This window comes from Aliivibrio sp. S4MY1 (assembly GCF_028765545.1).
Taxonomy (GTDB): Bacteria; Pseudomonadota; Gammaproteobacteria; order Enterobacterales; family Vibrionaceae; genus Aliivibrio.
Window position 1 is genome coordinate 1 of sequence record NZ_JARACP010000007.1, and the last position, 57671, is coordinate 57671.

Below are 57671 nucleotides of genomic sequence, written 5' to 3' on the forward strand. Positions count from 1 at the left end.
GACTCAATGATTAATACTGATTTGTTACATAAATAAATTTGTGTAGCCACTCAGTTCATTGATAGTTGCTTACCCATAAATGGATAATGCCATTTTGACTATCAACCCATAAGTGTCCACACAGATTGCTAAGGTCTAATTATTAAAGAGCTCAAAGCTAAGTTTTCACTTTGCTTTGCGTGAAGTGTCATCTAAATTACTAAAAGTAAGCTGCAAGCAACTTTTGAAGACTCCGTTCGCGTCAATGTTTCACTTCTTGCTGTACATAACCATTATTAGAATAGTTTATTGTGACAACGGGAGCGGATTATAGACTTTTAATAACGAGTTGCAAGGCCTTTTTAAACATAAAAAACCGAGTGATTAAAAAACAAGCAAGAACCTCAATTAAGACCACTTTTATTGTTCCCACTCTTTCCTCATTCTCTTTATTACACTCTCAGGGACATTATGAATACTTTTAAACTGTCCTTTACACACTTCTATATGTAATTCGGCATTATACTTCTTAGCTATCTTTCTATATGCATCCATTTCCCATTGCTTCACAAAAGTATTCGCGACCACCACGCTTCTTCCATGATATAAATTAAATTCACACTGCGACTGACACCATTGGTGAGCTGAACTTAATAAAGTACCATCAAAACAATATAAATCTTCTTCACTAACAAAAAACTGATCCGCTTCAAGATGCACCAATCCCAACGTTTGTGCTAATGTTGATTTACCGCTTCCAGGTAAGCCTCTTAGTAAGCGTAACTCGAGTTTCTCCATCATTTAGTCTGCCCTTTCATTAAGTTCTCTTTTACAAATTCAGTAAACACTTTTAAACGCGAAGGCATATATTTATTCTGAGCATATTGCATGGCTATTACGCCATGATAATTCCCTTTGATTTTCCAATCAGAAAGTACAGGGACAACATCTTTATTATCCAATGCATCTTTAATCACAAAATCAGGAAAAATACCGATCCCAAAGCCATCTTTAACGCCATTTAATCTCATTTGTGAATGATTGACAGCATAGCGCCCAGTAACAGCGATAATATGACTTTCTTCAGCTTTAACAAATTCCCAGATATGATCCGTTGTAGTTTCACCTAAATACAGACAGTCATGATGAATAAGATCGTGTGGGTTGGTTGGCAATCCTCTCTTCTCTATATAAGAAGGACTCGCACATAAGCTAAGGTTAACTTTACCGATCTCTTTCATGATCAGTCCTTCGGTCGGCTTGTCAGTTAAGCGAAAAACCACATCAATGCCTTGAGCTATCATATCAATATCGCCATCTGACGCTCTTAGCTTAAGTTGGATTTTAGGGTACTTAGTCAAAAAAGGCGTAACGAGCGGTTGAAGCACAATAGTTAAAAATGCCTTTGGTGCTGCCACCGTTAAACTTCCAGATGGAACGATATGTTCAGAACTAGAGATATCAATCGCTTGCTGTGCCGCTTCCACCATAATGACGGATTGCTGATATATTTTTTTACCCGATTCAGTAATCAATAAACTGCGGGTTGTACGCTCAAAGAGTTTAACTGATAACGCATTTTCTAATCGAGTAATTAGTTTACTCAATGCAGAAGGAGTTACTCCTAACTTCTTAGCAGCAGCAGTAAAACTACCTTCATTAACAACTACTATATATGTTGCTAAGTCTGGTAATAAAGTAATAAGTTTATTTGTGACCATGATTCACTAATGCTTTTCCATTTTTAGGGATAATAGTCGTAATTGATTTGAATTAGAATCTATTTATCATAACTAAAAGAAGGGAACACAATGTCTTCTGCATTCTACACACAAATACAAAACCAAATTGAAGAAGTAAAACACGAAGGTCTATATAAATCAGAACGTATTATTACTTCAGCTCAAAAAGCATCTGTTTCTATTTCTACTGGTCAAGAAGTTCTAAATTTCTGTGCAAACAATTACTTAGGTTTAGCTAACCACCCAGCTCTAATTGAAGCGGCAAAAAATGGCATGGATGAGCATGGTTTTGGCATGGCATCTGTTCGTTTTATTTGTGGTACTCAAGACTCACATAAAGTACTGGAAGAGAAACTATCTACTTTCTTAGGTAAAGAAGACACCATTCTTTACACATCATGTTTTGATGCAAACGCGGGTTTATTTGAAACGATTTTAGGCGCAGAAGATGCAATCATCTCTGATGCTTTAAACCACGCATCAATCATTGATGGTGTCCGCCTTTGTAAAGCAATGCGTTTCCGTTACGCAAACAACAATATGGCTGAATTAGAAGAACAATTAATCGCAGCAAAAGAAGCCGGTGCACGTCATACACTTATCGTTACCGACGGTGTGTTCTCAATGGACGGCGTAGTTGCTAATCTTCCTGCTATCTGTGACTTAGCTGATAAGTACGAAGCTCTTGTTATGGTTGATGACTCTCACGCAGTTGGCTTTATGGGTGAAAACGGTGCAGGTACTCATGAGCATCATGACGTTATTGACCGCATCGATATCATTACTGGTACGCTAGGTAAAGCAATGGGTGGTGCATCAGGCGGTTATACTTCTGGCAAAAAAGAAGTGATTGATTGGTTACGTCAACGTTCTCGTCCGTACTTATTCTCGAACTCTGTTGCTCCTGCGATTGTTTCTGCTTCTATTCGCGTTCTTGATTTACTGGCTGAGTCTGGTGATTTACGTACAAGCTTATGGGAAAACTCTGCACACTTCCGCACTCGCATGGAAGCGGCAGGTTTCACTATGGGTGGTGCTGACCACGCCATCATCCCAATCATGCTTGGTGACGCAAAAGTCGCTGTTGAGTTCGCAGAGCGTGCATTAGAAAAAGGCATTTACGTTGTTGCTTTCTCTTTCCCAGTAGTGCCTAAAGGCCAAGCTCGTATTCGTACACAAATGTCAGCGGCTCATTCTCGTGAGCAGTTAGATCGCGCAATTGATGCCTTTATCCAAGTGGGTAAAGACATGGAGATCATCAAATAATGAAAATTAAAGCACTTTCAAAACTAAAACCTGAAGAAGGCATCTGGATGACCGAGGTTGAGAAACCTGAAATGGGTCATAACGATCTTCTTATCCGCATTAAGAAAACTGCAATTTGTGGTACTGATGTACATATCTACAACTGGGATGAATGGTCACAAAAAACCATTCCTGTTCCTATGGTTGTAGGCCACGAATACGTAGGTGAGGTGGTTGGTATTGGACAAGAAGTCCGTGGTTTTAACATTGGCGACCGTGTTTCTGGTGAAGGTCACATCACTTGCGGTCATTGTCGTAACTGTCGTGGCGGTCGCACTCACTTGTGCCGTAATACAACAGGTGTAGGTGTTAACCGTACTGGTGCATTCTCTGAGTTCTTAGTTATCCCTGCATTCAATGCATTTAAGATCCCTGCTGGAATTTCTGATGATCTTGCATCTATCTTCGACCCATTTGGTAACGCGGTTCACACAGCTCTATCATTTGACTTAGTTGGTGAAGACGTTCTAATCACAGGTGCTGGTCCAATTGGTATCATGGCTGCGGCTGTTGCTAAACACGTAGGCGCTCGTCACGTAGTTATTACTGACGTAAATGAATACCGCTTAGATCTTGCTAAAAAAATGGGCGTTACTCGCGCTGTTAACGTGATGAACGAAAAGCTTGAAGATGTAATGTCAGATCTTGGCATGACTGAAGGCTTTGATGTTGGTCTAGAAATGTCTGGTGTTCCATCAGCATTCAATAGCATGCTAACTAACATGAACCACGGTGGTAAAATATCTCTTTTAGGTATTCCACCATCAGACATGGCGGTAGATTGGAACCAAGTGATCTTTAAAGGCTTGGTAATTAAAGGCATCTATGGTCGAGAAATGTTTGAAACGTGGTACAAGATGGCAAGCTTGATCCAATCAGGTTTAGATCTAACCCCGATCATTACTCATCACTACAAAATTGACGACTTCCAAGCAGGCTTTGATATGATGCGCTCTGGTATGTCAGGTAAAGTTATTCTAGATTGGGAATAATCATTCTCATTTAAAATGAGCTATAATCAGGCTAAACTTCGGTTTGGCCTTTTTTATATTTCCTATTTAAGAAGATAGTATGCACGAATCAGACATCAATGGTTATCATGTTCACGTTTATTTCGATCAAACAAGTATCGATTTTGCTGTTAGTTTAACGGAACAGCTGCATGAAAAATTTGGATACCAATTAGGAAAAGTGAATCAAAAACCTGTCGGACCTCATCCAGTTTGGAGTCAACAAGTATCGTTTAAAGATCATAATTACGATGCAGTGATGGCATGGTTAGAAAACAATAGAGGTAAATTATCTATATTAATTCATCCTTTAACTGACAATGAATACCTTGATCATACTAGCTCTGCTGTGTGGTTAGGCCCATCATTAGAGCTAGATCTTAGTATCTTCACAGATAAACAATAACCACGATTCACTTCTCTTAATTATCGACTAAATTAAGAGAAGTATTTTACTTAGCTTTATAAAGTGAAAACTCTTTTGTCAGTTTATAGTCAGACCATGCTTCCTCACCCATCGCTTCAAGATAGGCTTGTTTTGCCGCAATAAATGCGTTTTTATCACTCATTGTTTTCGTTGAAAATATTTTAAATTTATAGCTGCTTCGCGGTGTTTGCCCAATAATCCCTTTATAGATCGTTTCAGCTTCTGTAACTTTAACAACGACCCCAGTAACACCAGATGAAGGATGAGCAGAATTGAAGTACTTACCTTTTGCCGATTCTGCTTTACGCTCATTTTTATAATTTGCCCAATTATAATTAGCCTTCATTAACGCAACTTTTCGTAATACATGCGTAGGGTGAGTACAAGCTTTAAATTTGTTCAGTTCTATCTTCGAACCTGTCTTAACAAATTCTTTTTTTACAACAAAATGAGATTTATCATCCGCTTCAATCATTAATATTTGCTTTGGTTTTCTTCTAAATTCAAACCAAGTCTCTTTAAACTCAGTCATGCAACCATCCATTGCTTTCTGAATTAATTGATCGCAAATTTCACGCATTTCAAATTTAGATAATGGTGTTGTTGTTAATGTTTTACTTGGTTTAAATGTTTTAATGTCTGCATCTTTTGTTTTTAAGTAAGTATCTAATACCTCACCTATTGCATTTAATTCAGCAAGAAATGCACCAAGATCATCAAAATTAACGTTATATAAACTACGAGAAAAGTTATGTGAACGATAGCATGATTTACTCTCATGTCGTTCAAAATGACTATTAACGTAAGGCGTACCATTAACCATTGACAATTTTAATTGAATATTTGGGTGTAGGCCTTTAAATGCAGATTTTGCAGTAAACGTTTTTACCTTACGAGCCGCGTCTGCCGTTTCATATTCATCTTGCTCAACAAGTTCTGCAATTGACCACGCCGCTTCAATAATTGCCTCTGAACGTGCATCTACGTCATCTTCTTCATTATCAAAATCAGCGTAATAAGCTTTACTATAATAAGGTTGTCCTTTACGAGCGAATCGAACTTGTGCAAATTCCATGCGACGACGTTTAGTTGATTGCCCATCATTCCAATTTACTCCAATAGGGATCCAATATTCAGTCCCCGCTATATCTACTGGTTTAACTCGTAATAACAAATTTTCTTCGATATACGTTTTTTTGCCACGCACGACAAGGAACGTACTGTAATCCAGTCGGGGAGATAAGGGATGGTACATAGTAAAGCCTCTGAGCACATTTGAATAAACAAATTACAGTAAATAAAATACACTTGAAGAAAGCGCTTTTTATTTTATTGTTATCTTCTGATGATTATATCACCGTTTTAATTACTAATTCAATTCACTTATAACAATATAAAAAAAGGCATAAAAATGATCCTATGCCTTCTTTATTGCTTTTTATTTAAGAGATTAATTTAGAACGTATTACGTTATATATCCCCTCACCACTTTCTGATTCAATAGGAGAATTCATCAATAATTCAATAGACTCACTTACGTGTTTAACAGGCCAAATAGTAAAAGTTCCCTTTTCTATTGCTTGAGTCACCTCACTGTTTAACATTAAGTTTTGAATATTAGATTGAGGGATAATCACGCCTTGATTTGGCTGTAACCCTTTAATTTTGCAGACCTGATAAAACCCCTCAATTTTTTCATTCACGCCACCAATTGGCTGCGCTTCACCAAACTGATTCATAGAGCCTGTAATTGCAATATCTTGACGAATTGGTTTTTCAGAAAAAGCGGAGATAATAGAACAAAACTCAGCCATTGATGCGCTGTCACCATCAACACCACCATAAGACTGCTCAAATGCAAGGCAGGTTTTTAATGGGATTCTTTTTTCATTGCCAAATAACGAAGATAAGTAAGCACTAAGAATAAACACTCCTTTTGAGTGGATACTGCCTCCAAGCTCTACTTTTCTTTCAATATCAAACACTTCACCTTTACCAAAAGAGGTTGTTGCCGTGATTCTATTTGGCATACCGAATTGATGATTTGACGTCGATAATACAGATAATGCATTGACCTGCCCAACAACTCCTCCATCCGTTTCCATTAAAGTTGTACCATTAATAAAGCTTTGCATTACCCCGTCTTGTACTCGATTCACTCGATGTTCTTTATTCGCTAATGCTTGTTCTACATGCTTTAAACGAATCATATTTGAATTAGCTGTCTTCGCTATATAGTTGGTTTCTTTTAATAAATTAGAAATATCAGCAGAGTGTAGAGATAATCTATTTTGATCTCCTGATTGACGAGAACTGTACTCGATAATTCGCTCTATTGCCTTTTTATCACATTGAAGCATCTTTCCATCATGAACAATACTGGAGATGAACTGAGCATAATGAAACTCTGAAGCCTCAGTTCTTGGCATATCGTCTTCAAAATCAGCAGTCACTTTAAAAAGCTCACTAAATTCAGAGTCATAATGCTGAAGCAATTGATAGGTTTGATAGTCACCAAATAAAATGATTTTTACATTGAGCGGAATTGGCTCTGGCTCTAAAGAAACCGTACCAGAAAGTGTTACTTCTTTTTCAAGTGAACTCAGATTCAAGTTTTGAGAACGTAGCGCTCGTTTTAACCCATCCCAAACATACGGTCTCTCAAGCACTTTCACTGCATCCATAAGCAATACACCACCATTTGCTTTATGGAGACTCCCAGCTCGAATTAAAGAATAATCCGTAAAGACCGTTCCTTTAAATGTTGCATTTTCGATATAGCCAAACAAATTATGATAGCTCGGGCTCTCTTCTACAATGAGTGGAAACTGTTCATCTTTTTGGCTAACAAGTAAATTAATCTGATATCTTCTTGGTAATTTTTTCTCTAGCGATGCATACGCTAACTCAGCATCTTCTTTACCTTCTTGAAGAAAAACATCAAAATTTTCTAAGATATCCTTTTCCATCTCTTTAAGATGCTGAGTGATAACTTTTGAGTCACTGTATTTATTTTTAATCGCTTCGAAGTTAACGGTTAATACCTGAGAAACCACTTCTTCATTAAGCTTTTCAATTTTTTCAGAATACTTATCTTCCCATTCCGTCAGTTGTCGAACATGGCTGCGTAACTTAACTTCCAGCTCATCAATAATAGACTCAAGCTGACGCTGTTCTTGTCTATCTAACGCATCAAACGTTTCTTCGGTATGAAGCTCTTCACCATTCATGGCAATAAATTGATAGTCACCTTGTGTAGTTACAGCAAGACTGATCCCTTTGCTTTTTGCTTCTTGAGTTAATGTACCAAGCAAAGATTCTTGTTTATCAACCAATTGATTCTTTAATGTTCCGGTTCTTGTGTAATAAAGCTCATTATCAAACGCTAATGGGATCGCTTTTACTAATTTTAAGGTTATCTTTTCAATTTCTTTTTTAAAGCTTAACCCACTTCCAATCGGCAATTTTAGTACTTTAGGGCTTCGAGTATCATCAAAATTAGTAACATAACACCAATCATATACTCCATTACCCGCTGGGTTATGACGTTTAAGATAACGCAATACCATGGTACGCTTACCAAGACCATTTTGACCAACAGCGTAAATATTATAGCCTCGATCAGGAATAGACATAGCAAACTCAACGGCTTGTTGCGCTCTGTCTTGCCCTACAATTTCATCAATGGGTGTAATGTATTTTGTTGATTTACAAGTATTTTCATCAAGGTTTGCAGAACGATACACTTGCTTATGCGTGAGAGGTAAAGTTGACATAAGGCGACCTCTTATTTTGTTATAGTTATCATCAGTATAGATTGAAAAAAATAACAATTAAGTGACCTAGAGTTAAATATTTGAAAAATTTATGGTTTTTACCAAGTAACGCGGTTAATTATCAATCAAAAAGAAGGTAGTATACCGTTATTGTAAAATGCCAAATACGACAAAACACTCCATTAAGTGCATCATTTTCAATAAGTTGGGATTTTAAAACAGAAACAATCTCTTGAGGAAGATAAAAAGAGATTGGAGCGTACAGCGGGAATCGAACCCGCATCATCAGCTTGGAAGGCTGAGGTAATAGCCATTATACGATGTACGCACATCGTCGAACGAGATAGATAATGCCACACTGAGCGCAGAGGTAAAGTTCTTTTTTCATTTCAATGAGTTAAATGATGGATATTTGTTCAAATAGCAATAAAAATCAAAGCTAGATCACAAAAGCCCTATTCAAAAACTTACGCTGCTTTTGAATAGGGCTCTTTAAACCCTTTATATTTGTCTTTACGAGCAAAGCTGCCCTTCCCTTTTTTCGGTTTCATTACCCTTGTTGTAAATAATTGACTTGTAACAACGGCTTTTAAGGCGTTATCTTTAATAGTGCCTCTGCCATGCTCATGCTCATGCTCATGCTCAGAAGCTGGCATCGCTTCTTTTCTATTCTTTTTCATAACGTATCGTTTTCTTGCTTCTGTATAAATACTGAGCACATTCTCTTTTCTTTTACCTTTTAAGTCAAATTTGTTACTAATTTCGACTTTATCCTATTTGTTTTATTCATTTTGCTTTAGAATCCTTTCGCCTAAGCAAACGATTAACTCGATAATTCTTAGGCTCTTATTTCTTTTTCTGGTGGGAGCAGCAAATGACAACTTTAACAATTACTCGTCCTGATGATTGGCATTTACACTTACGTGATGGCGATGTATTAACTGACACTGTCCGTGATTCTGGTCGTTATAATGGCCGCGCATTAATTATGCCAAACCTAGTTCCACCAGTAACAACAACTGAACAAGCACTTAGCTACCGTGACCGCATTCAAACTGCAAACTCTTCTGATACTTTTGCTCCGATCATGTCATTATACCTAACAGAAAAGACAACCTCAGATGAGATCCGTAAAGCGAAAGCAACCGGACACATTGTTGCAGCTAAACTTTATCCTGCTGGCGCAACAACCAACTCAGATTCTGGTGTGAGTGACGTTAGCAAGGTTTACCCTGTGTTAAAAACCATGCAAGAAGAAGGTATGCTACTTCTTATCCATGGTGAAGTGACAACACATGATGTTGATATCTTTGACCGTGAAAAAACCTTTCTTGATACTGTTCTTGCGCCTATCGTTAATGATTTCCCTGAGCTAAAAATTGTTCTTGAGCACATCACAACAAAAGATGCGGCAGACTTTGTTAAAAATGCAGGCCCTAACGTAGCGGCAACAATTACAGCTCACCATTTATTGTTCAACCGCAATCATATGTTAGTGGGTGGCATTAAGCCTCACTTCTACTGCTTGCCAATTTTGAAGCGTAATACGCACCAGCAAGCTTTAGTTGAAGCAGCAACAAGCGGTAACCCTAAATTCTTTATTGGTACTGACTCTGCACCACACGCGAAAGACAAAAAAGAAGCGGCGTGCGGCTGTGCTGGCTCTTATACCGCTCACGCATCAATTGAATTGTATGCTGAAGTATTTGAGAACGAAGGAAAATTAGAAAACCTTGAGGCATTTGCAAGCTTCAACGGTCCTGATTTTTACAACCTTCCTCGCAACACTGATACGATTACTCTTGTAAAAGAAGCGTGGATCGCTCCTGAAACAATGACGTTTGGTAATGACTTTGTTGTTCCAATTCGTGCTGGTGAAGCGATTGAATGGCTTGTTAAATAATTAAGATCTATTTAATTAAATAAAAATGGGATGCTAATTGGCATCCCATTTTTGTATCCAATTGAATCTGGATGCTGTGTCTATGGAACACCGTGGCCTTTTGACTCAACCCATACGCGATACCATTGTTCACGAGTTAAATTAATACCCATTGCATCAACAGCCGCTCGCACACGTTCAATTTTACCAGAACCAATAATAGGTAGGGGCTTTGACGGTAACTTACGCACCCAAGCATAAATCACTTGGTCAATACTTTTCGCTCCAACTTCTTCTTTTAGCTCTTCAAGTACATTTCGGACACGAATCGCTTGCTCTGACTGACCAGAGAAAAGCTCTCCTCCCGCCAAACATGACCATGCCATAGGCTTAATACGGTTCATCTGTAATTGATCAAGCGTACCATCATGCGCCACTTCAAAATTAAGCGGGTTAATTTCAACTTGATTAGTCACTAATGGTTTATCCAGGCGTGATTGCAATAAATCAAAATGGCTTGGCGTGAAGTTAGACACACCAAAATGTTTAACCTTACCCTCTTTCTGGAGTTGATTAAACGTATCAGCTACTTCATCTGCATCCATTAATGCATCTAAACGGTGGATCAAGAGTACATCAATTTCAGAAATATTAAGGCGAGAAAGTGAATTATTTACTGAGTTAACAATATGTTCTTTTGAGGTATCGTAATGATTAATTTTTCTATTTGGAAAATCTGAAGTACATAAGTTAATATCACACTTAGTGATAATCTCTATTTGATCACGAACAGAAGGTTCTAAGGATAAAGCTTCTCCAAACAAATATTCACATTGGTAACCGCCATAGATATCAGCGTGATCAACGGTTGTAATACCCAAATCAATGTGTTGCTTTAAAAAAGTTAACCGTTGTTGTGGCGTCATACCCCAATCACCAAGTCGCCAGTACCCCTGAACAAGTTCAGAAAATTCTGGACCTTGCGGTGCTATTGTTGTTTTATTAATCATCGTATTCTCCATAGTCTTTTTTTATAGTAAAAGGCAACCCACGGAGTTACAGTGATGAAGATCTTAAATTCAACATAATGAGTGAATAATAACATTAGATACTACCTTTATATTAACAACCTTATCAGTTACTCACTTACAGAGCAGTAACCCATTAATGGTGATTTATTTCCTTTCCAGTATTGCACTCCACATACTGTAAAAGTAGAATCGATAAACATTATTAAAGTAAGGTTTATGCCAGTATGATAAAGCGCCAATTCTACGCCTTATTACTTACATTCATTTCATTTGGTTCTGTTGCTAATATTGTAGCAACCCCTGAAAATGAAGATATTTGTCAGCAAAAATACGTTAAAGAAGTATTTGATAAACAAGTACAATACAGTAACTCTCAAAATAGCCCTCAGGTAAGACGTACTGCAGAGCGTCATATTGATCGTTCACGCGAAGTATACGGTGAGACAAGTAGTTTTTGCGCTGCGCTAAACTATTTACAAAACGAAACATCAAATGAATTACAAGAAGATTTTCAACGCGCTAAAACTGGCGAATCTCAATTCAAATAACAAATAAATAAAGCATGAATTTAACTCTCATGCTTTATTTTCATTAATGCTGCGGTTATTGATATTTTAATGGTCGAATAACCTCATCTAACCCTTCTATTTTCATCGCTAAACACAACGCCATTAGCTCACCTAACTCTCCGTTAGGAAAGCCATCTTTGCGTTCAAACCACAAAAGATACTCTTCAGGTAAGTCAATAAGTACCCGGCCGGCATACTTACCAAAAGGCATTTTCATTTGAGTTAGTTTTAATATCTGTTCTTTATTGAACATGTAAACGCTCTTTGGCAATTAAATGCAGTAAGAAAGTTTCACGCTCAATGCTCATCCCTTTCTTATCACTGTTCATGATGATATCTTCATTATGTGCAATCGCCTCATGGATATTAATCCAAACGGGTTTCATACCATTTCGGATTTCGTAACTTTCGTAGTTCGTCTCACCAAGCTCTTTATCCGCATCGCAGGTATAACAATATGAAATCATGTGTAAAACATTACATTCATGCTTATACCAAGGGCGAAACTCTTCATAAATACCAAATGGTTCAATATTAGAAATATTTTTAGCACCCGTTTCTTCTTCTATTTCTCGAACCAAACCCGCAATAACATCTTCCCCTTCATCAATACCACCACCAGGTAACGAGTAATCATGATAACGCTCAGTATATAAAAGAAGAATATCTTCCCCTTTCAATACGATGGCACGAGTCGCGTTACGTTGAAGAATTTTCTGATTATCTAAATGTTTTAGATCCGGATGCGTTGTAATATTTAAAATTCGCATAAAAACTGACAAGCCTACTTAAAAAATAACACGACTATTATACGCATTTTGCTTTTTGTTGCAGCTATCAAATAATCTTAACGATTTACTTCATCCCTCAATGGAAGTGTAAAGAATGTGTAAATATTGTGATAACCAACTACTTCTTTTGTTCCTCATTTCATATAATAGTAACTTAAAATAATTACAAATCAAGGAAGTCTCAATAATGAAAAGAATTAAAACACTGGTTATCGCTTCGACTCTTTTGGCTTCAACATCTGTTTTAGCCCACACTTTTAACGAAGCAGATAAAGCGATTAAATACCGCCAAGCCGTATTTACCATGATTGCTGGTAACGTGAGTGAAATGGGAGAAATGGTCAAAGGAAAAACAGATTGGAGCGATGCTATTTTTGCTAAACGTGCAAATCAACTATCTGAACTTTCTCTAATGCCGCTTGATGCTTTTTATGTAGAAGGGTCAGATAAAGGTAAAACCAACGCACTGCCTAAAGTGTGGACTAACTTTCCTGATTTTGAGGCACGTCTCGCACAGTTTCAAGAAGACACCGCCTCTCTAGCAAGTATTGCCGATAAAGGCGACAAAGCCGCTATCCGTAAAGCATTTGGTAAAATGGTTAAAAACTGTAAATCCTGTCATTCTGATTACAAAGCAAAATAAGTAATATTGAAAAATTAAAGGATATACATGAAAATCTGGGATAGCTTTATCCGAGTTTATCATTGGGGCCAAGTCATTTTACTTGGCTCACTTTGGTATACTGCAGAAGAAGGATTAATGGAGTGGCATTTTACTCTTGCTTACCTATTAATGGCATTATTAAGCACAAGGATCTTATGGGGTATTATTGGCAGTGATACCGCTAGATTTACTCACTTTGTAACTTCGCCCAAAAAAGCCATCAACTACCTTACAGCGATAAAATCTGGAAAAGTATCACAGGCTGTAGGACACAACCCCGCTGGCGGCTATATGGTATTGGGGCTTTTCTTTTTATTGGTATTTCAATTAACAACAGGCTTATTCAGCAATGATGATATTTTGTCAGAAGGGCCGTTAGCCTCTTTAGTCAGTTATGAAACCAGCGGCCTATTAACCTCAATACATCATCAAGTATTTAATGTTCTTCTTGGTTTTATTGGCTTACATATCGCTGCCGTAATATTTTATCGAGTAAAAGGAATAAATTTAATTATTCCCATGCTCACAGGGATTGCTAACGTGGCAGGAACTAGCCCAAAAATGAAAAATGCAGCTATTGCATGGGGTATTTTTGCAATAATATCAGTAGTAATTTACTTCCTGTGGGCTAACGAAGTAATAAACTATCTTTTTTAAATAAAGAGGGTACCCATTTTCATAGGTACCCTCTTCTAATACTTTTTTTCTTAATTTAAATTAACCAGTTAGTACCGTATCTTCAGGGTATTTAACGCAAGATGTTTCTGGTCTTGCTAACATGTAGGCTAAGGTTAATGGTCCAATTCGACCAATGACCATTACGATAACCATAATGCATTTTCCTACTTCTGATAGCTCAGCCGTTAAACCCGCCGTTAAGCCTACCGTGGCAAAAGCTGAAATCACTTCAAACATGACCTTATCAAAACCAGCTTGCTCAGTGAGCATTAAAGTAAACATTGCAATGGACAATAACGAGCCACTAACCACAATAATAGCCAATGATTTCGTTACGATTGGCCAGCCAACGGTTCTTTTAAACATAACAACGTGCTTTTTCTGACGTAAAAAAGTCCATGTAGCAACAGCCGCAACGGTAATCGTCGATACTTTTAAGCCCCCCCCCGTAGATGTTGAGCCAGCACCAATAAGCATGAGTATGATCATGATAAACAACGCAGGTTGGGTGAAATGCGTTAAATCTACACTATTAAAACCAGCAGTACGCGCACTAGCGGATTGAAAAAAAGCCGCTAGCCATTTATCACCTACAGATAATGACGCTAGCGTACTCGGGTTATTATATTCAAGAACATAGAAAAATAGAGTACCAATCAATAATAAGGTTGGTGTTGCAATGATCATTATTTTTGTATGCAGTTGTAAACGACTAAACCCTTTTGAGCTGTTTTTGACTAAATCGACGATAACAGTAAAACCAAGCCCTCCTCCAATAAACAAACATGACAGCGTAAATATAACAAGAGGATCACCAACATATCCCATTAAACTGTCCGAGAATAAAGAAAATCCTGCATTATTAAATGCTGAAATAGAGTGAAATGCTGCATAAAACAGTCCTTTAGCTAAACCAAGATCAGGCACCCAGCGAAAAGAGAGGATTATCATGCCTATAAGCTCAGCAATTAATGCAAAACAAATAATACTTTTTATCAACTTACGTAAATTTACTTTTTTCTCTTGGCCTAATGCTTCTTTAGCTAATGCTTGTTGGCGTAAGCTTAAACGTAAACCAAAGACATACAATAGAACGGCTGATAGTGTCATTTGCCCTAGACCGCCAATCTGCATCAGAAACATAAGTAGGATCTTACCACTGATAGTAAAGTGCGTGCCTGTATCAACCACACCTAGTCCAGTTACACTGATCGCCGATGTCGCTGTAAATAATGCATCAACGAAACTTAAACCAGAAACAGAAAAAACGGGTAACGTCAGCAATATAGCCGAGGGTAATAAAATAGCCAAAAACGAAAAAAGTATAATCCTCGGTTCAGACCACTCTTTCGCTTTTTGGTTATTCTTTATCGGATATAAGCCTCGCTTGGGGATATAACTCATAAGCTTCTAATTTTTTTTGCTAATTTATCTTCAGGACCTACGATAATTAAAATATCACCGATCTCTAATATTTTGCTGTGTTCTGGAGCACTTTCAATCTCAGGACCACGCTTAAGTGCTAAAATCTTCACATCCGACATTTGACAAAAATCAAGCTGACCTAAAGTTTTACCCATGTTCTGCCCTCCAATGACAATCTCTGTCATTGCTAAGCCACTGCCTAATTGATGGAACTCAAATACACGACGGTCTAACATTTTTCTTGCTACTCGGATCCCCATATCGCGCTCAGGAAGAATAATATGATCAGCACCAATTTTAGTGAGTATCTTTGCATGAAATTTATCATTCGCTTTTACCCAAACCGTTTTAACCCCTGCTTCTTTGAGTACCAAGGTCGTTAAAATACTTGCGTTAATATCAGAACCAATCGCAACCATTACCATGTCGTATTCATCAAGTTTTAATTCTGCAATAGTTTCTTCATTAGCGCAATTTGCCACAACAGCTGTAGAAACAAAATCGGTTGCTTTTTTTACTCGCTCTTCATTGATATCAATAGCTAATACTTGAGATCCATATTGATGTAGTTCTTCACATACTGTTAATCCAAAACGACCTAAGCCAATCACTGCATATTGTTTATTCTCTGCTTTCATCTAATTTACTCACTTACATTATTACGACACAAAAAATGCGCTTTTCTGCATCATCCTCCTACCCACCATCAAGTTCAATCTAATTGAGGCACAGAAATAAAAAAACTTAATCCATGTATTAAAGCTAAGACTAACAAAAGGTTGCGATTGCCCCGTCACTTTCAACAAATTTAGTTATCAACAATAAAATTAATCAAGATTCTATGAGAAAATGTGACCACAATCTCATGACGCTATAAAAGATAGGCATAAAATAGCCACATATCGAGAAAGATAATTCAACAAATTTAGTTACACTGATTTAATTTTTAATTTTTCAAACCGGAGACCTTATTATGGCTACCCCACACATTAATGCTCAAGCTGGTGATTTCGCAGAAACTGTTCTTATGCCTGGTGATCCACTTCGTGCAAAATTCATTGCTGAAAACTTCTTAGAAGACGTAAAGCAAGTATGTGATGTACGTAATATGTTTGGTTACACAGGTACATACAAAGGTAAAAAAGTATCGGTAATGGGTCACGGTATGGGTATTCCATCCTGCTGTATCTATGTTCATGAACTTATCGCAGAATTTGGCGTGAAAAACGTAATTCGTGTTGGTAGCTGTGGCGCAGTACATGATGACGTTAAGTTAATGGACGTTGTTATAGGTATGGGGGCATCAACTGATTCTAAAGTAAACCGTATCCGCTTTAACAATCACGATTTCGCAGCAATCGCTGACTTTGGCCTTTTAGAAACAGCGGTAGGCCAAGCTCGTGAATTAAATGTTCCTGTTAAAGTTGGTAATGTTTTTTCTGCTGATCTTTTCTACTCACCAGAAGCTGATCTATTCGACAAAATGGAAAAATTAGGCATTTTAGGTGTTGATATGGAAGCGGCAGGCATTTATGGTGTAGCCGCTGACTTAGGTGCTAAAGCACTAACTATCCTAACAGTTTCTGATCACATCAAGCGTGGTGAGAAACTAAGTTCTGAAGACCGTCAAAAATCATTCAATGACATGATGACCGTTGCGCTAGAAACAGCAATCAAACTGTAATTATGCTGCGCCAGATAAACTCTGGCGCTCTCTATCTATAAGGGGTGTCTAGTGCCGACCGAAAAACTGCCGTTGGCTGCTAAAGGGTTACAACTCAATTTTTGTAAAACATTGGCGTGTGACAATTTTGGTGATAGCGATGAACAACATTATTTAGTTCAACGTACTAACCCTAAGCGACCGGCATTAGTTTGTCGGAAATGTGGCGCTTTTCCTCCCTTAATCAATAATAATGAAGTATTGAATGAACTGGCTCGTCAGCATACCGTTCAATCGCACTCTTTGCCTTCCTGTAATAATTCAAATTGTGATCATTTTGGTCTTGATGTACTAACGCATCGAGAGCTTTATCATGCCTTTGGTTACAGTGGCGATCGCCAACGCTACCGTTGTAAAGCCTGCGCATCTACCTTTGTGGATAAATGGTCAGGAGAAAACCCAAAAAGCCCTATTCAGCAAAAGATTTTAGGTTTTTTATTTACTGGATATTCCGTACGTGAAATTTGCCGTCGATTGGATATAAACCCTAAAACCTTTTACGATCATATTAATCAAATAGCGAATCGCTGCCGTCGTCATATGTCTCTGTTTGATGCTCGATTACAGCACGACAGAACCGAAATTCAACTCGCTTCGAACGCGACCTCATTACAACCAATAAGTAACAATGGCGTATTTTGGTATGCCAGTGCTGAAATGAATTCAGGTTATGTTATTGCACAACATATTAATTACTCAGAATGTGATTCACCAGGAATACAATCTGACCATGACCCTTTTCAGGATAATGCACAATTTTTACCAACCGCTTTTATTGGGGAAGCTAACTCTCAAAGCTCAGTGATGGAGCAATCTATTTTTAAGCGTGTTGATGCGAAGTATCAAGAAATACTAGCAAGAGCAAATGTAGAAGACCCTCTGGGAAACTACGTGTCGCTAAATTATCCATCTAAAGGGGCATTAATTAGACCTCCGTATACCTCTTATGCCCATTTTTTAGAGATCCAACAAGCCTTTGCTCATTGTAAATCTATTGAAATATATATGCCTCAAGAGCCAATGTTGCGTTCGGCTGCAATGTCAGTATTTTTAAATCGAATTACTGAAAACAGCATTGATTTATTATATGTAACCCAAGACACTCAATTCCCACTAGAACAGAGCGGAGAAAAAATTGATATCCACCTTGTTGGTTGGTGGAGAGACCGTTGGGCTTTTACTGAATTAAATGGTTTACACAAAGGTATTTGTCACTTAAATGGGGCAGAGAATAATGAAGTCTACTGGCTTAAACGTGCATCAGCGGCGGCGGCGGCGGAGTATCAAGCTCGATTTTATACTCAGTTTACTACGCTAGTGAATGAACCAAGGCGCAAATTACGTCCTGCCAGCCTTCTTCCACTACTCGATATTTTCAGAGCGTGGCATAATCTCTGTCATCAGGATAAACTTGGCACTACGCCAGCACAAAAGCTTGGGTTGATATCTAAACCAATCACTCTTGCTGAATTATTAAGTTAGGACCATTTGCATGACCTTATTGCCTTCACAAGATCAAACTGAAAACACAGATATGCTGACTGAAATTGCGATTCTTTATTACCAAGAAGGAGCTACTCAAGAAGAAATATCGAAAAAGTTTGGTTTATCTCGCGCCAAAGTAGGCCGAATGCTAAGAAAAGCACGAGAAGAAGGTATAGTCGAAATTACGGTAAAATTCCACCCGGTCTACAGTGCCCAACTAGAACAAAAATTGGTTGAGAAATTCAATCTAAAACGTGCGCTTATTTCGTTGGATCAACCTAATACTAATGAACAACGTAAACAAGTCGCTGCTTTAGTCAGTTCATATCTAAACAATAATTTACAAGATGATATGGCGGTCGCTGTTGGTCAAGGCCAAAATGTAGCTGCCGTTGCTGATCATGCCGGTATTGTCTCTCATCGTAATGCTCGATTCGTTTCTGCTATTGGCGGGACTCATCGCAGCGGTGATATTATTAATGCCGACCATATTTGCCGTCGTTTAGCCAAAAAATACGGCGGCAGTAGTGAGACCCTTTATGCGCCTGCTTATGTGAATGATCCAAACCTTCGCTCAGCCTTTATGGAGCATACCACCATCAAAGAGACCTTAAACCAAGCCCGTAAAGCCGAGTTTGCTTTAGTAGGTATTGGTGATATGGATGAAAATAGCCATATGGTTAAACTAGGATTTTTCACTCCTAAAGAGTTTGTGGAAGCACGATTAAACGATGGTATTGTCGGTGATATCGGTGGTTTTGATTTCTTTAAGTTAGATGGCACAAACGCAGATACGTTAATGCGTGGCCGTGTAATTGGACTTGAAATGGAAGATCTCCGTCAAATATCGAATGTTATTGCCATGGCCAGTGAAAGCCGTAAAGCACTCTCTATTATGGGAGCATTAAGAACAGGTGTTATTGATGTTCTTGCTACCAGCGTTAGTTGTGCAATGGCATTGTTAAACCTTGCTGAAAATGAATAAAGAAAAAACCTCTTTCCTTCCTTTTTAACTGGGTCGCATATCCAGAAAATAGTTCGTGACTTCAATAGATTAGTAAGCTTATATTGAAGAATGAATAAGGAAGGATAGCTGTGAAAGAGTCTAAAAATAAGATCATTTCTAACCTAAAAACACTAGAATTAATCGTCGGAGACGATGTCTCAAATGCACTAAAAGAAGCCAAGTACCAATTAGAGCTCTCAGAAAAAACCCACTTTAAATACGGAACTGCATACTCAAAATTAATCATTTCTATTGCTCATTGGCATTTAATGGATTATCAAGCCGGCTTTAAGTTTGCAAAAGAAGTTTTACAACTTCAACAAGAACTTGAAAATGATGATTTACTTCCATTAATTTTGCATACTTTAGCCTTACATTCGTGGGGACAAGCAAAACTTTTCTCTGCACAACAATACTGGATAAAAGCATTAGAGCAATCTTCTCTTATTGGCAATAATGAAATTGAGATCGAAGCATTAATCGGCCTTGGTAATACTTGGCGTATGACAAACTGTCTTGAACAAGCAAATTCCACCCACAATATTGCTGCGCAGCGTGCCAATTATTATCGTGTTCCTCATTTAGAAGCCAAAGCTTATATCCTACAAGCTTGGGATAGTTACTTATTATGCGATTACCAAGCAATGCTGCCGATTTTATTCAAAGCAGAGAAGTTGCTAACAGGCAGCTCTAATTTAACTTGGAAAGCTGAAATCTACGACTTTCGAGGCCTTGCTTTTCTCGGTCTAGACGATCTTGATTCTGCACAAAAATGTTGTAGTTTAGCCAATCAACTTGCGATTCAGCATGATCTTATATGGATGAAAGCTCACTCTGCCATTAGTTTAGCTCGAGTCGCTTCAGCTCAATCTCATTTCACCTTAGCTTATCAGTTATTAACTGACGCGGAAGTCATCGCCCAGCAGTTTGACAAAGGGGAACTGCGCTCTCAAATTTGCCTTGAACAATCTAGGATAGCTGAACTAACTCAAAATTTTGAGCTCGCTCTATATTCTTACAAACGCTATCGTCAATATGAAATTGCATTAATTCAAGAGCAGTCAAGCTCTTTAGGCCGTGATAAAACCAGCACTTCAAAAGATCGGTTGAATATTCGAGCAAAAAATTTAATTCAGCGCATCGAAATGCAGTTGAAATTCAATTCAATGTCATCACTTACCTATTTATTACCACGAGAGAAATGGCAAGCACACTTTCAATCAATACTCACAAATATATTATCTGATGAATATCATTTAATTACGATAACTGACCCTTCAGAAGATAAAATTAATAACCTTATGTTATTAGGTCATCATTATTGCAAACATGGGGATAGTATTACTCGTTTAAATAATACTGAAATTGCTATTCTTATTAACGAAAATAAAAACAAATCTCAACAGATCGCGCATTCAATATCAACGCTGATTTCAACTTATCCCTGGTCTCGTTACTCTCTAAATTTATCAATACCATCAGTTACACATTTTAGTTTGCATGAATTAAATCATCACGCAACATTATCCCAAATGCAAATGGAGATCGTATAGTGGATAATCTGTTAACTCGCATTTCATCTAAAGGAATAGACTTAATGGCACTTAACTCTCAGCAGTCATTAATGCTCTGGCACTATATTGTTGATGAGTTTGCGGAGTCTGATACTGAAAAAGCATATGCTCTACTGATGTGCTCTGAATTTGAAGTTGAATTCAATCAAACACAAAAAAGCATACAGCATTTACAGCGGGCTTTATTACTTTTATCTCTACCCCATAATATTGATCTAATATTACAGATCTACTCTTCCCTCAGTTATAGATATACTGATATTGGAGAATACCAATCTGCTTTAGATAGCTTATATTCTCTTTCTAAACTTGCTGTTGATTTTGGAGATAATGAATTTTATATTCAGTCAATTTTAGGGATAGGTAATTTATGCTCTATATATGGCGACCATTTAAAAGCATTACGTTACTATCAAAAAATAGAATCATTAAGTAAAAGCATACAAAGTAATAACCTTTCATTACGTTATCGGCTATATATTGTAGCTTGTTTATTAGACCTAAATAGATTATCAAAAGCAAAGCAGTTATTAAATGAATGTCATGTTATTAAATATGTGTCTGACGATCTCCAACTAATGATGCAGGTGCAATTGTATTCAGCTAAATTACTTCGATTACAAAATAAACCTCAAACAGCATTAGATGCATTAATTGTATTTCGTAAAGAAAATATTAACCTAGATTCGTTTCCATGGTTGAACAAACTCTTTTCTATTGAGGCATCCTATTGCCTTATTCAATTGCAACGTGGAGAGTTAGCCGATGTTCTAATCACTCATCAATTAAAGCGAACTAAAAAATATTCGCAAGGTTATTATATCCGTCAATTATTGGATGTAAAAAGTGATGCACTTGCAAGTTGTCATAATTTTTCAGCAGCGCTTGAATGCGAAAAAGAAGCACATCAGCTTACTGTTGCTATAGTTAAACACTTCCCTATCAATGAACTTGGCGGGCATGCTTTACGTCGCTTAACTCGCTTAGAGCTGCAACTCCGCTTAAATATATCTGAATCTGAAAACATAAAGCTCAAAAAAGTATCAGATGAACAAAAAGATACAGTAGCTAAATTACAAAAAGATGTATTCCACGACAGTTTAACTAAACTATTTAATCATCGCTGGTATAAATCAACCTTTGCTAACGAGATTAAGCCTAAATTAGCAACCTATCAACTTCTTGTCATTGATATCGATAATTTTAAATCTATCAATGATGAATACTCTCACCTTACTGGTGACGTTGTACTTAAGTTGGTTGCACGAATCATTGAAGAATCATCAGGCTCTAATAATTATGCTTTACGATACGGTGGTGAAGAATTTATCATCATTGTTGCTTCAAATGATCAACAATATGGTAAAGAAATAGCGGATCGCTGCCGCTTAAGCATTTCTAATTTTGATTGGCACGAGACCTTGCAAGACAGGCTTGTTACTGTAAGCATAGGTATGACGGTATGCCAGCATAATGAAGATATAAATACAACCTTCCTACGAGCTGACAAAGCATTATACCAAGCTAAGCGTTCAGGAAAAAATAGAGTTTGTATTTACTAAAAAGAATATTAAACAAAAACTAAAAAGCCAGCATTCATGCTGGCTTTATTTATTAATGAAATACTTAACGATATAGACCAAGATCTTTTTGTAAGTGTTCCGATAATTCTGCAGTGTAATGTGTCGATGTTGTTTGGCCTTTGCCAAATAAAACATCAACAAAATGAGCAATCAATCCTTTGATATTTACTGAGTAGGCCTTCTTATCCAAAGAAGAAGTAGCGATGGTATTAACGTTCATTGCTGCTTGTGCCATGATTGCCTCACTTAAAAGTTATTTTCGATTAGATGAGTTGATTTTAAGACTAATTTTACTGCTCAAAAAATGACTTTTTCTCTAAACTAATATTAGTTTTTCTAATGTAAAAATTACATTTAAAGGCAATCAAAATAAATGCATATAAAATCACAGTGTACAATAAATTTGAATAATAAATCACTAAATAAGAAGATTAAGCGGTTCGAGATGAATATATTATTTTACATGTTTCGAAATTGTTAACTAAAATGAATCTCAACTACATTAGCTCTATTAGCCTAATGTAATAAGGCCCTCTTAAGTTAGAGGGCCTTATTATTATCCAGAGAATTGGACAAAGTAGGCAATAACGGCCCAGGCAGAAAACCACGCTACGACCAAAAGTTTATCGGATAAATCACCATCCATACAAAAACCTATTCAATTAATTCAAATTTACTCATCTCATTTGGATTAATAGCAAAGCTCATGCCAATTAAACAAGCACTCGTTTATTTTTGTGATACTGATTCAAACAAGCTGTTGGTTTCGCCAAATTAGGGTAATGTGATAAATAATCGATAAAACAATCGGCCATTGAAAAGGTCGTTGTTACACACTCACGTTCTTTATTGAGTAAAGGTGCATAACCTTCTTTACCTTTGATGGTATAAGCGGTTGATGTCCCGAAATATACCTGTTCATCAAGGATAGGTGCCCAACCAATATCTTGGTGATAAATGCTGAACTCAGTAATACGTTGGCCACTTGGCTTACTTGCTTCATAACAATAACGCATCTGTGATACATAAGGAAAACTACCTGAACCACTGCCAATAATCCCGTTATCCGTAGCATTGTCTATAGCTCCTTCAATTGCCGCTTTAAGGTGCCGCCCTTTGATACTATAGATGACAATCGGTATGGCAAAAGGCAAAACTTTTCCGGCAATATCAGAATAGGTGATATCACCTTGATTTAAGCCAGAACGCACTCCGCCTGCATTATGCATTGCGAATTGAACCCGATTATCCAATTGATGAGCCTTTGAATAAAAAGACTCTACAACCCATGGAGCAATATCACTTTGGCCTTTATCATCAGGGATCCGACGGTGTGATAAGTCTTCCATACAGTGACCAATTACTTTTTGAGAAAGTCGATCAACCTCACCACGGTATTTATCGATTAATAATGTTTCTATCTTAAGATCTTTTTCACAGACCTCTGCTAGGTCGAATGAATTAATCAATGCTAGTGTCTTTGATAAATGAGGTTCATCCATTTTTTGGGTGCATGCTTTGTCTTTGTAGGTCATATTATCCAAAAGTAAAATATTACGGCCATTAAAACTCAATAACTCACCATCTTCAGAGTATTCTAAATCACAATAGCCAAGTGCAAGTGCGTGGCATCCAGCCTGAACAATATGTGTGTCATTAACAAGCTCACCGTAGTTATCACGAGCCTCTAAACCAACATTTGAAAAATCACCTTGCAACACGTGACTATGCCCTCCAATGATCAAATCAATACCATTGACCACTTTTGCTAGTTGTTTATCCCCCTCATAACCAAGGTGACTAACAATGATGACATTAGTTATGCCTTGAACGGCTAAGTAGTCAACGGTGTTCTGTGCTGTTTTAATAGCATTCATAAATGGCGTATCAGGATCTGGGCTTGCTAATACGTCCATTTGATCTATGGTTAAACCAAATACTGCGACATCCAAATTTCCTACTTTTTTAATCAAGTAGTTTGCAATACCGAGTGTTGGATTAAAATCTAATATTCGTTCTTGTTGTTTTAATTGATGGCCCTTAGTTTGATCTTCCTGGCTTAAATCCCAATTACCCATAAGAATAGGAAAATGGGTATTGGCAATAAAGTCACTGACTAATTCATTACCTAAATCAAACTCATGATTACCAAGAACCATACCATCTAAAGGGAGTTGATTTAGTAAATCTGCATTGGCCTTTCCCTTATATAAAGAGAAATATAAGGTCCCTTGAAAACAATCGCCAGCATGGAAAAAAACGGTATTTCCCCCTTTTGCTTCCTCGGTAAGGAGTGAGACTTGGTGAGATATTCGCGCAAATCCACCACATTTAATATAATATTTCTCACCAACATCACTGTGTAATGCGATCACTGATTCATCAAAATAAGAGTGTGTATCATTAATATGCATCACTCTTAAAACATGATTCTTTTGATTTTTCATTGATTTCATATCCTGTCTAGAACCGTATTTCAATTTAAGCAATCAGTTCACGGTAAACCATTTTTATAAACAATGCGTTAATTGGTAATATTTAAATACTTGGTCACTCATCTATCAGTATAATTGATAAATGTGACTGCCATTGTGCTTTCATCGATTCAGTTGCTATATAGTTATTTATATAAGTCTCTGATAAGGAAGTGCTATGCTCTTAGAACGAATCGAAGTTTCAGGATTTAGAGGCATCAAACGCTTATCTCTTTCTTTTGAACAATTGACGACCTTGATTGGCGAAAATACATGGGGAAAGTCATCGTTACTTGATGCCCTATCTATCGCCTTGCCTGTGTCTGGAGAGCTTCATCAGTTTACGTTAAAAGATTTCCATCAAGATCATTCCATCTCTTACACCCAAGACCAGCATATTCAAATTATTATTAGCTGGAAAACCACTGAAAACAACGAACATAAAGCAGGTCGTTACAGAAAGTTGTCTAGTTTATGGCAATCTAACCACAATGACCATGCTCAACGAATTTATTATCGCATTAGCGCAACGAATAATGAGGGAAAGATTAGCTCATCAAGTTCGTTTCTCGATAATGAAGGCAATGTTTTACGTTATCATAAAATTGAAAGTCTAGTGACTGAGTTAATACGCCTTCATCCCGTCATTCGTATTCGAGATTCTCGTCGCTTACAACCAGACGATACGCTTGATACCCTTTCTAATGACCGAATTGAACGACGAATAAATAATACCTGTCGTCGACTTATCACCGCTCCAGGCCAAGTAAATAGTGGCGAAATTAAAAGCGCCTTGCATTCTATGCAGTCTTTAGTGGAACATTACTTTGCATTTAAAGGACATAAAAGAAACGAGCAACACAAAATTCATGATGATCTCTTTTTTGGTCAAAAAACAGAAGGTGTTTCACTAACCCAGTTTATTAATCAAAACAAAAATAAACAAACTAAGCTCCTTCTACTTGGGCTGTTAAATACTTATCTAAGAGCTAAAGGGCCTAACACACTAAAAAAATCAGCTCGCCCTCTCATGATCATCGAAGATCCAGAAGGACGGTTACACCCAACACAGTTAATTCAAGCTTGGTCCTTGCTTAATCATATTCCCATGCAAAAGATATTGACCACAAATAGCAGTGAATTATTGAGTGCCGTTCCTCTATGCTCTATACGTAGATTAGTCAGAGAATCAGACTCGACATCAAGCTATTCTATCTCTCCAACCAGCTTATCTCGTGATGATTTACGACGCATTACGTTTCATATTCGCTTTCAACGTTCTAATGCCTTATTTGCGCGTTGCTGGTTATTGGTTGAGGGGGAAACCGAGGTATGGTTATTTAATGAGATGGCTCGCCTTCTAGGATATAACTTAGCAGCCGAAGGGGTACAGATCATTGAATTTGCACAATCAGGATTAAAGTCATTAATTAAAGTAGCAAAAGCACTTCATATTGAATGGCACGTTGTAACCGATGGTGATGCTGCTGGTAAGAAGTATGCGTTTGCAGTTAAAAATCAATTAGGTAATGAGCATGAACGACATCGACTCACTGAATTACCGCGTAAAGACATCGAACATTATCTTTATTACAATGGTTTTGAGGATTTATTTAGAGAACTTTCTAATATCTCAAAGGATCAGCCGATCCCTCCGAAAAAAATCATTATTAAAGCATTAAAAAAATATGCGAAACCTGATCTAGCCTTAGCGATTGTCCAATATAGCGAAGAACAAGGTGTTGATATCATTCCATTGTTATTACGTTGGACTTTAAAAAGAACGGTAACCATGGCAAAAGGTCAAGGGTGATCCATTTTTTATGCTAAAAAAACGCCAGTCATAAGAATGGCTGGCGCTTCATTATTCTAAATAACTTAATTATTTCGGCGAGCAGTAACCGCATCCGCTAATTGGCGCAGTACGGTTTCTGTATCATCCCAACCAATACACGCATCGGTGATTGATTGACCATAAGTCTCAGCTTTACCGCAAACTAAATCTTGACGTCCTTCAACAAGATGACTTTCAATCATGACACCAAATACTGCGTCTTCACCACCAGAAATTTGACCACAAACGTCATCAGCAACAACCATCTGACGCTTAAAGTCTTTTGAGCTGTTCGCATGACTAAAATCAATCATCACTTTTTCAGGTAAACCTGAAGCGGCTAGTTGCTCTTTCACTGGCTTAACATGATCTGCGCTGTAGTTTGGCTCTTTACCACCACGAAGAATGATATGGCAGTCAGGGTTACCGGCCGTTTCAATAATTGCAGAGTGACCATATTTAGTTACTGATAAGAAATGGTGAGAAGATCCTGCTGAGCGGATTGCATCAGTGGCAATTTTAATGTTGCCGTCAGTACCATTTTTAAAACCAACAGGACAAGAAAGACCTGAAGATAGCTCACGGTGAACTTGCGACTCAGTTGTACGTGCTCCGATAGCACCCCAGCTGATTAAGTCACCCATGTATTGTGGGGTGATCATATCTAGGAATTCACCAGCAGTAGGTAACCCCATATCAGTAAGATCAAGCAGCAACTTACGTCCCATACGTAGACCATCATTTAACTTAAATGAATCATCCATGTACGGGTCATTGATTAACCCTTTCCAACCGACTGTTGTTCGTGGTTTTTCAAAATAGACACGCATAACAACTTCAAGACGATCGCCTAACTCATCACGTAATGTTTTAAGTTTTGCACCGTACTCTAAAGCCGCTTCAGTATCATGAATTGAACACGGGCCAATAATAACAAGAAGACGATCATCATTACCTTGTAAAATATTATGGATAGCTTCGCGAGATTGGAATACGGTTTTCGCCGCAATCTCAGTCGCAGGGAATTTTTCTAAAATAGCTACAGGCGGTAATAGTTCTTTTACTTTATTAATTCGTACATCATCAGTTTGATACATTGCTTCTCTTCCATTTATTTATGCAGTTTATTGTTTATATACTGCATCTTTATTCTCCATACTGTTAACGTAACGTGTCTTTAACTGTTGTGCAATGGTTAATTTAATATAAATTTGCTCTCAGCTGATTTTTAACATTTAGCAGGTATAACTTCATATTTTGATTAAAAATCAATCACTCCATTAAGAATCACTTCTTTAGCTTTATGAATATGTTACAGTAAGTTTAGTTCTCAAATGCTAGGATGAATTGTGACTAATAAAAATACAAATAAAGCCAATATCATTGAATTTAAGACCGTAGATAAGTACTACGGACAATTTCATGCATTAAAAAATATTACTCTTTCTATTAGCGAAGGGGAGAAAGTTGTTATCTGTGGACCTTCTGGCTCAGGAAAATCCACTCTTATTCGTTGCATCAATGCGCTAGAATCCATTCAAAGTGGTACTCTGTCACTCTTTGAGCAACCGCTCTCATCAAAACAATTAATGAATGGCCAAGTGGGCATGGTATTCCAACACTTTAATCTATTCCCTCACTTAACGGTATTAGAAAACCTAACTTTGGCACCAATTAAAACATTAAAATTATCAAAAAAAGTGGCCATCGAGCGTGCTTTAATCTATTTAGAACGTGTGAATATTGCAGAACAAGCAGATAAATACCCTTCTCAGCTTTCTGGTGGACAACAACAACGAGTCGCGATCGCTCGATCTCTGTGTATGGAGCCTCAAATCCTTCTGTTTGATGAACCGACATCTGCACTTGATCCTGAAATGATCAGCGAAGTATTAGACGTTATGTCAGATCTGGCTAAAGAGGGAATGACCATGGTCTGTGTCACGCATGAAATGGGCTTTGCTAAGAAAGTAGCAGACCGTGTGGTATTTATGGATGAAGGCGAAATCCTTGAAATTGCTGAGCCTGAGCAGTTCTTTGACAACCCACAACACCAACGTACTCAACAATTTTTAAACCAAATCTTAAGTTACTAATATGCTTCGTTTAAAAACCATTTTTTCACCAGTGCTCTCTGCTTTATTGCAAATCAGTTTATTAGCTGCCGCACTTTACTGGATTTTAAATAGCGGTGCTCAAGCCATGAACTACCAATGGCAATGGGATCGCGTACCTGATTTTCTGTTTTTTTATGAAGATGGCGAATGGTTCCCAGCTGAGCTTATTGAAGGCCTACTCGTAACTTTGCACATTTCAGCCATTAGCGCCATTGCCACTTTAGTCATCGCATTAATAACCGCTTTATTACGCCTTTCGAATTCAATCGTAGGTCGAAGTATCGCCACCTTATATATCGAACTAATACGTAATACGCCTTTACTTGTGCAAATCTACCTACTCTATTTTGTTTTTGGGCCATTTCTAGATTTAGATAGATTCACAACCGCAGTACTTGCTTTGGCTCTATTCCAAGGAGCCTATACCGCTGAGATTTTACGTTCAGGGTTAATCAATTTACCAAAAGGACAATTTGAAGCCTGTAAAACGTTAGGGCTATCTTCATTCAATAGCTATCGCCATGTCATATTACCCCAAGTGGTAAGAAAAACATTGCCTTCATTAACGAATGAATTAGTTTCTTTAGTCAAAAACTCTTCTATAGTCAGTGTGATGGCTATTTTTGACTTAACAACCGAGGGACGAAATATCGTCTCCGATACGGCAATGCCTTTTGAAGTTTGGTTTACTGTCGCCGCTATCTATCTCATTATTACATTAACACTTTCTGGGCTATCAGCTTGGTTAGAACACCGCATGCACAATGCATATTAATGGAGAACCACTCGCATGAAGCAACTATTCACATCATTACTCAGCCTAAGCTTACTATTTAGTAGCTCAGTATTTTCAGCATCGTCATCAGACAGCACACCTAATCTTGATAAAATTCAAGAAAGAGGAACTCTTAAAGTTGGTTTAAGTACTTTTGTGCCTTGGGCTATGCGAGATAAACAGGGCGAACTTATTGGCTTTGAGGTCGATGTTGCAAAACGTTTAGCAAAAGACTCAGGCTTAAAAATTGAATTTATTCCAACCGCTTGGGATGGGATCATCCCCTCTCTTATTTCAGGGAAATTCGATGTCATCATTGGTGGCTTAACCATTACTGACGAGCGTTCAAAAAGTGTTTTATTTACTGTTCCTTACTCGCACTCTGGCGTTCAAGTTGCAGCGAACAAACAACTAACTGACGGCTTTACGCGTGAACAGTTTAATTCTCGTCGTGTTAAATTTGCAGCACGTCGTGGCTCAATTACGGTTGCGGCAATTAAAGAAAACTTCCCTAAAGCAAAAGTGCTTCAATTTGATGATGAAGCACAAGCTTTCCAAGAAGTATTAAATGGCAATGCTCATGCGGTAGCGGCTTCTACGCCAAAACCTGAATTTGATTCCATCAAATACGCTGATATCTTATATCTACCTTTTAAAGAGCGTTTATCACAAGGTAATGAAGCGTTTGCTGTTCGCCTTGGAGAAGAAGATAAAAAAGCTTATTTTGATGCGTGGATCCAAGCCCGTACTGAAGATGGTTGGCTACAAGAGCGTTATGATTACTGGTTTACTAGCCTAAATTGGCAAACACAAACAGCGAACTGATTACCATGCAGCAAAGAGTTTCTTTAAAACTGAATCGATTAGATTGGATATTACTGGCTATTATTTCCAGCGTTGTATTTTGGTTATTTACAAAAGAAAGTGGCACACTCGCTTATCATTGGCAGTGGTCTCGTGCTTTTGATTTGCTGTTTACACGCAAGCCTGATGGTTCATTGCCCTACTTCTTCGATGGTGTATTCTCAACACTACGCCTCACATTTTGGGGAATGCTCTTTGCATTACTATTTGGTGTCCTACTGGGTTTAGGACGCCGTTCATCCCTTGCTGTCATTAGATCTTTATCAAACAGTTACATTCAGCTAATTCGGAATATTCCGCCATTAGTATTTATCTTCATTTTCTATTTCTTTATTGCAAATCAATTAGTGCCATTACTTGGACTGGAATCTTTGCTTAGGGACCACAATGGGAACATTAACGCGCTTCAATCGTTTCTATTTGGCTCTGCCAATTTATGGGAAAACTTAGCTTCAGGCGTACTTTGTATCGGAATGATTTCTGCCGCCTATATTGGTGAGGTTGTACGCTCTGGTTTAGATGTAATCCCGCGAGGTCAACATGAAGCAGCCAAAAGTTTAGGCTTATCCACTTGGCATCGCTACCGCTATATTATTGCACCTCAAGTATTTAAAATGATCACTCCACCTCTTGCTGGTCAATGCATTTCATTAGTGAAAGACTCATCGATCATTTCACTCATATCTATTCAAGAATTAACATTTGTTGGAACTGAAATTGCCAACTCAAGCGGTATGATTTTTGAGGTGTGGATAGTGGTCGCTTTTTGCTATTTTATTCTTTGCTTTACGTTATCACGCCTATTTGCTTATTGGGAACGTGATAAAACAGCTGTTTAGAGAAACCAACAGACAAATAAAAAAGCTCAGAGTCATCCCTGAGCTTTGGTATCAATTTTTCTGATAATAGTAATAAACTATATAAATTTTTATACCGTAAATCTATTCATGATTTTTTCTTGGCTTTCAACTAATGCCACTTGCTCAGCTATTGCAGCGCCTGCACCTTGTGCTGCTTCATGAACTAATATCGACAAGTCTTTAATATTTACTGTTTTTCCATTAATTTCTTCAGCCACATGACTTTGCTCCTCTGCTGCGGAGGCAATATGAATATTCATATCGTTAATTTGTTGAATTGTTTCTCTGATCTGAGCTAATGCGTCCGCTGTTTGTTGTGCTTTCTCTACAGTTAATTCTGCTCGTTGTTGGCTACTCGACATTGAAGCTGATACTTTTGATGCCCCTGATTGAAGTTGATCAATCATGGTTGCAATTTCAGTCGTGGATTGCTGAGTACGCTGTGCTAACGTTCTCACTTCATCAGCAACAACGGCAAAACCGCGACCAGCCTCACCTGCTCGTGCTGATTCTATTGCCGCATTCAGAGCTAACAGGTTAGTTTGTTCTGCAATATCATTAATAACCCTTAGGATAGAGCCAATACTGTCAGTAGCTTGCTCTAGCTTTTCAACTTCGCTTACCGCTTGATTAATATTTTCTGATAAATCTGTTATTTCTTCTGATGTTTGATTCAACACTATCATTCCATGCTCAGTAGCATTATCCGCTTGTTTGGCATATTCAGCGGCATTTTGAACATTACCCGCAACATCAACAGAGGTCGCTGCCATTTCATTCATTGCAGTTGCAAGTTGTTCCAGTTCCATCATTTGGGTATTCATTGCATTTTCTGATTCAGTTGCACCAGAGGAAATTCTTTGAGCCCCTTCAGTTAATTTATGACTTAATTCTTTTGTTTCAGTAACTTGAGTCTGTAAATTAGAAATAAATTGGTTAAACCCTTCTGCCAAAGGAGAAAATTCAGGGTCTATATTCGTATCTAAACGTTGACTTAAATCTGCTTCACCAGAAGCAACATTGTGAATGGCATTATTTAATGTTTGAACTGGACGAATAAGACGAGTAATAAAAATAAGCATTAATGTAATAGCGACAATAACAGCTATTACAGAATAAATTAATGAGTCATTCTTTAATTCATTAATCTGTTGAAATACTTTCTCTTCATTTAAAACCACACCAATCGACCAAGGATGGCCATTAATAGAAGTAAATGATATATCGTGAGCTACCCCATTAATCTCCGTCGTTTGTAACCTTGAATTTAATTGGATATTTGGTAAAAATGATGTCATTGATTTACCGTTGAATTGGCTATCCGGATGAGCAATTACCGTCCCCGTATTGTCTACAATAAACAAATAACCAGCATCGAATAGTTCGACTTGGTTTACTAATTCCGCGAGGCTACTTAAACTTAAATCAAAAAATATTGATCCAATAAACTGACCATTTTCTTTCACAGCAGTACCAATTGAAATTAAAATCTCACCAGTAAGTGCATCTTCATAGGGTTCAGTGATTATTGTTCCATTATTTTGTTTTGCAGATTTATACCACCCGCGAGTCCTTGCATCATAACCCTGAGGGTCCCACGTTGGATCATTACTAATAAAATTATGCCCATCTTCAAAGCCAATTCCTGCCAGAACAAAAGCACTCTTAACTTGAGGTTGACTCAGTACTATCTCAAGCGCATTTGAGTTTAAGTTACTTTCAGCAATTGCTGTTACATATTCTGCCAGTAATGTTTTCCCGGCTAATTCAGCGTTAACGGTAGTTCGAACCCCATCAACAATTTCATGAATACTGGATTGAACTTCATACTCAACCTCTTTTTTCATATTAAGGTATTGCACCGTACTTAATAGGGCCAACGTGACAGTCATAATAACTGAAAAGGCCAGAATAATTTTGTGTCGAAACTTCATAGATACTTCCCTATTTCTAACAATCCACGCTTTTTATAGTTCACATAATCTAATGATTTAAACTTATTAATAAACCCAACAATAACATTTTTGCAACAGATGTCTCATTTATAAAAAGACAAAAAAAAAGCAGCTACTTTATCTAGTAACTGCTTATTATTTAAATTCAATGAGTTATAGAAATCAAAATACACTTTTAATTAATTTGTTGAATCTCTTCCAATCTATTTGTATTTACCGTGAATACTCTAAAAATAAAGATCGTATTCATCATAGATAACACTACTTCAGCTATTGAAAACACAAACGACAACACTGGAGATTGTAAGCCTAATTGGCTTAAACCATATTCTAGTGTCCACATTAAACCCGTAGTAAAACCAAAGATAATCACCAAACCTTTAAAGAGGATCCAATAATTGTCTTTTGTATCATGCCAACCTAGTTTAATTGCATCCATTGTTTTCTCTTTATACAGTACACAATAAATTTCTGTAAACGAGAAACGAGCCATTAAATAAAGACCGGGTAAAATAAGCGCAATAAAACCAGTTAAAATAGCAAGTCCTAAAATGATATTCATCAATACAAACGAAAACCACGTTTTGGCAGGGATCTGATACAACTGACTAAATGGGACACGACGACCATCAAAAGAGTAAGCGATATAATAGAGAATCGCCCCTTTATAGAAAGGATAGATCGTCAGAATAAACAGCATATAAAATAAAAATTGGCTTGAACCATCTTCTTCATTAAAACTCAATGCTATTCCATTTGTAATGAGTGCAAACGGTAGAACAAGAATACAGAAAGCAATAAAATGCTTTTTGAAGTAATTGAAGCTGTCCATCAATAAAACTGATAAAGCTGGCATCTCTTTTTATCCCTAAATGTGTGTATAAATCATGGTTATCTACATGAGAATAGCAAATAACAGACAAAGTAAGAAGTTGATTTATTAGATACCTATCGAATTATATTGTGGTCTTTAATCATTCGGATCCCTTCACGACGAATACAACTACTAATAGGGTTCTGATCCATGCTGGCACGCCAAATAAATGAGAGTGTACGTTCCATGTTTAATTCAGGCACATTCAAGGCTACCAGCTCACCACGCTCAATATACTTAACAACATCTAAATACGGTAAACAGCTTAAATATTGACCATTTGCCACTAATGTTCGCAATACTGGTACATGTTCATACTCACGCCAAACATCTAAGTCAGGAATTTTATCGTGGATTGCACTATCAAAAATAGTTCGTGTTCCCGCACCATGCTCACGTAACACCCATTTAGCTTGCTCTAATTGAGCTAAACTCACGGTTTCGTGCTTTGCAAAAGGATGATGTGCCGCAGCAACAATAATCAAATGGTCTTTACAGAACACTTCCTGATGAATTCGGCTATCATCACAGCGACCTTCTATAATACCCAGCTCATATTTGTAATCTAACACGCCATTAATGATCCCTGAGGTATTTTTTACCCCTAAAGAGATACGTATTTCAGGAAAATCATTATCAATATTACTGATAAGGTTTGGAACCAAGTGTTCCGCTGCCGTTTGACTCGCTCCCAGAGACAATTCACCACTGATTAGGTGCTGATCATAAAAGCCTAATTCTATCTGTTGTGCATCATGGATAAGCTTTTTCGCTTTAGGTCGAAGCCATACCCCCCAATGGGTTAACGCCATTCGCTTACCATTGCGTTCAAATAAAGATCGTCCTAACATTTTTTCTAATTGCGACAAGGACATACTGGTTGCCGACTGAGTTAATGACAACATTTCAGCAGCCTGACTAACACTTCCTGTTGTTGCTACGGCATCAAAAACGGCCAACTGCTTTAATGAGTAACGCATAACTATCTCTTTTATAAGAATTTATTTTAAAACAATCATACCACTTCATCCCCATCAAGAAAACTGATATAGAACTTAAAAACAATCAATTTTACCTTCCGTGTATTTACTCATAATCTAAATGGGCTCAAGCAGAACAGGAACGAACACAACGTTTGAGCTTATTAATAATCACAACAACTTAAGGAGGACAAATGAGCGCTAACCACAGTCCAAATACTTCTGGACAATTTAATCCCAGTGAAATGATGGACCAAGCAGCTTATTACGCTCTTGCTAAATCAAAGAAGCCAACAAGCATGGTCATTGGCTTAGCAATTATGGCTGGTGTATTTATCGGTATTGCTTTCATTTTCTATATCACAGTCACAACAGGGAACTCACAAACGGGCTGGGGAATAAGTCGATTTGCTGGCGGTTTAGCATTTAGCTTGGGATTAATACTGGTTGTCATTGGTGGCGGAGAGCTTTTTACCAGCTCTGTACTTTCAGCCATTGCGGTTGCAAATAAGCAAATTAGCTTTGGAAAGATGCTAGGAATATGGGGAAAGGTTTACATCGGTAATTTTATCGGCGCAAGCTTACTACTTGCTTTAGTCGTTTCAGCAGGAATGTATCAAAACGATGGCGGTCAATGGGGATTAAATGCCCTAAACATTGCTCAACATAAATTACATCACCAACCATTAGAGGCTTTTACTCTAGGTATTTTATGTAATTTATTGGTTTGTCTCGCTGTTTGGATGACGTTTTGCTCAACGAACATGTTAACTAAAGCTGTCATGGTTATTTTACCTGTTGCGATGTTTGTTAGTAGTGGCTTTGAGCACTGTGTTGCCAATATGTTTATGGTCCCATTAGGTATTGCGATTCAACAATTAGCTCCACCTGAGTTTTGGTTGTCTGTTGGTGCATCACCTGAACAATACGCTGATTTAAATATTATTAACTTTATTACTGCCAATTTAATTCCGGTAACTCTTGGAAATATTGTCGGCGGTGCTGGTCTAGTAGGCCTAGGTTATTGGGCCATTTTTAGTCGTCCACAACTTAATGCAGTACCTGATTCACAAATTACTCCACTTTTTACCGATTCGGACACAAAGGAAATTACTAATATGAACGCGAACAAAACAGTAAATCAATTTATGGATATTAACGCTTACGTACTTCGCCCTGAAATGCCTGTTGAAATTGCATTAGACAACCTATTAGATCGTCATCTTTCTGGTGCAATCGTTATTAACAGTCATAATGAAGTTGTTGGTTTCTTTTCTGAACACGATGTATTGGTTGAATTGTGGTGTGAAGATTATTTACCAGAACAAGGGCGCACTGTTGCTGATTTAATGAAGACGGATATCACTAGTATTTCACCTAAAGATACTCTACTTCAATTAGCTGAATTTTACGCAATTGATAAAGCAACATTATACCCAACAACAGATATGGGCTATGTAACAAGCTACAGCACTCTATCAGTTAATGACCGTGCTCGTGATATGCGCATCGCTAAACCTCGTATCTTACCTGTTATTGAAGATAATAAATTCGTTGGTATTGTCACTCGTGGTCATGTCATTGCTCAATTACGTTCAATCTACGGTGAACGAATGGAAGTAGTAAAATCTCATGAAGAAGAAATTGAAGCCGTTGTAGCTTAAAACTCGATTAAAATATGACAACGCTTTATGGCTAAAATAAGGGAGCTGATTATCAGCTCCCTTTTGTATAAGAATAAGAAAAATAACAGTGCTCATTCTCATAAATTTAGTGTTACTTTTTTCGGCTTAGATAATCATCTTGCAAAAGGTACATTCGTTTAACATCGCAGTATTGACCATTTACAAAAATTTCTTTGATTAAGTGTCCTTCCTCTACAAAGCCACATGCCTCATACAAATAAATTGCCTTATCATTATTAACCGCAACATGAAGATAAACTTTATGAAGATTTAAAATGGTAAATGCATAGTTTAATGCTTTATTAATTAAACTTCTTGCATAACCACAACCTTGAAAGTCTGGTGCAATAATGATTTGAAATTCAGCATTACGGTGAATTGAGTTAATTTCAACGAGTTCAACTAATCCTATAGATTGCTGCTCTTCGTTTTCAGCAATGAAACGGCGTTCATTACTGTCATGAATATGCTTTCGAAACAAATCTTCCAGTTCATAGTACGACTCGTACGGCTCTTCAAACCAGTAAGACATGATAGAACGATTATTATTTAATTGATGAATGAAGCGAAGATCCGTTTGCTCTAAAGCGCGTAATCGAATTTGATTATCCATTTTGTTTTCCATTAACAAAAAAATTAGTCACGTCCAGTAACCTTATTAAGCGTTACTGACCCCGAAAAATACCACTATTTTATAAAAACAAGAACAACTATTTTAAGTCGATGTTATTTATATTTACGTTAATGATTTTATGGAAATTATAGACATAAAAAACCGAGCTACTTGAGCTCGGTTTCTATTATCAATAAATTATTGATTAATCTTCGTTGCGAGGTTTACGTGGAGCACGGCTTGCACCTGGAGCTCTTTCGCCACGGTGACTGCCACGGTGATCGCCACCTTTGTTGCGGTCAAAACGACGCTCGCCACCACGGCCACCTTCACGGTTTCCACCTTCACGATTACCACGGTAACCACCACGGCTGTTGCCGTTGCTATTGCCACCACGGTTCTCATCACGACCACCGCCAGTACGAGGACGACGATCGATTGTTAGGTCTACACCTTCAACAACAACCGCTTTCACTTCGTTTTGACGAATACGTAGTTGCTTAAGCTTGCTTGCAACATCTGCAGACATTTTCTTAGGTAACTGTACATAAGTGTGACCCGGAGCAAGTTTAATTGCACCGATAGCGCCTTTAGTAAAGCCTAGTTCGTTAGCTAGTGCACCAACGATATCTTTAACTTGAACGCCTTGCTCACGACCTACTTCTAGTTGGTACGTATCGAAATCGTCATTGTTGTACTGACGACGTTCACCACGCTCTGGGCGGTCGCCACGATCACGACGCTCACCACGCTCTGGACGGTCACCACGTTCACTACGCTCTGGACGACGTTTAGCACGTTCCATTGCAGCGATCATTGGATCTGGACCTTTGTAGAATAAAGGACGCTTACCTTGTTGACGCTTAAGAAGCATTGCTGCGATTGTCGCGGCATCAACTTCTAGAGTCTCTTGAAGCTTAGTAATTAAGTCAGAGAATGCTTCTAGTGCAACGAATTCTTTTTCTGCTGCTAATTCAGCACCAAGAACTGCTAGACGAGCTTCTGCAACTTGATCACGATGTGGAAGTTCAATCTCTAGCATTGTAGATTTAGTTACACGCTCAATTGTACGTAGCATACGAATTTGGTTTGTGCGAACTAAAAGAATCGCTTTACCTTTACGTCCAGCACGACCAGTACGGCCGATACGGTGGATGTAAGATTCAACATCAAATGGGATATCGTAGTTAAATACGTGTGTAATACGTGGAACATCAAGACCACGAGCAACAACGTCGGTTGCAACTAGAATATCGATAACGCCGTTTTTGATGTGATCAACAGTACGCTCACGTAGAGACTGAGGAATATCACCATGAAGAGCAGCAGCCTTAAATCCACGTGCACTTAACCAATCCGCTAGACGCTCTGTATCTTGACGAGTACGAACGAATACGATTGACGCATCAGTTTCTTCTGTTTCAAGAAGACGAGACATTGCTTCGTCTTTTTCAACACCCTTAACGATCCAGAAGTTTTGCGTTACTTTATCAACAGTGTGGTTAGTACCAGCAACATCAACACGCGCAGGATCACGTAGGTAACGGTCAACAATTGTTTTAACCATTGGAGGCATAGTTGCAGAGAACAGGATACGTTGAGCTGTATCTGGTGCTTTTTCAAGAATCCAAGTTACATCATCAACAAAACCCATTTTAAGCATTTCATCTGCTTCATCTAGGATGAACGTATGAACTTCGCCTAGGTTTAGACGGTCACGGTTTAGTAAATCTTTAACACGGCCCGGAGTACCAACGATGATATGAGCACCGCGGCTTAGAGCACGCATTTGATCAACGATAGAAGCACCACCGTAGATCTCTAATACTTTAAGACCCTTGATGTTACGACCAAGGTTTTTAACTTCAGCAGCAACCTGAATAGCAAGCTCACGCGTTGGTGCCATGATGATTGCTTGTGGGTTATGTTGCTTAAGGTTGATTTTGTTTAGTAGTGGCAAAGAGAAAGCAGCTGTTTTACCAGTACCTGTTTGTGCTTTACCAAGTGCGTCACGACCAGCTAACAAAAGAGGAATTGATTCTGCTTGAATTGGCGTTGGAGCAACAAAGCCCATTTCGTCAAGTGCAGATAAGATAGTTTCGTCTAAAGCCAGTTGGCGGAATTCAGTAATAGTTTCTGACATTGGGATCCCAATAATTAAACATATAAAAACGGTCCCATTTGCTCAGCAAGTTCCATACACACACACAAGCACTCGGGACAGGACAGTTAATCACCTAATACAACAAAAGAATCGATAAGTGATTAACTCAGGGCGCGGATAATGCCCTAATACGGCAAGAATTACCAGAAAAAATTGAGCAAGTTCACAAATTTAGCTCTACTTTCTTAGTTTTGATAGTTTTTTGTACGCTAAATGCCCTTTTTTACATATTTAAGCGGACTTTTGTAGTAATCAATACAGGGCAATAGTAAAGTTAGGTCGTTATTTCTCTTAATTATACGTATGAAGGCTTATGTTTCAAGATAACCCACTACTTGCTCAATTAAAGCAGCAGATACAAGAAAACATCCCTAAAAAAGAAGGGACAGTAAAAGCAACCGACCGTGGTTTTGGTTTCTTAGAATCCGACGATAAGAAAAAAAGTATCTTTATTCCGCCAGCACAAATGAAAAAAGTAATGCATGGCGACAAAGTAGTGGCCCTGATCCGTACTGAAAACGATAAAGAGCAAGCAGAACCAGATCAACTTGTTGAACAATCAATCACTCGATTTATCGGCCGTATTCAGATGTTTAAAAAACGTCTACAAGTAATGCCTGATCACCCAAGTCTTAAAAACGCAATAAAAGCAAAGGCTCGTAAAGGCGTAAATCCAGAAACCTTAAAAGAAGGCGATTGGGTTGTAGCCGAGCTTACACAACACCCGTTAAAAGGTGATCAAAGTTTCTTATGTGAAGTTACGCATAAAATCACAGATAGCGATGACAAGATTGCGCCATGGTGGGTAACGCTTGCTCAAAATGACTTACCAAATTCAGAGCCTGAAGGCATTGATAACTGGGAAATCAAAGATGATGCAGATCTAATACGTGTAGACATGACAGAAACACCATTTATCACTATCGATGGTGAGTCAACAAAAGACATGGACGATGCACTGTACATTAAGAAGCAAGCTGACGGTTCTTTTGAACTAACGATTGCCATTGCTGATCCAACCGCTTACATCACACCAGATGACAGCATGGATAAAGTGGCTCGTAAACGTGGCTATACCATTTACTTACCAGGTCGCAATATTCCAATGCTGCCGCGTGATTTAAGTGACGAACTATGTTCTCTTATTGAAAACCAAGAGCGCCCAGCCCTTTGTTGTACAGTACACGTAGATGCAGATGGTACAATTAATGAAGAGTCGATTAACTTCTTTGCTGCAACGATTAAATCTCACGCTCGCTTAGCTTATGACAATGTATCTGATTTCTTAGAAACGGGATCATGTGATAAATGGCAACCAACTGAAGTGATCTCGCAAGTAGTTACTGAACTTCACGAATTTGCGCAAGCGCGTACAACGTGGCGTCAAACTCATGCTGTGATCTTCCCAGACCGCCCTGATTACCGTTTCGAATTAGACGAAGAAAATGACGTAGTTGCTATTCATGCAGATATGCGCCGTACAGCAAACAAGCTTGTTGAAGAGGCGATGGTAACTGCAAATATCTGCGCAGGTAAGACATTACGTAATACGTTTAGCATGGGGGTATTTAACTCTCATGCTGGCATTAAATCAGATAAATTGAAAGACGTGATCGAAATTGTAAATCAATTAGATGATGTAGCATTCACAGAAGAGCATATTGCAACACTTGAAGGCTTCAGTGAACTACGTCGCTTATTAGGTAATCAACCAACGTCATATCTTGATGCTCGTATTCGCAAATATCAAACGTACAGTGAAACAGGTAACGAGCCGCTGCCACATTACGCAATGGGTTTAGACATTTACGCGACATGGACTTCTCCTATCCGTAAATACAGCGACATGATCAACCATCGTATGCTAAAAGCACATATTCTTGGTAAAGAGCCGGTACAACGCCCAGATGATATTGTTGGTGAAGAACTGGCATTAAGTCGCCGTTACCATCGCATGGCAGAAAGAAATGTCAGTGATTGGCTATACTGTAGAACGTTAGTTTCAGAAGTCGAAAAAGGCACTGAATTTACCGCTGAGATCTTTGATATTAATCGTGCAGGTATGCGCGTACGCTTAATTGAAAATGGTGCTGCTGCTTTCATTCCAGCTTCATTGATTGTCGATAACAAAGAGCGTATCGAATGTAATGCCGACCAAGGCACTATTTCAATCGATAAACATGAAACCTTCAAACTAGGTGATCAACTTCAGGTTACTTTAGCAGAAGTCAAAGAAGATACTCGTAATATGGTCGCAAAACCATTACAGGCCTTCCCTAGGTTGGAAGTAGAAGAAACAGTAGAATCTACTGACGCTTAATCTCATTTCAAAGATAAATAAATCCCATATCAGTTCTACTGTATGGGATTTATTTAATCTAATTTAAGCTCACCTGAAAATGGCTCTTCTTCGTCTTCTAATTCAAATCGATCTTTAGGAGTATAAACGACAATATTTTCAAAATCCGTATCACGCTCTCTACGATCATTTGCCACCATCTTTTCTGCATTTTCAACAGCAGCAGCAACCATTTCATTATATCGTACTAATTTTTTTTGAGGTGTTGCCGCTAACATATCCAAGCTGTAACGAATATAAAGTGTTGGAAGCTGATTCAAAGCAATACATTTCATGTCTGTTATTTGATCAAGGGTATATAACTGATGGAAATCTAGCTCGATAAAGCGTTTTCCAACAAGAATTTCCATATAGTTATGAATATTTGATTCCATATAGATGCCTTATTGTTATTAAATGCACTAAGTCGCGATGTAAGTATATGAATAGAGTTATCTTATTGGTAGAATCGTATTTGTCCTATCAATTTAGTGACATCTCTCTCTTTTTTTAGATTAGTTAGGATTAGTCAAAAAACAATGTCTTTTAGCCTTCTGAGTCATCCACTATTTAAATTACTATTACCTTTAATCATCGTTGTTTCAGTGATTACCGGTATGGATGGTATTATTCAGCTATCCTCTGAAAACAAAGGTTTTTCATACATACTCCCATATATTGTGTTGTTTATTGTGCTACTTTTAAGCCAGCCTTTCAACCAAGGTCGAGTCGGTATGATCTCCATCAGCATGGCTATTGCCTACTGGGTAATTCAAGAACGCCTTCAAGTACCTTTATCGCAAGGAACCGCTCGTATTGAATTTACCCTAACCGCATTTTTACTTCCTATATGTATGATGGCGACGTTTATTTTTCCTGAACGTCGGATTTTCTCAAAATATGGTGCTGGTTATTTAGGCATTTTGCTATTTATGTTCTTTTGGTGTTGGATCATTGTGGCGCACTTTGCCGAAAATGACATGAGTGAAATGTGGGAGACCTACTTACTTAACATCCCAGAAGTTTCCCCTCTTCCTATTATCGTTGTTCTTTACAGTTTAGTCATGTGTGGGCTTTCTGCTATCTTCGTTCTTACACGCAATAATAGTACAGATTTAGCCTCTTATACTTGTTTACTCTATTCTTCGTTGACTTTTGCTCTGTTCAGTGTCGAGTTTATTTCAAGCACCATGTTTTCTATTGCTGGTTTACTTCTACTCTTATATATCATCTCTGCAAGCCATGAACTGGCCTTTATTGACCAATTAACCGGCATTCCTGGTCGTCGTGCATTAGAATCAGAGATGAAACATTTGGGCCGTCGCTACACCATTGCTATGCTCGATGTTGATCACTTCAAAAAATTTAATGATACCTATGGACACGACACTGGAGATGACGTTCTCAAATTAGTTGCCAGCATCATGGCCCAAACAGGTGGTAACGCAAAGGTATATCGTTATGGCGGGGAAGAATTTACCGTATTATTTAAAGGTAAAACCGCAGAGCAGAGCTTAGAATACCTTGAAGAATTACGTGAAGACATTGCTGATTATGACCTTATCATTCGCGATACTTCAACTCGCCCTAAAGATAAAAAGGAAGGGCAAGCAAAACGTGGCAAAGCAAACAAAACGAAAGTGGTGAATGTTACGATTAGTATTGGTGTTGCTGATAACACGGAATATCGTAAGCCTCAAGAAGTAATTAAAGCATCTGATAATGCACTATATCGTGCAAAAGATGGTGGCCGTAACTGCGTTAGCTTGTAACAAATTATAAGTCTTTCTTAGATAGCCGATATAGATATATGTCGGCTTTTTTCTATCAAAACAACATCCCTACTTGCGTATTTAATCTAGCAGTGTCACACTCAAGTTATTAAAAAATATATGATTTGTTAACACTTAATTATAAACAAGGATACGTTTATGTTTTTAGATTATTTTGCTCTTGGGTTATTGGTGTTTGTTGCCTTAGTTATTTTCTATGGGATCATCGTCATTCATGACATTCCGTATGAAATTGCCCATAAACGTGACCATCCTCATTCAGATGCAATACACATTGCAGGCTGGGTCAGTTTATTTACACTTCATGTGTTATGGCCATTCTTATGGATTTGGGCAACCTTATGGCGTGAAGACCGTGGTTGGGGCTTCCATAAAATCGAAAATAACCAATTAGAACTTCAAACTCGTGTTAATCATCTTAATGACCAAGTTGAGCTATTGACTGAAAAACTATCACAGCTAGAAGTGAATCAGGCAAAATCATCACCTAGCCAACCATCTAAAGAGGAGCAAGTATAATGGATTTATTGCTTATTCTTACATATACCGCGTTATGTATTGCCATCTTCAAAATATTTAACATCCCACTAAATAAATGGACAGTTCCTACTGCAGGTTTAGGTGGCGTTGTGCTCGTTGGTACGCTAGTTCTATTAATGAACTATAACCACCCTTTCACTCAGTTTGGTGGGCAGTTTTATGTAACCACCCCTATTGTTCCAAGTGTTAAAGGTAAAGTAACCGAAGTTAATGTGGTTCCTAACCAACCTGTTGCTGCCGGTGATGTATTATTTAAAATTGATGATATCCCATTTCAAGCAGAAGTTATCCGCAAACAAGCTGCATTAAATGAAGCAGAACAAGCCGCTTTACAGCTGGAATCTATCTACAAATCAGCACAAGCCAATACAATTAAAGCCATCGCTGAAAAAGACAAAGCGTATCGTGAATTTAAGCGTTACGAAAAAGGCTATAAGAAAGGCGCATTTACTGCTCAACAACTTGACACAAGAAAGCAAAACTATAAAGCAACAGAGGCAACAGTAGAATCCGTTCAAGCTCAAGAACAACAAGCAAAACTGGCTTTAGAGTCTGAGATAAATGGAGAGAATACAACCGTTGCTCGTATGCGTGCAGAATTAGAGCAAGCGCAATTCAATTTGGATGAAACCGTTGTAAGAGCACCAACCGACGGCTATGTAACACAAATGGCACTTCGTCCGGGTATGATGGCGGTTCCTATCCCTTTACGACCTGTTATGACCTTTGTTCATACTGAAGATCAGTACTTTGTTGGTGCATTCCGCCAGAATTCTCTTCAACGTTTACAAAAAGGCTTTAAAGCGGAGTTTTTATTTAGAGCAATTCCTGGTCGTGTATTTGAAGGTGAAGTAGTCGAAGTTATTCCAGCCATTGGTGAAGGTCAAATCCAAGCCTCTGGTGCTTTATTAGGTACAAATGCAATCAGAACAAATGGCCGCGCTTTAGTTAAATTAAAATTAACTGACGATGTTTCTGAATTTCACCTTCCAGCAGGTTCTAATGCGGAGATATCTGTTTACTCTGATAGCTTTGAGCATGTTTCCATTATGAGAAAAGTACTAATCCGTATGAAATCTTGGCAAAACTATCTATACCTTGACCATTAATTGATCATATAGAACAAAAGTGCCTTAAGCTTATGTTTTAAGGCACTTTTATTTATATCAACCGCACTACAAATATATTTTATTAAAATCTTAAGTCTGATACTATTCGTTACGAAAAAGCTGTTACAAGAATGTTGCAGCCGTTTGACAGACTCCAATGGGAGCTGTTACGAATATTATGTGAGGACACATGAATACTACCGATAAGTACAGTATTGACAGTACTGATTATGAAGTTGGACAGGACAATATTCAAAAATGGGGTTTTGATATACATAACCAAGTTTTTGGTATTAGTGCTGGTGCTATAATTTTATTTCTTACTGTGCTTCTAATTATGGATCCAGCAGAAGCCAAATCCCTTCTTGACGGCATAAAGTTACAAATCATCGATAATTTTGATGGTTTATTTATGTGGTCTAGCAACATTTTCCTTATTTTCTGCTTAGGGTTAATCGTATCGCCTTTCGGTAAAATTCGAATTGGTGGTGATAATGCAAAACCTGAACACTCTACAATCTCATGGATGGCAATGCTGTTTGCTGCTGGTATGGGTATTGGTTTAATGTTCTATGGTGTCGCTGAGCCTCTTGCTTACTTCACTGACTGGTATGGTACACCTCTAGATGTTGAACCATTTACCGAAGAAGCTAAAAAACTCGCACTGGGCGGAACCATGTATCACTGGGGTATTCACCCTTGGGCAATATACGGATTAGTGGCTCTATCATTAGCTTTCTTTACATATAACAAAGGCTTACCACTATCTATGCGTTCTGTTTTCTATCCTATTTTAGGTGATAGAACATGGGGTTGGTTTGGTCATATTATTGATATCATGACGGTACTAGCTACGCTATTTGGTCTTGCAACCTCTCTTGGTTTAGGTGCTCAACAAGCTGCTGGCGGTATCAATCATGTCTTTGGTACCGAAGGCGGCATAAACATGCAAATTGGCGTAATTATTTTCGTTACTATGCTTGCAATGATCTCTGTTATCCGCGGTATTGATGGTGGTGTAAAACTACTAAGTAACGTAAACATGCTAGTTGCTGTTGCTTTATTGTTCTTCATTATTTTCATCGGTTTCTCTGATGTAATGAGTACATTACCATTAACGGTAACGGGTTATATTGAGAATATTATACCTCTAAGTAACCCACACGGCCGTGAAGATGAAACTTGGATGCACGGTTGGACAGTATTCTACTGGGCTTGGTGGATTTCCTGGTCACCATTCGTAGGTATGTTCATTGCTCGCGTTTCGAAAGGTCGTACTGTTCGTCAGTTCTTAATCTCTGTAATGATCATTCCAACATTAGCAACAGCATTATGGATGTCTGCGTTTGGTGGTATTGCGATTGAACAAGTTAAGAACAAAGTTGGTGAGCTTGGTGCTAATGGTTTAGAAGACATTACGATGGCACTGTTTAACATGTATGACGCACTTCCAATGAGCACAGCACTGTCTGTTATTTCTATCGTACTTATCATGGTGTTCTTTGTAACGTCATCAGATTCAGGATCATTGGTTATCGACAGTATCACTGCTGGTGGTAAAGTCGACGCTCCTGTTCCTCAGCGTATATTCTGGGCAACTGTTCAAGGTTCTATTGCTGCAGTATTACTATGGGTTGGTGGTACAGAAGCAATGCAAGCACTACAAGCTGGTACGGTTTCTACCGCTCTACCGTTTACGTTTATTCTACTAATGATGTGCGTTAGTTTAATTAAAGGCTTCAGTACTGAAAAGTTTGGTACTGTGCCAAAAACAGGTAAAGCAAAAGCGTAATTCGTAAAGCATTAAAAAAAGCCTCGAATAATACTTTATTTATAAAGTTCCTATTCGAGGCTTTTTATTGTCTGACAATTACTTACTTATTTTTTATATGCTAATACCAATCTACATAAGTATTTGATCATTCTTGCTTGTTAAAATCGATTATATCAGCGTTATAAATTTTGTAATTAGATCCACTAGTTACTGTAATTTATGCCTTGCTATAATCGATTTTTCCTACGCAATTATCTGACCAACTACTTATCCAGAATGGTATAACTCTTATCATCATGATCTTTCGCAAAATCTGCAATTTGTTGGAAATCATTTGGAGTCCAATAAGGCTTATTTTTTAATGATTCAGGCAATGCCGAAAAAGCGATGTCATTTTTGTTTGGCATTAACTTAAAAGTCACTAAGGCTTCATGCTTCGTTGATACACTTTCTTCTACACCATTCTCAATTCCATTAGGCTTAAGCTCTGTTCCTAAATGGTACTCTCTATGGATCACTACCCATTTATTTGGTAAACGCTTACTGCTGTCCCACCATTTGCCATCCATCTTTTTAATTTGTGCTTTGGACTCTTCTTTTGTACCTACATCTAACTCAATAAACTTTGCTTTAATCGCTTTAGTCATCGCCAAAGAAAAATCATCTTTGCTTAATTTAGGTTTCGCAGTAATAACGTCGCTCGCCAATAATGCACCAAGCATATTTGAATACAGATCTTCTGGAGAAAAAGCAGAAGCATATTCTTTAAAACCACCGACCGATTCCATTCCAAACCATTGAGCTATTTCATGCCACTGAGCGAATCGATAAGCCGTTAGGGCTGCTAGTTCAATACTCATTTTTTGACGTTCAGTTTCTGTGTAAACGTCAGAACTAGCATGCAACTGAACAACACGATTTTTTAACTCAGGTGACAATGTAACCTTGTGATCTGTACCTAAATGGGCATAAAACTCTCCGTAGAGATAATAAGTAAAATCGGCGGTATCCCGAATATGAGCAGAATCTAAAAATCCGCCTTTATCTGAATAAAAAATACCATTACTTTCATCGCCAAAACCCATCAAACTGCTTGCAACACCTTGACTACCATCGTTATAAATATGGTCACCAAGATCATCAATATTTAATACATTCTCAACGGATACAAAAGGAACAGGGATCCCCCCCACTTCAGTTTGTAAATTGGTTCCAAATGCACAACAGGGCCTAACGCCAACAGGTGCTTCTGCAAACGAAGAAAAAGACGCACCATATAAAAGACTGCTAATAACAATGGACGCTATTTTATTTTTCATATTGAATCCTTCTAGAACGCTTCATTTATTTGAAAGTAGACAGCTTGGCTATTTTTCCCTAGACCATAATCCAATCTCACGTTAACCCTTGGTTTAAACGCAAATCGGTAACCTATCCCGTAGGTAGGAAGCCATTTACTATCAAGTAACCCCTGATAACTGTCAGCGATATTTCCTCCGCCGACCCATGCAACCATTCCATGACGTTGATTAAATTGATGACGAACCTCAAGTTGGGAAGAGAGCTGACTATTATCTCTGTATTGCCCAGAGTAGTACCCTCGCATTCTCTTATCACTACCTAGAGCTGATAGCGCAAACCAAGGGGCATCTCCTTGAATATCTTGCGCGTATATTTCCCAAGCAAGAACGGTATCAGACGTCATTTTATAATATTGACGATAATTCACAGTTATCTCATCAAAATCAAAATCGGAACCAAATTCAGTACGATAAGCATTCCAGTTAATACTAAATAGCATTCCTTTATGCGCATTAAGCTCAAAATCGCGGCTGTCATATTCAACACTTAACGTTGCTGCACTTAAAAATGTATCTTTCAGTTCGCTTTGATTTAATGTATCAGTATCTGACGAAAGCTTACGATAGCTCTCCATATCAGCACCAAAAAGTACATAGGTATTTGGTAAAAATTGATAAGCTACTTTTGGTGTAAAGCCTAGTATTTGAGCTTCAACAAGAGTCTTATTACTGTCTATTTCAGCAGCTTGTTTACCTACGCCCCAATAGTATTCAGGGGTATGACTTGCTTTTGCTTGAACCAACAAACGTAAATCATCATTTTCAAAATACGTTCGGTTATTAATGCCAATTCCATAAGACCCAGATGTTGAACCATAGCCTGTAATGCTAACCGTAGATAATGGTGCACTGTCTTTGTCTTCAAGTGGTGAATAAAGACCTACAGCAGCAACTCCGATCCCAAAGCCTTGCTCAGGATTAGCAAAAGGACCAGGAAGCACAGCCCAGTCAACCCCTTTACTGACATCAATATCTTCTGATGACCCTAACTCTTCAAGGAAAGTATCAACCCAACTTTGTTGTTCTTTCGCAGAAATGGATAGTGCACAGCAGCTCAGCAAAACTGCTGTTGATATATTCAATAACTTCATGATCTAAAATCGCATATCAACAGTTAAGAAAAGACTTTTGCGATCACCAAGCCCAGCTTCACCTAAAAGGTACAAACGATCATGGATTTTATATTGCATACCCAACAAAGGATTCCATGGTGTAACCAAATGCTGCTCAACATTAAAACGGCCATTATCAACGTTACCCACTAGATTACCTAAGCTACCCGTTAAACCGATATCCGTTAAATTACCTGACAATGATTGCTCAACATCTTGATACATAGCACCAACCCACAAACGCAACGGAGTACCAAAACGTGTAAAATCATAACCAATTCGAGGGGAGACCACAATCGAGCTAATTGTGCCATCAATAACATTCAGTTCTGTTTCTGTATAGCTTGCATCAACCAATGCAAATACATCTTCGTAACCGCCAGCGAGTACAAAACCAGCACCATATAACGTACCATCGAGCTCTAGTCTAAATGGCATAGTCCCTGATAACTTCTCTGACCCAAGAGCCTTAACTTTAATTGTGGTTTCTGAATAACCATTAAGGGTTCCAACAATACCGTATAGATTTAAGAAGGGAAACAGCCAAACATCACCACGTAATGTCAGCACTTCACTCATTTGTTTTCCTGTACCTACAGGCTCTATTTGAACGACATCCCCTAAAGGCACATTATGCTTTCCAAACCAACCCAAATCTACGGGATATGTTCCCTCAAATCCAACACTGTCTACAGAGATATCTTGAGTTTGCTTCATGTAACTAACGTTAAGACCAAATGCTTCAGGAAGCGTATATCCACGCGCTTCCGCTTCTTCTTTCCAAATAGGTAAGGTAAAAGATTCTGCAAATAAAGAAGAAGTGTAAGATAAAAACAATAAGCAAAGTACAGAAAGTGCTCTTTGCGACATAAAGACTCCAATACTGAAGGGAAAGAATCCAAAAGTGGCTTCAGCTTTTTTCGGCATGATACGCCTCAAACTTAGACATTCAACTTAATTTTACACTATTTTACATATGAATAAGTCAAGTCTAAGATTTGATAAATACAGAGCGAACTATAGGCAAGATCACAAAAAATTAAGATAATTTTTATAACTATAAATAGAAATAATACAATTCAAGCTATGGAGTAAAAAACAATATGATAAAAGAGGCATCTATCTTTTATTGCTTGTTGGCTTTGTATAATAAAAATGCCAGAGTGAAGACTTATTTATCTTCACGCTGGCATTTATCATTCATGACTAATAAGAACGGTTTATTAGCGCTTGTTCTTACCGCGATTCGAATGAATTTTCATCTTCGCTTTCATTTTTCTCTTATCTGCTGAACGACCACGGCTTTGTCTTGCACCCTCTTCTTTTACTGGTGCATTTGGATCAGGCTCATAACCTTTTAACCACTCTTGAGGTAAACGAGTATCAAGTAATGCTTCAATGGCTTGTAATAAATACTCTTCATCACTGCTCATTAGTGAGATGGCTTTACCGGTACAACCCGCTCGGCCTGTTCGACCAATGCGGTGAACATAATCTTCTGCTTTAAATGGCAATTCGTAGTTAATCACACATTCTAATTGCTCGATATCCAAACCACGAGCCGCAATATCTGTTGCAATTAATGCTCGAACTTTACCTGTTTTAAACTCTTCTAACGCTCGTAAACGCGCACCTTGGCTTTTATCACCATTAATAGATACCGCTTTAATGCCGTCTTTTTTCAGCTCTTTAACGAGTTCATCCGAGCCTTGCTTTGTTTTAGTAAACACAAGTACCTGTTGCCAGTTACGAGAACCAATTAAATAGGCAAGTAGTTCACTTTTACGGTGTTTATCAACAGGGTAAACCATCTGTTCAACTGTATCAGCAGTACTATTTGTCGGTGTCACTTGAACTTCTTTTGGTTTATGCAACATATAGTAAGCAATCTCTCTTACTTTTTTGCTAAATGTCGCTGAGAAGAATAATGTTTGATGCTCAGCAGGCATCTTACGTAAGATCTTTTTAATATCAGGAATAAAGCCCATGTCTAACATTCGATCTGCTTCATCTAAGACTAAATATCCCGCTTGATTTAAGGTAATGGTATTAATATGCAAAAGATCCAATAGACGCCCAGGCGTTGCAACTAAAATATCAGCGCCACCGACTAAATTGTCTTTCTGAACATTAATGCTCGTGCCACCATAAGCAACCACCACTTTAATATTGGTACCTTTGGTATAACTGACTAAGCTATCGAATACTTGCTGTGCTAATTCACGCGTTGGCGTTAAGATTAAGCTGCCAATCACTTTTGAGTTCTGAGTACGATTAATCGGATTTTCAATTAATCGCTGAATAAGCGGTAAACCAAAAGCGGCGGTTTTGCCTGTTCCTGTTTGCGCTCCGGCAAGTACATCATGTCCTTGTAATACGAGAGGAATCGCTTGTTCTTGAATTGGTGTTGCCTCTTTAAAACCCAATTCTGCAACGGTATTCAGTAACTGTTCCGTTAACCCTAATGACGCAAATGACATGATGAACCTTTAAATACGATAATTTTCGCCGATTGTAGCAAACCCTTGCCATTATCCCTATTAGAAGTAACCGTCATTTTACTTTTCTTATCTCTTTTAGATGCAAAAAATCCAGCGTACTTTGCGATACGCTGGATTATCATAGGAAAGTTAAAGATTAATAACTAATGTCGATTATAGGTAGTAACGTGCACCTAGCATCCACTTATTATCTTCTTTATTATTGTAGTCGTTACCTAAATCAAATTGGTAACCAGTAAAGCCAACGAACTTCTTAGTGAAATTGTATTCTGCTTGAATTGCCGAAGTGCTATAAACCGTTTTACTTGCGTCATTATCAACCACTGATTCATAATTCACACTTAGGTTTAAACTGTTATCTAACGCGTAAGCAAACAACGCTTCGTATGCTGAGCCGTCTTCGATAAGATTGCCATTCACATCGCTATTCATGTTTTCATTCATTGCATAAACACCTGCAACGTATAAACCAGAACCATAGCTACCGTAAGTACCACTGATCACGTGAGATTCTGAGGTTTCTGATTTAGTACCTACCGAGCCATAAGTTACATCACCCGTGTTATACGCGTAGTTTGCAGAGAAGCCAGCAACACTGTAGTTCAATGCGATTTGTGCACGATCTCCATACTCCGCCGTTGAATCAGAATCAGTCTTACTTCCTTGCCAACCGGCAGCAACGCCTAGTTTACCCGCATCACCGAACTCAAACATTTTACCGTAGCTCAGCATCTCTTCTGCACGACCCGTACCTAAGTTACCGTGATCTTCATAGATAAAGTCATTGGCAAAGGCGATTGGCATATCAGCAACACCTGCAACACTGTAATAAGGTGCCCATTGTGTACCAGCAACCATACGACCAAAGTCATTATGCGTTACACCAATGTATCCTAGACGAGTCGTAAATGCGTTCTCGCCACCATCTAAGTAATTAAGTGCCCACTCACCTTTTGCATCAGCAACAAAGCCATTACCCAAGTCATGTGTCGCATTGAAGTTTAAACGTGGAGAAACTGCTGTTAAACCAGTATCACCTTCATCAGAACCTTCTAAAGCAACCGATACGTGACCGCCAATATCAAAAGTAGTGCCATCTTCATTGTATAACTCAACAGCAACTGCATTTGAAGACGCTGCGATAACAGCCAGAGCAAGTAATTTTTTATTCATTTCAATTTCCATTTAAAAGTAGTCTTTTATGCTTTTTATACATAAAAGATCCAAACGACCAACAATTGAAATAAAGATAAACAGTTTTAAAACACAAGTAGAGTGAATCGTTAACAAAAGATCAAATAGAAAATAAATTTTATATAAAAGCACTTGATATGCATACGATATTTTTTTGTTTATCAAATGTATCTAAATGTTTTATTGATGTTTTTTTATCTATATCGAACAATTTATTTTTGGATAAAATGTATAGAAACGGACCAATCAGAGCAATAAAAAGCCAAACAGTCTATTTAAATAAAAATAGGGGTTTACAAGGAAAGCCATTCCCCCTATTATACGCGGCATCGGAGGGATGGCTGAGTGGTCGAAAGCACCGGTCTTGAAAACCGGCAACCGTTAATAGCGGTTCTAGGGTTCAAATCCCTATCCCTCCACCAAATTAAAAGATTAAACCGCTGTTTTTACAGCGGTTTTTTTGTATCTGTACTATCGAAAATCACCTTGCACAGAAAGGTGGCACAGATGTACTTATTAAGACTTCCAAATAGCGTGTACTATACTCGTATCGCTACTCCACTTTCACTCCGTGAAAGTGGTTATCCTAACGAACTAAAATTCTCCCTACTTACTCGTGAGCGTAAAACCGCTTATCGTCGAAATGTTGAGCAAGTTCAATTGCTTCATGCGTTGTTTGAGAAAGCCATTGCGCTCTCTTTAACGATTGTCGAGTTTAAAACTGAACTGGCTGAGTCAATTAACACCCTACGAGCCGCTTATAACGCACAACCTGAAACGCAAACCAAGGCTCCTAAGCTTGTGGTAGACCCTTCACCAAAAATAAAAATCGCCACTACCCCCTCACCTGGTATTACTACAAATACGCTCACTGAATTTATTCAATCTAAGCAATTAGAAGGTGTCACGCAACTCACCCTTAATCAATTAGAGCAACGATGTAATGATTTTTTAGGCTATCTAAATGAATTAAATGCAGATAGGCCTACCAATAGCATAGCAATGCACTATCGAGACCGATTACTCAAACGCAAATTAAGCAGCAAAACATTAAAAGACTACATTGCGGCAAATAGACAGTTTTTTAATTGGTGTTTAGCTCATGAGCTTATTACAGCTAATCCATTTGCTGTCGTCAAAACATCCTCTAAAAATGCAAAGAGTGCTCAAGAGCAACGACAACGTTGGAAAAGTGAGGATTTACAGAAATTATTCTCAAACGATGCTTATCGCAAACAAAACACGGACTTTAAGTGGATAACCTTATTGATGCTTTATCAAGGTTGCAGGCCATCAGAAGCTTGTCAGCTTCAAGTTCGGGATATCAAGCAAGGCGAACTGCCTTGCATTCAGTTCTCGGACTCTGGTGACGCTCAGAAGCTGAAAAACCAGTTATCCAATAGAACTGTACCCATTCATCAAACATTGCTAGATATGGGGTTCTTAGCCTTTGTGAAAGCTCGCCAGCGAGCAAAAGAGACGCAGCTCTTTAATGTAACGCCTCGCGGTGCAGATAATGATTGGTCAAAAGATTATAGAAAGACCTTCGGCAACATTCTTAATGACGTGGGCTTTAAAGCAGGACAGCGAGCAACCGCCTATTCATTCCGTCATACTTTTATTGATGAGTTAAAACGGGCGAATGTCGAAGAGCATGTGGTTTCTGAAATTGTAGGCCATAAGCATCAAAACATGACTTATGGAAGATATGGTAAACGACTGGAGCCAGAGCAGCTTGTAGAGGTCGTAAATCTATTTCGGTTAGACGACATAGATATCACCTTAAGTGCATAAACAAGTATTGAGGACAACCTCGAAATAGGCGTTCACTGAAAGTGTGACGACAATGCAACCCGCTGCGCTATCGTCACACTTTTGCTTCGCAAAAGATGCACGATAGCTGCGGGCAAGAGGAAGCCCTCTTAACTCCTAGCCCACTAAAATGGGCAAATAGCTTATTCTAGATCGCTTTTTCCCCAAAATTTGTTAGTGTGAGATTGAACTTAAATTCAATTTCTACAATTAGGCTTACTATTTTGTGCTTAGAACTCTAAGTAGGTGGCATAATTCACTATGCTATTACAGTTCCATTCATTAGGATTACTACATAAATGGCAGATGACAAGCTCAGAGCGTCACTGGATTATTCCTCTTAACAAAATACTCAATATGAAATAATTCGATCGCTAGATCGTAATGATAAACTTGTTATTCTTCGGAGTAACCCAAGAGCAAGAAAACTGTTTTCTGATTTACCTGAAACGATGACTGCTTGTCTCGTGACTCGAAAAATTAAAGGAAAAAATCATCAAGTTCTGACGTCAATGATTCATCCATTACGTTACCCATTAAAAGATATTATTGGTCTTTATGAGCATCGTTGGGAAATAGAATTAGGTTACCGAGAGCAGAAACAATACATGTTAGGAAATCGCTTAACACTACGAAACCATCTGAATTAGTGAAACAAGAACTATGGAGTATCTTGCTGACTTATAATTTAATTCGCTACCAAATGGTAGAGCCTTGCTTTAATTTAAAACTCAATTATCTCCCTTATCAATTGAGTTTTAATGGGACACTTGCTCATGTATCTGCGTTATCAGTTGGTTTACCATACTCAACGCCAGGAGCGAGCCCTCAACAATTAAAAAGCGTCCATCAGATGGCTGAAAGATTAATACTTGATAGGCGAAGGGAAAGAACATTCCCTCGAATGGTAAAACCAAAACCTCAACGATATGCCAAAAACAAGAATGCCGCTCACCCTTAAGTAAACGACATTAGGCCATTGTAGGACTAATTTATCCATTTTGATTATTTGCAACAAGCCCCTAAATTTAATGCTCTACGGTTATAGATATCAGTCACCGAGAACTACTTTATTGATAAACTGCTTTTTCAATTCTGTTGCGAGCTCTTTGTTAAAGTGAGGTACTTCAGTCGCTGAGGTAGCAATTGTATCCTTCACCATAATGACTGAGCCAAACTTATCATGCATACGTTGTTGAGTTTCTGGAGAAACTAACCAGTTGGTAAATAGGATTGAAGCCGCTGGTTTCTGAGTGTTCGCAGCTATTGCTACAACATTACCGCCACTTGGCATACCAAATTCAGGTACATAGAACTTCACACTCTTCGTAATCGCACCTGAACTCTGTAGCCCAAGTAGATGATCTTCCCAAGCAGGAGCAATGGCGATTTCGCCATCATTTAGTCGATTGAGACTGTCGGCACCAGAAGCTGATATGATCATATTCTCTTTATTGCCATTAAACCAGTCCCAAGCTTTCGACCATTGAGTAAGCACTTTTTCTGTAGGTTTCTCTTGAGGATCAAATGGGTCTGAATTAATTGTGACCATACGCTCAATAAAACCAGCACCCGCCCCTCCTGTATTTGGATCATTGTAACCAAATCGCTTAGGATTATTAGTGATAAACTCTTGGAGTTGTTCAAACGTTTGAGGGATCGCCTTATCATCAATAATCAATGAGTTATAAGCTAAACCTGTTTTATTACCCCAAAAGCCTATCGCATAACCATTCAAATCAATGTTGTTTACTCGATGAATACTGGTAGCGTAGTTATCTAGTTGATCCACTTTAGCAATTGCTTCTTGTCTTACAGCAAGACTAATTTGTGTCGGACTCAAAGCAATAACGTCCATGCGCCCTTTTTCACGTTTTTGCTCGGCTAAAAGTTTACTGAACGTACCATCCATTGAGCCTTCAGGAATGCGGACTTTAACATCATATTTATCTTCAAACTCTCGAACAAACTCACGCCATTTTGGCTGAAGGTACCATACAGAGAAAATAACAGATCCTTCATCTTGCGCTTGCTTTATCAGTGTATCGTTGATTCCTCCTTGGTGTAATTGCTCATAGGTCTGAGCATTGACGGCGATTGAAGTAGACATGACTGCGAGAGTTAATAAGTTTTTTACTAGTTTCATTATGCTTTTCCATTTGATTGAGAGGCGTAATTACCTTTTAAAAGTTTTTCAATAATTATCATTAGTATTACATTGGGTATGACTAAAATCATTGATACTACGGCTGCATCTGGACGAACAAATGAATACCCTAAGAAGGAATACAA

General features: G+C 38.1%; 50 protein-coding genes, 2 tRNA genes and 1 pseudogene (1 of these 53 running past the window's edge). 26 read left to right on the forward strand and 27 right to left on the reverse strand.

Annotated features, from left to right (window positions below):
• Positions 1 to 399 precede the first annotated feature (399 nt).
• Together PVK71_RS09165 and PVK71_RS09170 are read right to left on the reverse strand one after the other, a co-directional pair.
• Positions 400 to 777 carry an ATP-binding protein gene (locus PVK71_RS09165; RefSeq protein WP_130046477.1) on the reverse strand — a complete coding sequence of 126 codons (378 nt, stop codon included), beginning with the start codon at positions 775 to 777 and terminating at the stop codon, positions 400 to 402.
• Positions 777 to 1700 (reverse strand): LysR family transcriptional regulator, encoded by a 924-nt coding sequence (locus tag PVK71_RS09170; protein WP_130046472.1) that lies wholly within the window; start codon positions 1698 to 1700, stop codon positions 777 to 779. The genes PVK71_RS09165 and PVK71_RS09170 overlap by 1 nt, the downstream gene beginning before the upstream one ends.
• A gap of 90 nt (positions 1701 to 1790) precedes the next feature.
• On the opposite strand from PVK71_RS09170, the gene PVK71_RS09175 reads away from it, so the two are divergent.
• The 3 genes from PVK71_RS09175 to PVK71_RS09185 all read left to right on the forward strand — a co-directional run bounded on the left by PVK71_RS09175 (position 1791) and on the right by PVK71_RS09185 (position 4442).
• Positions 1791 to 2987 carry a glycine C-acetyltransferase gene (locus tag PVK71_RS09175; RefSeq protein ID WP_130046473.1) on the forward strand — a complete coding sequence of 399 codons (1197 nt, stop codon included), beginning with the start codon at positions 1791 to 1793 and terminating at the stop codon, positions 2985 to 2987.
• Positions 2987 to 4018 carry an L-threonine 3-dehydrogenase gene (tdh, locus tag PVK71_RS09180; RefSeq protein ID WP_130046474.1) on the forward strand — a complete coding sequence of 344 codons (1032 nt, stop codon included), beginning with the start codon at positions 2987 to 2989 and terminating at the stop codon, positions 4016 to 4018. The genes PVK71_RS09175 and tdh overlap by 1 nt, the downstream gene beginning before the upstream one ends.
• A gap of 79 nt (positions 4019 to 4097) precedes the next feature.
• Positions 4098 to 4442 (forward strand): DOPA 4,5-dioxygenase family protein, encoded by a 345-nt coding sequence (locus PVK71_RS09185; protein ID WP_274418332.1) that lies wholly within the window; start codon positions 4098 to 4100, stop codon positions 4440 to 4442.
• Between the two features lie 46 nt (positions 4443 to 4488).
• On the opposite strand, the gene PVK71_RS09190 is transcribed toward PVK71_RS09185, so the two are convergent.
• From PVK71_RS09190 to arfA, 4 genes are all read right to left on the reverse strand, one after another.
• Positions 4489 to 5718 (reverse strand): hypothetical protein, encoded by a 1230-nt coding sequence (locus PVK71_RS09190; protein ID WP_274418331.1) that lies wholly within the window; start codon positions 5716 to 5718, stop codon positions 4489 to 4491.
• Positions 5719 to 5905: 187 nt separating this feature from the next.
• Positions 5906 to 8239, reverse strand: coding sequence for a Lon protease family protein (locus PVK71_RS09195; protein WP_130046369.1), 2334 nt, complete (start codon positions 8237 to 8239; stop codon positions 5906 to 5908).
• A gap of 253 nt (positions 8240 to 8492) precedes the next feature.
• Positions 8493 to 8567, reverse strand: a tRNA-Gly gene (locus PVK71_RS09200).
• A gap of 139 nt (positions 8568 to 8706) precedes the next feature.
• Positions 8707 to 8919: an alternative ribosome rescue factor ArfA gene (gene arfA, locus PVK71_RS09205; protein WP_274418330.1), complete on the reverse strand. Its 213-nt coding sequence runs from the start codon at positions 8917 to 8919 to the stop codon at positions 8707 to 8709.
• Positions 8920 to 9113: 194 nt separating this feature from the next.
• Here arfA and pyrC point away from each other — a divergent pair, with 194 nt between their 5' ends.
• The gene (gene pyrC, locus PVK71_RS09210) at positions 9114 to 10142 is read left to right on the forward strand and encodes a dihydroorotase (RefSeq protein WP_130046367.1); all 1029 of its coding nucleotides are present in this window, start codon (positions 9114 to 9116) and stop codon (positions 10140 to 10142) included.
• Positions 10143 to 10222: 80 nt separating this feature from the next.
• Here pyrC and PVK71_RS09215 read toward each other — a convergent pair whose 3' ends face one another.
• Positions 10223 to 11131 (reverse strand): aldo/keto reductase, encoded by a 909-nt coding sequence (locus PVK71_RS09215; protein ID WP_130046366.1) that lies wholly within the window; start codon positions 11129 to 11131, stop codon positions 10223 to 10225.
• A gap of 245 nt (positions 11132 to 11376) precedes the next feature.
• Here PVK71_RS09215 and PVK71_RS09220 point away from each other — a divergent pair, with 245 nt between their 5' ends.
• Positions 11377 to 11700, forward strand: a complete 324-nt coding sequence (locus tag PVK71_RS09220) for a hypothetical protein (protein WP_130046365.1) — start codon at positions 11377 to 11379, stop codon at positions 11698 to 11700.
• A 55-nt stretch (positions 11701 to 11755) separates the two neighbouring features.
• On the opposite strand, the gene PVK71_RS09225 is transcribed toward PVK71_RS09220, so the two are convergent.
• Both PVK71_RS09225 and PVK71_RS09230 read right to left on the reverse strand, forming a co-directional pair.
• Positions 11756 to 11974 carry a DUF3820 family protein gene (locus PVK71_RS09225; RefSeq protein ID WP_130046364.1) on the reverse strand — a complete coding sequence of 73 codons (219 nt, stop codon included), beginning with the start codon at positions 11972 to 11974 and terminating at the stop codon, positions 11756 to 11758.
• Complete coding sequence (locus PVK71_RS09230; RefSeq protein WP_130046363.1) at positions 11964 to 12491, reverse strand: NUDIX hydrolase; 528 nt, start codon at positions 12489 to 12491, stop codon at positions 11964 to 11966. Before PVK71_RS09230 ends, PVK71_RS09225 begins: the two co-directional genes overlap by 11 nt.
• A gap of 208 nt (positions 12492 to 12699) precedes the next feature.
• On the opposite strand from PVK71_RS09230, the gene PVK71_RS09235 reads away from it, so the two are divergent.
• The gene (locus tag PVK71_RS09235) at positions 12700 to 13155 is read left to right on the forward strand and encodes a c-type cytochrome (RefSeq protein WP_130046362.1); all 456 of its coding nucleotides are present in this window, start codon (positions 12700 to 12702) and stop codon (positions 13153 to 13155) included.
• A 27-nt stretch (positions 13156 to 13182) separates the two neighbouring features.
• Positions 13183 to 13833, forward strand: coding sequence for a cytochrome b/b6 domain-containing protein (locus tag PVK71_RS09240; RefSeq protein WP_274418329.1), 651 nt, complete (start codon positions 13183 to 13185; stop codon positions 13831 to 13833).
• A 60-nt stretch (positions 13834 to 13893) separates the two neighbouring features.
• On the opposite strand, the gene PVK71_RS09245 is transcribed toward PVK71_RS09240, so the two are convergent.
• Together PVK71_RS09245 and PVK71_RS09250 are read right to left on the reverse strand one after the other, a co-directional pair.
• The gene (locus PVK71_RS09245) at positions 13894 to 15258 is read right to left on the reverse strand and encodes a TrkH family potassium uptake protein (protein ID WP_274418328.1); all 1365 of its coding nucleotides are present in this window, start codon (positions 15256 to 15258) and stop codon (positions 13894 to 13896) included.
• Positions 15255 to 15917 carry a potassium channel family protein gene (locus PVK71_RS09250; RefSeq protein WP_130046359.1) on the reverse strand — a complete coding sequence of 221 codons (663 nt, stop codon included), beginning with the start codon at positions 15915 to 15917 and terminating at the stop codon, positions 15255 to 15257. Before PVK71_RS09250 ends, PVK71_RS09245 begins: the two co-directional genes overlap by 4 nt.
• A gap of 335 nt (positions 15918 to 16252) precedes the next feature.
• Between PVK71_RS09250 and deoD the strand changes: the two genes are divergently transcribed.
• From deoD to PVK71_RS09275, 5 genes are all read left to right on the forward strand, one after another.
• Complete coding sequence (deoD, locus tag PVK71_RS09255; protein WP_130049011.1) at positions 16253 to 16963, forward strand: purine-nucleoside phosphorylase; 711 nt, start codon at positions 16253 to 16255, stop codon at positions 16961 to 16963.
• A 51-nt stretch (positions 16964 to 17014) separates the two neighbouring features.
• A complete protein-coding gene (locus tag PVK71_RS09260) occupies positions 17015 to 18484 on the forward strand; it encodes a lactate dehydrogenase (protein ID WP_274418326.1) in 1470 nt (489 codons plus the stop codon).
• A gap of 10 nt (positions 18485 to 18494) precedes the next feature.
• Complete coding sequence (locus PVK71_RS09265) at positions 18495 to 19472, forward strand: sugar-binding transcriptional regulator (RefSeq protein ID WP_130046356.1); 978 nt, start codon at positions 18495 to 18497, stop codon at positions 19470 to 19472.
• Positions 19473 to 19582: 110 nt separating this feature from the next.
• On the forward strand, positions 19583 to 21046 hold the full coding sequence (locus PVK71_RS09270) for an ATP-dependent transcriptional regulator (protein WP_274418325.1): 1464 nt from the start codon (positions 19583 to 19585) through the stop codon (positions 21044 to 21046).
• Entirely contained in the window at positions 21046 to 22629 is a 1584-nt protein-coding gene (locus tag PVK71_RS09275; protein ID WP_274418324.1) for a GGDEF domain-containing protein, read from the forward strand. Before PVK71_RS09270 ends, PVK71_RS09275 begins: the two co-directional genes overlap by 1 nt.
• A gap of 64 nt (positions 22630 to 22693) precedes the next feature.
• Here the strand turns inward: PVK71_RS09275 and PVK71_RS09280 are convergent, their stop codons facing one another.
• Both PVK71_RS09280 and PVK71_RS09285 read right to left on the reverse strand, forming a co-directional pair.
• Positions 22694 to 22885 carry a hypothetical protein gene (locus PVK71_RS09280; RefSeq protein WP_130046353.1) on the reverse strand — a complete coding sequence of 64 codons (192 nt, stop codon included), beginning with the start codon at positions 22883 to 22885 and terminating at the stop codon, positions 22694 to 22696.
• A gap of 478 nt (positions 22886 to 23363) precedes the next feature.
• Positions 23364 to 25097, reverse strand: a complete 1734-nt coding sequence (locus tag PVK71_RS09285; protein WP_274418322.1) for a bifunctional metallophosphatase/5'-nucleotidase — start codon at positions 25095 to 25097, stop codon at positions 23364 to 23366.
• 205 nt (positions 25098 to 25302) lie between these two features.
• Here PVK71_RS09285 and PVK71_RS09290 point away from each other — a divergent pair, with 205 nt between their 5' ends.
• The gene (locus PVK71_RS09290; RefSeq protein ID WP_130046351.1) at positions 25303 to 26937 is read left to right on the forward strand and encodes an ATP-dependent endonuclease; all 1635 of its coding nucleotides are present in this window, start codon (positions 25303 to 25305) and stop codon (positions 26935 to 26937) included.
• Between the two features lie 65 nt (positions 26938 to 27002).
• Here PVK71_RS09290 and aroG read toward each other — a convergent pair whose 3' ends face one another.
• Positions 27003 to 28055, reverse strand: a complete 1053-nt coding sequence (aroG, locus tag PVK71_RS09295) for a 3-deoxy-7-phosphoheptulonate synthase AroG (protein WP_274418321.1) — start codon at positions 28053 to 28055, stop codon at positions 27003 to 27005.
• A gap of 252 nt (positions 28056 to 28307) precedes the next feature.
• Here aroG and PVK71_RS09300 point away from each other — a divergent pair, with 252 nt between their 5' ends.
• Genes PVK71_RS09300 through PVK71_RS09315 form a run of 4 tightly spaced genes read left to right on the forward strand, consistent with a single transcriptional unit; the run spans position 28308 to position 31553 of the window.
• A complete protein-coding gene (locus PVK71_RS09300) occupies positions 28308 to 29054 on the forward strand; it encodes an amino acid ABC transporter ATP-binding protein (protein ID WP_274418320.1) in 747 nt (248 codons plus the stop codon).
• Between the two features lies 1 nt (position 29055).
• Complete coding sequence (locus PVK71_RS09305) at positions 29056 to 29850, forward strand: amino acid ABC transporter permease (protein ID WP_274418318.1); 795 nt, start codon at positions 29056 to 29058, stop codon at positions 29848 to 29850.
• Positions 29851 to 29865: 15 nt separating this feature from the next.
• Entirely contained in the window at positions 29866 to 30675 is an 810-nt protein-coding gene (locus PVK71_RS09310; RefSeq protein ID WP_274418317.1) for a transporter substrate-binding domain-containing protein, read from the forward strand.
• A gap of 5 nt (positions 30676 to 30680) precedes the next feature.
• A complete protein-coding gene (locus PVK71_RS09315; protein WP_274418316.1) occupies positions 30681 to 31553 on the forward strand; it encodes an amino acid ABC transporter permease in 873 nt (290 codons plus the stop codon).
• Positions 31554 to 31642: 89 nt separating this feature from the next.
• Here PVK71_RS09315 and PVK71_RS09320 read toward each other — a convergent pair whose 3' ends face one another.
• The 3 genes from PVK71_RS09320 to PVK71_RS09330 form a co-directional block, all read right to left on the reverse strand.
• On the reverse strand, positions 31643 to 33508 hold the full coding sequence (locus PVK71_RS09320) for a methyl-accepting chemotaxis protein (RefSeq protein WP_274418315.1): 1866 nt from the start codon (positions 33506 to 33508) through the stop codon (positions 31643 to 31645).
• 196 nt (positions 33509 to 33704) lie between these two features.
• On the reverse strand, positions 33705 to 34385 hold the full coding sequence (locus tag PVK71_RS09325) for a hypothetical protein (protein ID WP_274418314.1): 681 nt from the start codon (positions 34383 to 34385) through the stop codon (positions 33705 to 33707).
• 92 nt (positions 34386 to 34477) lie between these two features.
• On the reverse strand, positions 34478 to 35383 hold the full coding sequence (locus PVK71_RS09330) for a LysR substrate-binding domain-containing protein (RefSeq protein ID WP_274418313.1): 906 nt from the start codon (positions 35381 to 35383) through the stop codon (positions 34478 to 34480).
• Positions 35384 to 35577: 194 nt separating this feature from the next.
• Between PVK71_RS09330 and focA the strand changes: the two genes are divergently transcribed.
• Positions 35578 to 37047: a formate transporter FocA gene (gene focA, locus PVK71_RS09335; protein WP_274418312.1), complete on the forward strand. Its 1470-nt coding sequence runs from the start codon at positions 35578 to 35580 to the stop codon at positions 37045 to 37047.
• A gap of 112 nt (positions 37048 to 37159) precedes the next feature.
• Here the strand turns inward: focA and speG are convergent, their stop codons facing one another.
• Together speG and PVK71_RS09345 are read right to left on the reverse strand one after the other, a co-directional pair.
• Entirely contained in the window at positions 37160 to 37681 is a 522-nt protein-coding gene (gene speG, locus PVK71_RS09340) for a spermidine N1-acetyltransferase (RefSeq protein ID WP_274418311.1), read from the reverse strand.
• A gap of 205 nt (positions 37682 to 37886) precedes the next feature.
• Positions 37887 to 39824 carry a DEAD/DEAH box helicase gene (locus PVK71_RS09345; RefSeq protein WP_274418309.1) on the reverse strand — a complete coding sequence of 646 codons (1938 nt, stop codon included), beginning with the start codon at positions 39822 to 39824 and terminating at the stop codon, positions 37887 to 37889.
• A 334-nt stretch (positions 39825 to 40158) separates the two neighbouring features.
• Here PVK71_RS09345 and PVK71_RS09350 point away from each other — a divergent pair, with 334 nt between their 5' ends.
• Positions 40159 to 42165 (forward strand): exoribonuclease II, encoded by a 2007-nt coding sequence (locus tag PVK71_RS09350; protein WP_274418307.1) that lies wholly within the window; start codon positions 40159 to 40161, stop codon positions 42163 to 42165.
• Between the two features lie 53 nt (positions 42166 to 42218).
• On the opposite strand, the gene PVK71_RS09355 is transcribed toward PVK71_RS09350, so the two are convergent.
• Positions 42219 to 42578, reverse strand: a complete 360-nt coding sequence (locus tag PVK71_RS09355) for a late competence development ComFB family protein (protein WP_274418305.1) — start codon at positions 42576 to 42578, stop codon at positions 42219 to 42221.
• 144 nt (positions 42579 to 42722) lie between these two features.
• On the opposite strand from PVK71_RS09355, the gene PVK71_RS09360 reads away from it, so the two are divergent.
• From PVK71_RS09360 to PVK71_RS09375, 4 genes are all read left to right on the forward strand, one after another.
• Positions 42723 to 43955 (forward strand): GGDEF domain-containing protein, encoded by a 1233-nt coding sequence (locus tag PVK71_RS09360; protein WP_274418304.1) that lies wholly within the window; start codon positions 42723 to 42725, stop codon positions 43953 to 43955.
• A gap of 159 nt (positions 43956 to 44114) precedes the next feature.
• Positions 44115 to 44495, forward strand: a complete 381-nt coding sequence (locus tag PVK71_RS09365) for a DUF3302 domain-containing protein (protein WP_130049163.1) — start codon at positions 44115 to 44117, stop codon at positions 44493 to 44495.
• A complete protein-coding gene (locus tag PVK71_RS09370) occupies positions 44495 to 45625 on the forward strand; it encodes an HlyD family secretion protein (protein WP_274418303.1) in 1131 nt (376 codons plus the stop codon). The genes PVK71_RS09365 and PVK71_RS09370 overlap by 1 nt, the downstream gene beginning before the upstream one ends.
• Before the next feature lie 190 nt (positions 45626 to 45815).
• Positions 45816 to 47417: a BCCT family transporter gene (locus PVK71_RS09375; RefSeq protein WP_274418302.1), complete on the forward strand. Its 1602-nt coding sequence runs from the start codon at positions 45816 to 45818 to the stop codon at positions 47415 to 47417.
• 245 nt (positions 47418 to 47662) lie between these two features.
• Here PVK71_RS09375 and PVK71_RS09380 read toward each other — a convergent pair whose 3' ends face one another.
• The 5 genes from PVK71_RS09380 to PVK71_RS09400 all read right to left on the reverse strand — a co-directional run bounded on the left by PVK71_RS09380 (position 47663) and on the right by PVK71_RS09400 (position 53546).
• Positions 47663 to 48718, reverse strand: coding sequence for a DUF4056 domain-containing protein (locus tag PVK71_RS09380; protein WP_274418301.1), 1056 nt, complete (start codon positions 48716 to 48718; stop codon positions 47663 to 47665).
• Between the two features lie 11 nt (positions 48719 to 48729).
• A complete protein-coding gene (locus PVK71_RS09385; RefSeq protein ID WP_274418299.1) occupies positions 48730 to 49851 on the reverse strand; it encodes a BamA/TamA family outer membrane protein in 1122 nt (373 codons plus the stop codon).
• A gap of 3 nt (positions 49852 to 49854) precedes the next feature.
• The gene (locus tag PVK71_RS09390) at positions 49855 to 50742 is read right to left on the reverse strand and encodes a TonB-dependent receptor (protein WP_274418298.1); all 888 of its coding nucleotides are present in this window, start codon (positions 50740 to 50742) and stop codon (positions 49855 to 49857) included.
• Positions 50743 to 51095: 353 nt separating this feature from the next.
• Positions 51096 to 52352, reverse strand: a complete 1257-nt coding sequence (locus tag PVK71_RS09395) for a DEAD/DEAH box helicase (RefSeq protein WP_274418297.1) — start codon at positions 52350 to 52352, stop codon at positions 51096 to 51098.
• Between the two features lie 174 nt (positions 52353 to 52526).
• Positions 52527 to 53546, reverse strand: a complete 1020-nt coding sequence (locus PVK71_RS09400) for a porin (protein WP_274418294.1) — start codon at positions 53544 to 53546, stop codon at positions 52527 to 52529.
• 352 nt (positions 53547 to 53898) lie between these two features.
• Between PVK71_RS09400 and PVK71_RS09405 the strand changes: the two genes are divergently transcribed.
• From PVK71_RS09405 to PVK71_RS09415, 3 genes and pseudogenes are all read left to right on the forward strand, one after another.
• Positions 53899 to 53989, forward strand: a tRNA-Ser gene (locus tag PVK71_RS09405).
• A gap of 85 nt (positions 53990 to 54074) precedes the next feature.
• Entirely contained in the window at positions 54075 to 55361 is a 1287-nt protein-coding gene (locus PVK71_RS09410) for a tyrosine-type recombinase/integrase (protein ID WP_274418293.1), read from the forward strand.
• Positions 55362 to 55652: 291 nt separating this feature from the next.
• Positions 55653 to 56340 (forward strand): annotated as a pseudogene (locus tag PVK71_RS09415) (transposase); the annotation flags it as partial.
• 90 nt (positions 56341 to 56430) lie between these two features.
• Here PVK71_RS09415 and PVK71_RS09420 read toward each other — a convergent pair.
• Entirely contained in the window at positions 56431 to 57525 is a 1095-nt protein-coding gene (locus PVK71_RS09420; protein ID WP_274418292.1) for an extracellular solute-binding protein, read from the reverse strand.
• A protein-coding gene (locus PVK71_RS09425) for an ABC transporter permease (protein ID WP_274418291.1) crosses the window boundary here: on the reverse strand, positions 57525 to 57671 show its final stretch. The gene runs 759 nt beyond the window's last position; 147 of the gene's 906 nt are visible here — the last part of the coding sequence; its start codon lies beyond the right edge, outside the window; its stop codon occupies positions 57525 to 57527. The genes PVK71_RS09420 and PVK71_RS09425 overlap by 1 nt, the downstream gene beginning before the upstream one ends.

What these genes read in the sequence shown, in the direction of transcription:
- PVK71_RS09265 (WP_130046356.1), top strand. Translation starts at nt 18,495, where the DNA reads ATGACCTTATTGCCTTCACAAGATCAAACTGAAAACACAGATATGCTG.
- PVK71_RS09410 (WP_274418293.1), top strand. Translation starts at nt 54,075, where the DNA reads ATGTACTTATTAAGACTTCCAAATAGCGTGTACTATACTCGTATCGCT.
- focA (WP_274418312.1), top strand. Translation starts at nt 35,578, where the DNA reads ATGAGCGCTAACCACAGTCCAAATACTTCTGGACAATTTAATCCCAGT.
- speG (WP_274418311.1), bottom strand. Translation starts at nt 37,681, where the DNA reads ATGGATAATCAAATTCGATTACGCGCTTTAGAGCAAACGGATCTTCGC.
- tdh (WP_130046474.1), top strand. Translation starts at nt 2,987, where the DNA reads ATGAAAATTAAAGCACTTTCAAAACTAAAACCTGAAGAAGGCATCTGG.
- PVK71_RS09355 (WP_274418305.1), bottom strand. Translation starts at nt 42,578, where the DNA reads ATGGAATCAAATATTCATAACTATATGGAAATTCTTGTTGGAAAACGC.
- PVK71_RS09320 (WP_274418315.1), bottom strand. Translation starts at nt 33,508, where the DNA reads ATGAAGTTTCGACACAAAATTATTCTGGCCTTTTCAGTTATTATGACT.
- pyrC (WP_130046367.1), top strand. Translation starts at nt 9,114, where the DNA reads ATGACAACTTTAACAATTACTCGTCCTGATGATTGGCATTTACACTTA.
- PVK71_RS09250 (WP_130046359.1), bottom strand. Translation starts at nt 15,917, where the DNA reads ATGAAAGCAGAGAATAAACAATATGCAGTGATTGGCTTAGGTCGTTTT.
- PVK71_RS09420 (WP_274418292.1), bottom strand. Translation starts at nt 57,525, where the DNA reads ATGAAACTAGTAAAAAACTTATTAACTCTCGCAGTCATGTCTACTTCA.
- PVK71_RS09400 (WP_274418294.1), bottom strand. Translation starts at nt 53,546, where the DNA reads ATGAATAAAAAATTACTTGCTCTGGCTGTTATCGCAGCGTCTTCAAAT.
- PVK71_RS09370 (WP_274418303.1), top strand. Translation starts at nt 44,495, where the DNA reads ATGGATTTATTGCTTATTCTTACATATACCGCGTTATGTATTGCCATC.
- PVK71_RS09325 (WP_274418314.1), bottom strand. Translation starts at nt 34,385, where the DNA reads ATGCCAGCTTTATCAGTTTTATTGATGGACAGCTTCAATTACTTCAAA.
- PVK71_RS09365 (WP_130049163.1), top strand. Translation starts at nt 44,115, where the DNA reads ATGTTTTTAGATTATTTTGCTCTTGGGTTATTGGTGTTTGTTGCCTTA.
- PVK71_RS09385 (WP_274418299.1), bottom strand. Translation starts at nt 49,851, where the DNA reads ATGAAGTTATTGAATATATCAACAGCAGTTTTGCTGAGCTGCTGTGCA.
- PVK71_RS09185 (WP_274418332.1), top strand. Translation starts at nt 4,098, where the DNA reads ATGCACGAATCAGACATCAATGGTTATCATGTTCACGTTTATTTCGAT.
- aroG (WP_274418321.1), bottom strand. Translation starts at nt 28,055, where the DNA reads ATGTATCAAACTGATGATGTACGAATTAATAAAGTAAAAGAACTATTA.
- PVK71_RS09330 (WP_274418313.1), bottom strand. Translation starts at nt 35,383, where the DNA reads ATGCGTTACTCATTAAAGCAGTTGGCCGTTTTTGATGCCGTAGCAACA.
- PVK71_RS09225 (WP_130046364.1), bottom strand. Translation starts at nt 11,974, where the DNA reads ATGTTCAATAAAGAACAGATATTAAAACTAACTCAAATGAAAATGCCT.
- PVK71_RS09310 (WP_274418317.1), top strand. Translation starts at nt 29,866, where the DNA reads ATGAAGCAACTATTCACATCATTACTCAGCCTAAGCTTACTATTTAGT.
- PVK71_RS09380 (WP_274418301.1), bottom strand. Translation starts at nt 48,718, where the DNA reads ATGAAAAATAAAATAGCGTCCATTGTTATTAGCAGTCTTTTATATGGT.
- PVK71_RS09240 (WP_274418329.1), top strand. Translation starts at nt 13,183, where the DNA reads ATGAAAATCTGGGATAGCTTTATCCGAGTTTATCATTGGGGCCAAGTC.
- PVK71_RS09215 (WP_130046366.1), bottom strand. Translation starts at nt 11,131, where the DNA reads ATGATTAATAAAACAACAATAGCACCGCAAGGTCCAGAATTTTCTGAA.
- PVK71_RS09290 (WP_130046351.1), top strand. Translation starts at nt 25,303, where the DNA reads ATGCTCTTAGAACGAATCGAAGTTTCAGGATTTAGAGGCATCAAACGC.
- PVK71_RS09345 (WP_274418309.1), bottom strand. Translation starts at nt 39,824, where the DNA reads ATGTCAGAAACTATTACTGAATTCCGCCAACTGGCTTTAGACGAAACT.
- PVK71_RS09305 (WP_274418318.1), top strand. Translation starts at nt 29,056, where the DNA reads ATGCTTCGTTTAAAAACCATTTTTTCACCAGTGCTCTCTGCTTTATTG.
- PVK71_RS09360 (WP_274418304.1), top strand. Translation starts at nt 42,723, where the DNA reads ATGTCTTTTAGCCTTCTGAGTCATCCACTATTTAAATTACTATTACCT.
- PVK71_RS09280 (WP_130046353.1), bottom strand. Translation starts at nt 22,885, where the DNA reads ATGGCACAAGCAGCAATGAACGTTAATACCATCGCTACTTCTTCTTTG.
- PVK71_RS09220 (WP_130046365.1), top strand. Translation starts at nt 11,377, where the DNA reads ATGATAAAGCGCCAATTCTACGCCTTATTACTTACATTCATTTCATTT.
- PVK71_RS09390 (WP_274418298.1), bottom strand. Translation starts at nt 50,742, where the DNA reads ATGTCGCAAAGAGCACTTTCTGTACTTTGCTTATTGTTTTTATCTTAC.
- PVK71_RS09350 (WP_274418307.1), top strand. Translation starts at nt 40,159, where the DNA reads ATGTTTCAAGATAACCCACTACTTGCTCAATTAAAGCAGCAGATACAA.
- PVK71_RS09195 (WP_130046369.1), bottom strand. Translation starts at nt 8,239, where the DNA reads ATGTCAACTTTACCTCTCACGCATAAGCAAGTGTATCGTTCTGCAAAC.
- PVK71_RS09165 (WP_130046477.1), bottom strand. Translation starts at nt 777, where the DNA reads ATGGAGAAACTCGAGTTACGCTTACTAAGAGGCTTACCTGGAAGCGGT.
- deoD (WP_130049011.1), top strand. Translation starts at nt 16,253, where the DNA reads ATGGCTACCCCACACATTAATGCTCAAGCTGGTGATTTCGCAGAAACT.
- arfA (WP_274418330.1), bottom strand. Translation starts at nt 8,919, where the DNA reads ATGAAAAAGAATAGAAAAGAAGCGATGCCAGCTTCTGAGCATGAGCAT.
- PVK71_RS09245 (WP_274418328.1), bottom strand. Translation starts at nt 15,258, where the DNA reads ATGAGTTATATCCCCAAGCGAGGCTTATATCCGATAAAGAATAACCAA.
- PVK71_RS09175 (WP_130046473.1), top strand. Translation starts at nt 1,791, where the DNA reads ATGTCTTCTGCATTCTACACACAAATACAAAACCAAATTGAAGAAGTA.
- PVK71_RS09230 (WP_130046363.1), bottom strand. Translation starts at nt 12,491, where the DNA reads ATGCGAATTTTAAATATTACAACGCATCCGGATCTAAAACATTTAGAT.
- PVK71_RS09375 (WP_274418302.1), top strand. Translation starts at nt 45,816, where the DNA reads ATGAATACTACCGATAAGTACAGTATTGACAGTACTGATTATGAAGTT.
- PVK71_RS09235 (WP_130046362.1), top strand. Translation starts at nt 12,700, where the DNA reads ATGAAAAGAATTAAAACACTGGTTATCGCTTCGACTCTTTTGGCTTCA.
- PVK71_RS09395 (WP_274418297.1), bottom strand. Translation starts at nt 52,352, where the DNA reads ATGTCATTTGCGTCATTAGGGTTAACGGAACAGTTACTGAATACCGTT.
- PVK71_RS09190 (WP_274418331.1), bottom strand. Translation starts at nt 5,718, where the DNA reads ATGTACCATCCCTTATCTCCCCGACTGGATTACAGTACGTTCCTTGTC.
- PVK71_RS09285 (WP_274418322.1), bottom strand. Translation starts at nt 25,097, where the DNA reads ATGAAAAATCAAAAGAATCATGTTTTAAGAGTGATGCATATTAATGAT.
- PVK71_RS09170 (WP_130046472.1), bottom strand. Translation starts at nt 1,700, where the DNA reads ATGGTCACAAATAAACTTATTACTTTATTACCAGACTTAGCAACATAT.
- PVK71_RS09315 (WP_274418316.1), top strand. Translation starts at nt 30,681, where the DNA reads ATGCAGCAAAGAGTTTCTTTAAAACTGAATCGATTAGATTGGATATTA.